We start from the raw sequence: 57671 nt of genomic DNA, 5'->3' as shown, positions 1-57671 counted from the left end.
TATTACGAGTTGAGTACGACAAAAGGAAGGATTCGTAAAGACGCTAATAAGATGCTTATGAATTATAGACATGTATTGGATGAGTATGCATTAGCTGTTGAACGAAGTGTTTTATCGTCGTCTGTTAGGGATAAACTGCTAAAAAACAGTGTGGAACATTGTATTAAGCAAATATTTAATCTTAAATTATCACTCTATAGAAATCGTTGGCAAAATACTGATATTATAAAACATATAAAGACTGTAACCTCTAGTATTACACAGTGTAAAAGATATGATATTAACAAAGTTAGTAAAGTGACTAAGGTTAGGTTACTGATGCTTAAGTATAATATCAAACATTTAGACTTTATTATGGCGTTATTGCAGGATAAATATTTAAAAATAAAAGGAAGTTTATCATGAAGTTGACAAAAGGTAGTGTTTTTTGTTATGCCTGTGAAATCTATTATACCAGTTTACTTATAGCGGTCTCTGCTCTTCCGTATAGTGAATTAATAAAAAAAATAGGTATGTTGGTGTCTTTTGTAATCTTTTTATGCCTAATAATTAGAAATATATCCAGTCCTGCTAAAATAAAGGAAAAAGGTATTATTACTTTTGTGGTACTGGTCGTGTTGTTATTAGCATCAGTATTATCAAATGACTATGTGTTACTAATGTTGGTAACAATTGGATTTGCATCGGTAGGAATTGATGATAAGTATATAGATGAAATAATGTTGATGTGTATTAAAATTACGGTTGTTACATCGGTTTTGTTAGTGCTAGGCTGTGCTGTTGGAGTTGTGCCCAATGTGGATACTCCTAGAAGTTGGGGAGGGGATAGCCGACTCGCATGGGGGTTTAATCATAGTCAAAACCTTCCGTTATTGTCATATTATGCTATACTTTATTATTTTTGTGTTAAAGGCAAGGTGCGAGTGGTTGAATGTATAGGGAGTCTACTCCTTATGACTGTAATGTGGCGAATTTTTGATGCACATAATGCGTTATTTTCAATATTATTTTTCATTGTGTTGATTGCAATATATAAGAATACAAGAAAAATTAAAAAAGATATAAAGTGGCCATATAAATTATGCACGATTATTCCTGCAATGATGACACTTTTTACATTTATTACAATATACCTTTATGAACGTGGAGAACAATTAGCTATCCTTTTGGATTTATTATTTACTGCGAGAATAAGAACCGCTTTACTCAATATTCAAAAGATGCCTATAAAATTTATTAATTTTGTATCATATGACGAATATGAAAATCAGCTAGCTAATACAGTCGATAATGGGTATTTGTATATAGTATTAAGATATGGAATAGTTTTTGTTTTATTAGTTTGTGTACTATTCTATATGGTAGCAAAACATTATAATGTTAGGCAAAATCCGGTAGCCTGCCTGGCAGTTATATCAGCAGGAGTGTCAAGCTACATTTCAAACGCATTTGTAGGGTGCCTTTTTTTACCGTTTTGGATTATTGCAGTAAGTAAGGCTATGACATCTGTGCAAATTCTCAAAGATAAAATAAATGCTAGGTAATAAAAGTTGTGGCTAAAAAATATTAGGTGGTGTATAAAATGCTGTTTAGTATAATAACTCCATGCTATAATAGCGAAAAAACAATCGAAAGAACATTGGAATCAGTTAGTAAACAGACTTTTGATGATTATGAATATATTATCATTGATGGTGGATCTACTGATGAAACCCTTATGATTATAGATAAATATAAAGATATATTTGGTAGCAAATTAACCGTGATATCTGAACCTGATAATGGTATATATGATGCTATGAACAAAGGGATAAGAATGGCTCAAGGTGAACTTATAGGAATAGTTAATAGTGATGACTATTATGAGCCAAGATGCCTAGAATATGTAGCAAGCGAATATGATAGGAGTAAGCCATTTCAGATAATATATGGGATGATGAGGATAGTTAACAAAAAGCAAGAAGAATTGTCAGTAGTGTTTTATCATCACCGAAATTTGAGGAATACGATGATAAATCATCCAACCTCTTTTTTGACACGGCAGGTGTACGAAAAAAAAGGATTATATGATGTAGCATATAAATCAGCTGCTGATTATGATTATATGCTGAAAGTATCAAGCGATAAGGATATTATCTTTTATCCAATATATAAAATACTAACAAATTTCACACATGGTGGTATTTCTTGGACATATATTGGAATACAGGAGAGTAATAAAGTACGGTACTGTCACGGAATAATTGATAAGAAAAAGTATTATTTCGTAAAACTTAAAGCATATCTAAAGAATTTAGTTGAAGGATTTGAATAGTAGTATTAAAGGATAGTGTGGCGGTTTTCTCAAATACAATATTGTAGATTAGTTTATAATGTGTTTTTTTACATACAATTGCCTAAACAGATTTGCGAATTGTTTTGAGATTTTATTTAAACTTTTTACAATATTACTATATGATAGGGGCTGTTATTAAGGGAGTTGGGGGATGTAGTTTGACCTATGATTTCCCGCGTAAATAACAATAGTTTTGATTAGAACGACTAGACAGTGATTATTATGCAACGTTAAGAGTGTTAATTGTTATGGCCTCGTTTGTACTTATTTTTACCATTTGATAGTTAATTTGTTAAAATTTATACAATGCAGTTAATATTGGATGAGCTGGATGTTCTCAAATATCACTAGTATCTAGATAAGGTATATCATCTTTCAAAAATAAGTAGCAAACAACAGAAGCTTTATGAACATATGGATTTGATTCGTCTTGGCATAAAATGACGGGACTTCAGGTTATTTGTGGAGGTAAATTTTGAATGGAAATATGTACAGCAACAAGAACATTGAACTTTGTATTTTATGCATATACACCATATCAATTTTTTATTATGTCATATTTGGCTCATAATATAAAAAAAAAATTAAACAGTCAAACATTATTTTAATAAAACATTCATTACTAAATGAATGCTGGGAATACTTTAACACATCTTGCTGGGATGATGTTATTGATTGTAATGATGGGGCTATGGATCCATTAGGTTTTTTATTTAAAAAAATATATACAGATGGCATAAAAATCTAATATACCAAATAGGACAAGTGGAGGATTGTTTAAGTAAAATTTCAAGATATAAATATGTTAATGCTTTTTTTTTCTCTAGTGGAGATAATGCAATTGTTCCCCCAATTATTCAAATGTTTCCTGAGGCAATTGTCAATTGTGTTGGAGAGGGAAGTGTAAGCTATGCAATAGAAATCAAGAGGCAAAAGACGAATTTTATCAAGAAATATATAAAAAACACATTATATAGTGTGATATCTTATCTCTATGGTTTTCCTCTTAATGACTCATATTATAAAATTCATGGGGATGAATCAGTTAATGTATTTATTGATGCTCGTCCAGAAAAGGCTAACGCTTTATTTGGAAGTAAACGAATTCTAATTAAATATAATTGGGACGATATAAAAAAAGAGATAGGTGAGATTGTAAAAGTAGAGAAAATAATTTTACCACAAGATATTAATGGCAAAAAAACAGCTATATTACTTACTGAGCCGTTGTCTGAGGGAGGGTTTGTTTTAGAAAGAGATGAAATAGATTTTTATCAAAATATAATACATCGGTTACAATCTAGAGGGTATACAGTATATATAAAACCCCATCCTCGTGAATCAAGTAACAAGAGGAACTTACTTCATATGGATGATTGTTTGTTGAATGATTTATCTGGATTGCCTATCGAAGCATTGTTTTCATTATTAAATATAGAGATATTGATAGGGCTTGGGACATCGGCTTTATGGAATGCGTATGACATGGAAATTGCACAGAAGTATGTAGCTGTAGAAAAAATATATGAAGAGCAAAGTACAGGTAAAAAAATTGTGTTTAATGGGGGAACAATAAAGGAAAAATCTAACGTTATTCACCCTCATAGTTGGAAAGAATTTGAGGATTGTTTATGATTTGTGTGACTACTATTGTTGATTTAAAAAATGTGAAAGACCTTATAGTAGTGTATAAAGCATTTGAACGAGTTTTTCATGGGGAATGTGAGGTGTTATATGAATTCTAGGATATACAACACAAGACGAAATCTAGTGGCTTCTTATATTCTCATGGTAGCTCAGATTATGTTTTCGTTTATTTCTCGAACAGCAATTGTTTATACATTGGGTACTGATTACTTAGGATTATCCAGTTTATTTACTTCAATCTTACAGGTATTGAATATTGCAGAATCAGGCTTTTCTTCTTCGGTTATTTATTTTATGTATAAACCAATAGCTGCCGGTGATACCAGACTAGTATGTGCCCTTCTTAATTATCTTAGGAAGGTATATAAAGTTGTTGGTTTGGTTATATTGTTTGTTGGTATATTGGTAACACCTTTTATAGATTATCTAATAAAAGGTGATGTACCAAACGATATTAATATCTACATATTGTATTTACTTTATTTAGTAAATACGAGTATAAGTTATTTCTTGTATGCATATAAAACTTCACTTTTAACAGCAATACAAAGGCTTGATCTTACAAAAGTAGCAAATACCATTACAATAGTTATACAGTATGGACTACAATTAATAGCACTTTTCATATTTCATAGTTACTATATGTTTGTTATAGTGATGGTTTTAGGAACTGGCTGCGTAAATATTTTTACTGCATATATAAGTGATAAAAAATATCCTGAATATAAATGTGAGGGCGAGATAGACAGCGCGGCTAAAAAGAACATATTACAGAAAGTGAAGGGACTACTGATATGTAATATTAGTGGTGTTACATATAATGCGTTTGATAGCATTATAATTTCAGCGTACATTGGACTTTCATCGGTAGCAATTTATAATAATTATTATGTTATTATCAATACAGTATCGTCGTTTATTTTATTAGTAAGAGCATCTATGCAGGCAAGTGTTGCTAATAGTGTGGCGTGTGAAACAACAGAAAAAAATCTTAACGATTTAAAATTGTGGCAGTTTTTGTTTTCACTGATAGCAACACTGTGTACTGCGTGTTTGATATGTTTGTTTCAACCTTTGATGAAGGTTTGGATGGGCGAGCATATGCTTCTACCATTTGTCGATGTTATTTTACTTGGAATGTGGTTTATTTCAGGAACAGTTCAGCAGGCCTTTTATTTATATTTAAATGCTGCTGGGCTGTGGCATGAATTGAAGTGGGTATATATTTTTAGCACTATTTTTAATTTATGTATGAATATATTGCTAGGAAAGCTTATAGGAATGACCGGCATTATTTTGGCTAGCCTTTTGGCAGGGATTGTTTTTGGGTTGTTTTGGCAATGTACTATTATACTTAGACAATGTTTTAAAATACCATCAGCTGAGTATATTAGGCAGCAATTTTTGTATTTTGTTATTGCTGCGTTTATAACTATTGTCACATATACAAGTTGTAACCTTATAATATGGGAAGGTATTGAAGGGCTAATTATTAAGGCTGTGTTGAGTGTTGTAGTTGCAACATTGTTAATACTTTTAATTTATCATAGGAGTCCTTATTTCAATCGCTCAAAGCAGATATTTTTAAAAATTATTCATAAACAATAATACATTCGTTTATTAAGTATTTTGCACCATTTGGAGGGAAAATATGTTTACAAATAAGACAATATTAGTTACAGGTGGAACTGGTTCTTTTGGCAATACTTTTGTACCAATGACATTAAAGAAATACAATCCAAAGAAGCTCATAATTTATTCACGTGATGAGATGAAGCAGTGGAATATGGCTAAGAAGTTTCAAGGTGATGAGAGAGTCAGGTTCTTCATTGGTGATGTACGGGATAAGGACAGACTTTATCGTGCATTGGATGGCGTGGATTATGTTGTTCATGCTGCCGCAACTAAAATCGTACCAACGGCTGAGTATAATCCATTTGAATGTATTAAGACCAATGTAAATGGTGCCATGAACCTTATTGATGCCTGCATTGATAAAGGGGTGAAACGTGTAGTAGCACTTTCAACAGATAAAGCAAGTTCACCAATTAATTTATATGGTGCTACGAAGCTTTGTTCAGACAAGATTTTTATTGCAGGTAATTCTTATTCTGGTGGAAAAACTAAGTTTGCAGTTGTAAGATATGGAAATGTAATGGGGTCCCGTGGATCTGTTATTCCGTTTTTTATGGAAATTGCAAAGACAGGGAAGTTGACTATAACTGACAAGCGGATGACCAGATTTATGATTTCTCTTGAGCAGGGCGTAGAACTGGTGTGGCATGCCTTTGATGATATGGAAGGCGGCGAAATTTATGTTAAAAAGATCCCATCCATGAATATCTGTGATATCGCCATGGCGGTAGATAATAACGCTGAACAGGTTGAAATTGGCATCAGACCTGGTGAAAAGCTCCATGAGCAGATGATTGGTGTGGAGGATGCCAATTTCACTTATGAGTATCCTGAGCACTTTAAGATTTTGCCACAGATTTGCACTTGGGGAAAAATGGAGTCCATGATAAAGGGCGGTTCCCAGGTTCCGGAGGGATTCAGCTATACTTCCGACAACAACAAGGAATGGATGACCATTCCGCAGCTTCAGGAATGGATTGAGAAAAATCGTGTAAAGATTGGCAGTATTTAATATGGGGGCAATTACAGTGGATGAGTTAGCAATCAACGGCGGAAAGCCAGTATTCGAAAAGAAAATTGGCTATGGCCATCAATATATTGATGATGATGATATTCAGGCGGTAGTTGATGTTTTAAAAAGTGATTATCTCACTTGTGGCCAGAAGATTGAAGAAGCTGAGCGAAAGCTTTGTGAAATAACAGGGGCAAGGTATGCTGTTCTTATTGCCAATGGTACAGCTGCACTCCATGCCATGATTTTTGCGGCTGGCATTGGGCCTGGGGATGAAATTATCACTACCCCAATTACCTTTGCGGCTTCGGCTAATTGTGCCCTTTATTGTGGTGCTAAGCCAGTTTTTGCTGATATAAATCCCGAAACCTACAACATAGATCCAGCAAGTATCAAAGCAAAGATTACCAATAAGACCAAAGCTGTTGTGGCGGTGGATTTTACAGGACAAGCTGTAGAAGTAGATAAAATTCGTGCTATCTGCGATAAGCATAATCTGATTTTTATTGAGGATGCTGCCCACTCTCTGGGTACTAAATATAATGGCAAGCCAGTAGGCGGCTTGGCTGATATGACGGAGTTCAGTTTTCACCCAGTGAAGACCTGTACTGCTGGTGAAGGCGGTGCCATTACTACTAATAGTGAGGAACTGTACAAACGTCTGATTCTTTTTAGAACTCATGGCATTACACGTAGTCAGGAACTTATGGATAAGACTAGTGAAGGCGGCTGGTATTATCAGCAGGTGGAGCTTGGTTATAACTATCGCATGACTGATATACAGGCGGCTTTGCTTAGTTCTCAGCTCGATAAGCTGGAAATGTTTGGTAAACGTCGCAAGGAATTGGTAAAGCGTTATGATGAAGTTTTTTCTGAAATGCCGGAAATAGTTGTGCAGAGTGAAATTACTGAGTCCGATACGATTCGCCATCTCTATATAATCCAGCTAAACTTGGATTTATTAAAATGTACCCGCCGAGAGGTCTTTGAGGCTTTGCAGGCTGAGGGCGTTGGTGTAAATGTTCACTACATCCCAGTATATTCATTCCCATATTATCAAAAACTGGGTTACAAAATGGGTGAATGTCCAAACGCTGAGAAGCTGTATGAACGAATCATATCTATTCCATTGTATTACTCATTGACAGATGATGAGCAGAGCATGGTAATTAAAGCCGTGAAGAAAGTAATACATTATTACAGGAGCTAAGTGGTGAATAAACGATGAGTGCGGTAGCTATCATTACTGCCCGAGGTGGCAGTAAGAGGATCCCAAAGAAAAATATTAAAAATTTTTGCGGTAAGCCAATTATTGCTTATTCTATTGAGGCAGCGTTGAAATCGGAATTGTTTGATGAGGTGATGGTCTCTACTGATAGTGAGGAAATTGCTGAAGTTGCACGACAATATGGGGCGAAAGTACCTTTTATGCGTAGTGAAAAGAATAGTGATGATTATGCTACAACAGTGGATGTTTTAAGTGAAGTAGTTTCAAAATATCAAGAAGAAGGTAGTGAGTTTGATATAATCTGTTGTATCTATCCTACTGCCCCATTTTTGACGGATATGATTTTAATTGAAGCATTTAAAACGTTAATGTCATCTGATGCAGATTCCTTAATGCCCGTGGTAAAGTATAGTTTTCCGCCGCAACGAGCGGTCATTGTAAGAGATGGTAAGCTGGAATATCAATATCCACAGCATATGAATTCTCGTAGTCAAGATTTAGAGCCGATATATCATGACTGTGGAATGTTTTATATTTGTAAAACATCGTATTTTATAAATAATAAGAAAATATTTTCTGATAGTACAGTTCCATATATTATGCGAGAAGAATTAGTTCAGGATATTGATACTTTATCTGATTGGAAAATTGCGGAATCAAAATATAGAAGCTACTACGATTTGTAGGAGGAATTAGGGGAAAAATAATGAATAATACTAATTCACATAACATATACCCTTTTTTGTGTGATTCCCATTTGCATTTTAATGCAAAGGCTGCTAATCCGTTAGAGGATTTAAAAAAGTATCTTGGTAATAGTATTTCGTTTGGGACATTAATTCTAAACACAAGTGATGAGTACAATTTTTTTAGGAAATCATATGAAATTGATCCAGAAATATTTGATAACCTGTTTATTGTATTTGGATTAAATAAAAATGATTTTTTTATCAAAGAAGCGAATGAATTCGCAAAGAATTATAAGTTGAAGTGTGGGATCAAAATTCATTCACGCTTATTTCGGATAAATTTCTCACAGTTAGAGTGGTACTTTGAAGAGGTTAAACGATATAATCCGCGGGTAGTGGTTGTGGATGATTTCGTGTACGGAAATGATGTAGAAGAAGAACTAAATATAACACTTGCCTGTGGATTGGCCGAAAAACTACCGGATAGTAAGATAATACTTGCTCACTCTGGTGGTGCGATGTTATTAAATCATGTGATGCGTACAAAGGTATACTCCAATATTTTTTATGATTTATCTTTGACAATCAATTATATGGCAGGTTCTTCAATAGATATGGACATTCAATGGATGATTCGTTTTATGCATAGTAGAACTATGTTAGGGTCTGATTATCCTGATTTTACAAATGAAAAGGCTTATCAACGTCTTAAAGAACTTACTTCAAATAAAGATTTTGGCAAAATAGTAATTGACGATTTGTGCGTTAATACTTACCGTAAGGTATATTTGGAATAGATTTAGTAAATGATGTTAGTATGATTTAGTGGACACAAAAAGTGCGACACATTAAAATCTTGATTAAGAAAGGATGTGTTTCACATGGCCCACAATGGCAACCGATACTCTAAAGAATTCAAACGACAGATTATCGATTTGTACCTATCTGGCAAACCGGTTAAAGAGCTCGCAGATGAATATGGCTTAGTCGAGCAAACCATCTATAAATGGAAGAAGCTATATGCAGCAACCATTAAGGTTGATGAAAATAAAACTATTTCTTTGAAAGAATATAATGATCTTCAGAAGAAGATGCGTGAACTTGAGATGGAAAATGAAATCTTAAAAAAAGCTACAGCCATATTCGCCAGAAAACAATAACTGAAATCGTTGCCTTTATAACAAAATATCAAACTATATACCCTATTAAGCTCATGTGTAAAGTACTCGGAATTAACAGGGGTACTTACTACAAGGTTGCTAATAAGGTAGATTCTGCTCGAACTATTGAAAATCAAACTTGATGCAGATATTTTGGCGATTTACTTTGCCACTAAGAGACGCTATGGAGCTCCCAAAATCCATCACGAACTGCTCAATAAAGGTTGGAATATTAGCCTAAAAAGAGTACAAAGACGAATGGCTGAGCTTGGCATTCATTCAATTGTGATCAAAAAATATCGCCACTATTCCAGTAACAAACGAGTTACTGAAAAAGATAATATATTGAATCAGGACTTTACAGCCTCTGGAATCAATCAAAAATGGTGCACAGATATCACCTACATTCACACTCAGAAAGATGGATGGACATACCTGGCATCTGTGATGGATTTATACAGCCGAAAAATCATTGGTTGGGCTTATGACATAAATATGTCTGTTGAACTTGCAATTAAGGCTGTGAAAAATGCTTGCTTAAATGTCTCTAATCCTGAAGGGATTGTTCTTCAGAGTGATTTGGGGACACAATACACCAGCGACATCTTTGAAAGATTTCTGGCTGGTAAAAAAATACGTCATTCATACAGTAGTAAAGGATGTCCATATGATAATGCCTGTATAGAGTCATTTCATTCTTTAATTAAAAAAGAGGAAATCTACAGGCATGTTTACAAAGATTCAAAAGAAGCTTATGATAGCATCTTTGAATATATTGAGTCTTGGTACAATCGCCAACGGACTCATAGTAGCTTAGGCTACAAGACACCAGCTGCAGTTCATGCAGAATGTGCGGCGTAAAGTCGCACTTTCGGTGTCCACTTTATTGACATAAGACCAAAAAACTAATATTTTGGAAGGGCGTGGTTTGGTAGAATGAATAATAAAGATATTTTGAAAAATGGTGTGTATATAATTGCTGAGATGAGTGCAAACCATGCTGGAAAAATCGAAAATGCTATTGAAATTATCAAGCGAGCGAAAGATGCAGGGGCTGATTGTGTAAAGATTCAAACATATACAGCGGATACCTTGACGATAAAGTGTGATAAACCCGATTTTAAAATTCATGGTGGTTTGTGGGATGGTTACACTTTTTATGATTTATACAATGATGCTTATACACCTTGGGAATGGCAGGGGAGATTGAAAGAAGTTTGTGATGCTGAGGGGATAGATTTTCTTTCAACCCCCTTTGATTTTACAGCAGTTGATTTTCTCGAAAGTATAGGAATTGAATTCTATAAAGTTGCTTCCTACGAATTGGTGGACATACCATTAATCGAATATATTGCAGAAAAGAAGAAGCCAATGATCATTTCCTGTGGGATGGGAAGTAAAGAAGAGATTGGTGAGGCTGTAGAGACCTGCAAAAGAAAAGGAAATGAGGAAATTATTCTCCTTAAGTGCTGTAGTGAATATCCTGCGGTGTTAGAGGATATGAATTTGAATTTGATTCCTAGGATGAAGGAACTATATGAGGTACCAATCGGTCTTTCAGATCATTCTGAAGGTTATGAGGCTGCTGTTATTGCGACTGCTCTTGGGGCTCAGGTTATTGAAAAACATGTATGCCTTGATAAATCTATCAAGAATCCTGATAGTGATTTTTCCATGGAAATCAAGGATTTTGCTACAATGGTCAGGAAGATACGGGAAACAGAAACCATAATGGGACATGGTGATTTTTACCTTACTGAAAAAGAAAGAATGGGAATGACTGGCAGAAGGTCACTTTATGTGGTGGAGGATATTAAAGAAGGAGATCTTTTGACTGAAAGTAATATCAGGTCGATACGCCCTTCTTATGGGTTAAAACCAAAGTATTATAAACAGGTGCTAGGTAAAAGGGCAACACGGGACATTGAAAGGGGTACTGCTTTAAAATGGGAACTATTTGAATAATGTGCGACATAACATTTTATGTAAGAGCACGGGGACAATTATGAATAAATTATATTTTAGGGTAGATATGAACGAAAGTATCGCAACGGGGCATGTTATGCGGTGCTTATCTATTGCAGCAGCGGCCAGAAAAAAAGGGCTAGATAGTATTTTTATTACTGCAGATGAAAATGCCAAGGAAATTATAAAAAAGAATGGATTTCAATGTCTAGTTTTAAACAGTGATTGGAACAAATTGGATAATGAATTACCACAGCTAAGAGAGTATATTCAAAAATATGGAATAAAACATTTGTTGGTGGATACATATCAGGTTACGGAAGTATATTTAAGAAATTTATCCCAAATTACTGAAGTTACATATTTGGATGATATGGGAAAAGTGTGTTATGATGTTCAGCGAATTATCTGCTATGCAAATTATTATCAGAATTTGCACTTGGATTCTCGCTATGAAACAGCTTTTAAGAACAAACAAATTTCTCAAATTCCGTCTTTTGTACTGGGAATATCTTATGCACCTCTACGGGAATGCTTTGTCAATCTTCCATTAGAAGAAACTAGTAAAGAAATTCAAAATATTTTAATACTATCAGGTGGTACGGATGAGCTGGGTGTGGTGCCTAGGATTCTTTCAGTTCTTAAGGAACCTTCAAGCAAAATAATTACGGCAATTTGCGGGAAGTATTCTAAATTTTATGGGAAACTGCAAGAAGAGTACAAAGATTATGAGAATATAGAGATTTTAAGCAATGTAAGTAATATTGAATATTATATGAAAAAGGCAGATGTTGCGATTTCAGCGGCTGGTACTACAATATATGAACTGTGTGCTTGTGGTACGCCAACCATCATATATACCATTGCAGATAATCAGTTATTGGGTGCTAGACAAATGGATAGGGATGGTATTATGCTTTATGCTGGAGATTTTAGGGTTGAAAAAGCAGAAAATAAAATATCTGAATTATTGCTAAAGTACGAGAATAGGGCACTTAGAGAGTCTATGTCTCAAATAATGAAAATTGATGGATGCGGAGCCAAAAAAATTGTAGAAGAAATTTTTTATTTGTAGTATAGATGTTGTTTCATTTGAAAGTGTGAGGTAAAAAGTTTGGATACTAAATGTATAATTGAAATTGGAGGAGCTGCAAGTCAATGTCATGCTGTAGAAATATTAAAGTCATGGGGATACTATGTAATAGTAGTTGACTTAGATGATAAATGTGCTGGCAGTGTATTAGCGGATAAGTTTTATAATGTAAGTACTTCAGACGTGGATTCCATTGTGGATATTGCTAAAAAGGAAAATGCATGTGCAGTCTTTTCTGTTCAAAGCGACCTTGGAATGATGACAGCAGCTCGCGTTTCTGAAATACTTGGGTTAAAAGGAACGCCTTTAGAGATTGTAGAATTATTTACGAATAAATCTCGGATGCGTGATTTTTTAAAAAATAATGGGTATTTATATCCAGAGTACAGAATGTGTTATTCTGATGAGGACATAAAAGAATTTGCAGAAAATAATGGTTATCCTTTTGTAATAAAACCATTGAACTCACAAGGAAGCAGAGGCGTTAAAATCATAGAAAATGAGGATATGCTTCCTCGGTTGGAAAATAGTGAGCAGTATAACCGTGGAATTAACGGCGTTATAGTGGAAGATTATCTGGGGAATGAAGAGTATACTGTCGAGGGAATAGTTATTGAAGGCAAACATTATACTCTTGGCATTTCCCAAAAAACACATTACGAAAATTTGAACTGTGTTAGTAAAGAGCTATATTATTCCTGGAGTCCAGAGTATGACGAGTTGATTTCTTCTCATAATCATTTGATAGAATTGACAGGACTACCTTTTGGTATCACACATTCTGAATATATTAAATCCAAGAAAGGATTTATTCTCGTTGAGTTTGCTGCAAGAGGTGGTGGTTCAATGATTGCCTCGCATGTAGTGCCAGCAATTTCTGGTTGGGATGTAGAGGAAATATATTTAAGAGAATTATTAGATGAGGAGGTAATAATAAAAAAACAAGAACACAATTATTCTGTGTTAAAATTCCTAGAGTTAGAAGAAAGAATAATAGGACGCATAGAAGGCATTGATGATATTCTGGCGATGGAAAGCATATTACATTTTGAGCTTCATTACGGAGTAGGGGACAAGGTGCAGCCGGTACTTAATGATACTAACCGTCATGGCTTTTACATTGCGTGGGCAAAGTCAGCAGAGGAATTGCATGAAGTTATGAACAAGGTAGAAAAAATATTAAAAGTAATTTATAAGGAGTAGTATGATGGAAATTAAGGAACAAATTATTGACTACATAAGGAAAAATCGTGTATCCACCACAGAAGTAGCTGATTGTCTTGGTAAATCAGGAGTATTGGAAAATGTTCTTCCTATCAATGCAAAACACTTTGCAGTGGGCGAAATACAGTATCTGTATGCTATCGAGGATTCTAATTGGTCAGTACATGAGTTACTGGCACAGGATCCTTGCGAAGATAAAGTAGTATTGATTGATGCCATGGATGTGCATGGAAGGGCAGTTATAGGGGATATTGTATCAAAATATATTCTCTTATATTTAGGGAATAAGGCCATTGTATGTACTGGTAAAATGCGAGATGCACATTATCTTATTAAAGAGAATTATCCAATTTGGTGTACTGGTGTTTCTCCTGTTGGTTGCTTTAACACCCCAGTTAATGCAAGCAAGTTTGAACAAGAAATAAAAAAACGTCGTGATTTTTATCAAGGTGCAATTGCTGTATGCGATGACTCTGGTGTGGTTGTTATACCTAAAGAACAAATAAATGAGAGCTTCTTAAAGAAGTTACATGCTATAGAGGAACAGGAAGATATTTGGTATGATTGCATCGATCGTCTTAAATGGACTACATTTAAAACTATTTGTTTAAAAGATTATTTAAAAAATAATGATTAATTAGAGGAGAAAATGAAGTGGGTAAGTTACTGGTAATCACAATTTACGAGTCATTTTTTGATAATTATTGAAAGTGTTGGCCTTGATGGGACGAAGGAAAACTAATGCTTTTCAGAAGTTAGCATATTATTGTATTATGGTGACCGGAGGACTTGAAATTGGTGCGTCAAATCGTCTTGAAATACTGGGACTTTTTCAATCTTGCCAAGTATGAGTTTGGGGAGATGGGACTTAGTAGAAATAATATGGCCTACATTGGATATTTTGATAAGAAAACTACAGTAGAAAAGATTATATAAAAGTGTAATGTCCTCAAGGGTAAATAATGGTTAGATATGACTAATAGTGTGTACATAAGTTGTATTGTGGAAAATGACTGTAGAAAAAATCGCTTATTGATGAGAATACGATTATTTGACGATGGGCTCAGTCGAATTGGCTTACATTGGTGAGCCATGTTGTACCGAAGCAAGTGGAAAGGGCTTTGAAGTGGCAACATTATTTTTCCCAAAACTACCACACCGTATTTATAAGATGTTTGTGCAATTGTAAGTGTAAAGATTAGGTAATGGATAAATCTTTTTTTACTGTAATATAGTTTTGTTTGCCCACACCACTGATTTTGTTGAAGATGTGGCAAGTATTGTTTTGGGAGGAAACATACTTGAAAAAGAACTCTACATTATACAATGCTTATGGTGGTGTGGGTAGTTCCTTTTTCTTGGAGCGGAAATAATTAAGGTTGTGATGTAATTACTGATAATAATATTCTATGTAAAAATATCTAACTTAGGCCTAGTGATGAAGTATTGTGATATGTTTCTAGAAAACATTTGACTAGTTAAATTAAAAATGGTACTTTGGTTAATTGGAATAAATATACTAGAGGGTAAGAGGATGATTGAAATAGCGCAGGTAATAAAATTTTATGTTAATAAGTGTTTAGAATGTATGGGAGTTTCTATGCAAGACATACACAATTTTTTTGACCACTTACGGGGTTATGATATTTGCCGAAATGTAAATAAAACCAGTTATGGAAAAGATGCATTGCTTTGTTATATAACAAAGCCTTTCTTTTCTCAGAAAGTACATTATAGACATCAAAATCAATGGCAAGCAGTGGCTATAACAAAGGTTTTGGGTGAGTTTGGCTATAATGTGGATGTCATTGATTATAATAGGAGTACACCAACCCTTAAACATAATTACGACTTAGTGATTGATATGGCTCCAGGATGGTATGGTTCCAAGGTGTATAATGGGTTTATGAATCAGGGGTGCAAAAGGATTTTTTATGTGACTGGTTCTTACCCTGCATGGGCAGAGGAACAAAGTAAAGCACGTAGGGAGGCTGTATTTAAGCGTCGTGGTGTGAGATTTATGGATCACAGAGAGTTTCGACCAATCCCTGATTATATTACTGACTTTGATGGTGTTTTTATGTTTGGTAATGAATATAATTGGGCTACTTATACCGCGTCATTTAATATGCCGCCAGTAAATTTTATTGCAAACTCTGGTTATAAATTTCCTTATGCTATTAATAATAATAAACGGTCTGCCAATAAATTTTTGTACTTTGCCAGTGGTGATCAGATTCACAAAGGGTTGGATTTATTACTAGAAGTATTTGCTCAACCTGGATTTCCTTGTGAGTTGTTCATTTGTTCGTCCTTCAAATCGGAAAAGTTGTTTTGCAAGACATATTACAAGGAGTTGTACGAGACTCCTAATATTCACGCCATTGGCTTTGTGAATATTATGGGGGATGAGTTCAAAGAAATATTGGAAAGCTGTCAGTATGTGATAGTTCCTTCCTGTTCGGAAGGGCAGATGGGGTCAGCTCTAACGGCTATGTCTGCGGGCCTTATCCCTATTCTTAGTCGCGTTTGTGGTTTTGGTGAAGATGTAGCGATTTTGTTGCCGGATTGTGAACTTTCTACAATAGAGAGTGTTGTACGAGAGTATGCAAACAAAGACGTTGATTGGTGTATGAAAGAATCAGACCGACTGGTTAAATTGGTGGAGAATCGTTATAGCAATGAAAATTTTGTTCGTTCAATTGTTGAAGGATTGATAAAAGTAACTGGTGAAGAAATAGAAATTTGTGCGGACCGAATACGGGAAATTTCTGAGGGGTAGTTTTGTACGACAAAGGTTTAATTTGTGGTATATACAATTTTGGGGGCATCCTGAGAGAAAAATTCTTTTATGAAGTTTATTCATATTCGTGAAGTTTACGGAAATGGAATGAGGAGCGGCTGAAGTGAAATTGATTAATATATTAAAAAATGCTTATCATGGAGCAATTATCAGTTATAAAGTCGGTTACCGATATAATGGTGAGGATGAGTTTGTAATTATACCTAATCCATGTGGAGAATGGTGTGCTGACCCATTTGTTATAGAGTTTGATAGCAAAATTTTTATTTTTGCTGAAGCATATAATGCCTTTAGCGGGCGCGGAAAAATCAAGTATTGTGTATTAGAAGATGGACTAAGTATCAAGTGGAAAAATGCAATTGAGGAGTCCTATCACTTATCCTATCCATTTATATGGCAGGATAAAAGTGGGATTCACATCTGTCCGGAATCTTGTTCCATCAATGATATTCATCGTTATGATTGTGTAAGGTTCCCAGACAAATGGGAGAAAAAGTCAGTACTATTGGAAGGAAAAAAATATGCGGACTCCACTTTCTTCTTTCATGAAGACGGAAGGCCAGAATATTGTTTTACTCATGAAGTCACAGGCCCCATGAGGGGCAATCTTTTTCGGTATAGGTTTAAGAAAGATGGCATAATTGATAAGAAAACAGAAGAATTTATCACCGATGATCCGATGATTTGTCGTCCAGGTGGTAAGTTTTTTATGAAGAATGGAAAAACCTATAGAGTAGCACAAGATGGTTTTGAGGATTACGGTAAAAGGCTTATTTTTTTGGAAGTGCTTAATATGGAACCATACCAAGAGGTGATGGTAGGTGAAATTAGTTATAAGGAGCATACATATGTAGAAAATTGCATAGGCATGCACACCTATAATGTTACAGACCAAGTGGAAGTGGTTGATTTTCGCATTAAGCAATTAAGTTATTTGCGGTTGTTCTGCAATTTTGTACATGTAGGTTGGAGGATTATAAAGGAAATTATAAAAAAATTGCTTGGGAGGTAGTGTTTTGCCAAAATTAAAGCTAATGATTCCTAAGGAATTCTACAAGGAGGAAATTCGCGATGAGTATCTAGTGTCTACTAAGCTGAAAAAAGTATGGGCGGTAGAGCTGGATTTGTTGCATGAACTTTTGCAAGTGTGCAAAAGGCATAATATTAAGTTCTTTGCTTTTGCGGGAACGCTTTTGGGGGCCATTCGCCACAAAGGTTTTATTCCTTGGGATGATGATATGGATATATGTATGGACAGGGAAAATTATAAAAAACTATTGCACGTGGCTGATGAATTTCAGGAGCCATATTTTCTACAAACAGCACTTTCAGATAGAGAATTTTTCTTTGGCTATGCAAGATTGCGCAACAGTGAGAGCACAGGCTTAATTATCGGAAACGAGTCGCCAGAATATAACAATGGCATTTATATTGATATATTTGTGTTGGATGGTTATATAGAAGATGAAAAGAAGCTTCATAGGCAGTTGAAAAAAAGAAAATGGTTGCAGAGATTTGCATCTCATTATTATTGGGAACCTTATCACAGTAAAGGTCGAAAAATAATTGCTCATTGGTTATTGAAGAAAATGGCAAGAGTACTATGGTCATATGAAGAACTAATAGAAAAATTTGATAGGAATCTTTCTAAATACACACATGATACGGATAGGTTGGCACTTATGACCCATACTTATGATTTCATTTGCAAATACTGGTGTAATAAAGCCGATTTGCTGGCAATAAAATGGGTCCCTTTTGAAATGCTGGAAATACCTATTCCTGCTAATTATGATTCGATGTTGAAAAATATGTATGGGGACTATATGGTATTTCCACCAGTCGAGAAACGCGGTATTTGGCACGGGGGAATATTGGAATTTGCACCAGATATTCCATATCGTGAGTATATGAAAAAGTTTTTTTTAAAGATAATATTTATCTGAAAAAACATATGGTAGTTGTAAATTATGAATGCATTAATACTAAATTCAAGAGTGAGACATCGTATTCCTATTACCAAAAGAACGTATAACCTCATTACTAATTGTGGCTTTTTTCATTACAATTTATGGAGGTTACATGGGACTACCACCAGTTGATAAACACGTACTTATGAGCACGTAGTATTAAATATTGGTACATATGAAAGTATATTTGGGGGATAAATGGTGAAAATGAATATATCATATAGTTACGGAATGGTTGACCTTATGCACTTTGGGCATATTAGTGCTTTGCAGAAAGCATCAGTTGGTTCTGATTTAAGTATTTTTGGCCTAGTTAGTGACGAAGCTTCTGATGCTTGGTTTGGTACACATGTATCTAGTGAAAATGAACGTAGGGCTGTGTTGGAGAGTATAAAATATATAAATGAAGTATGGCCACAGGAAACGTTTGATCCAATAGATAATTTACGCAAATTACATAGAAAATATCCAGATGCTATTATTACTTTGTTTACGGGGAATGAATGGGGTGTTATAGCAGCGCGTAAATATGTGGAATCTATAGGTGGTAAGGTGGTCAAAATTGATTATTATGATAAATTGTCTCCTGAAATGATTTTGGCTACATTAAACAAGAAAGATACAGAAGTAAAGTTCAAAAGTAATAATTTGATTTCCACGAAAGCAAACACGCTGCAATCACTCAAAGAGAAACTTACTAAATCCCACATTGAAGATATGTTTGTATGCACGGTTGGGGAGTTTATTGCTAATGAGGAGAAAATTTTTGATGAAATATGTAAAGTTTTTGTATCTGGAAAAATTGTCGTTCGGAGTTCATCAAAACGTGAAGATGCTTTTGAGGAATCAAATGCTGGACACTTCACATCAGTATTAAATGTCATTGTTTCTGATAAAAAGGGACTTAGAAATGCTATATCAGAGGTAATATCTTCCTATGGTGATGATATTGAAAACGATGAGCAAGTTTTAATACAACGACAAACTGAAAATGTAGTTGCTTCAGGTGTTATATTTACTCGAGATATACAGAAAAATCGTCCGTACTATGTAATAAATTATGATAATAGCGGTAGCACTGATACAGTGACATCTGGAATAGGTGGCGCGACGGCTTGGATTTCGTATACTGTATTGAGAGAAAATGTTCCTGAAAGATGGAAAAAACTCATGGAGGCTGTGTGGGAGATAGAGAATATTCTTCCAGGTGTATTTTTGGATATAGAGTTTGCAATAACAACAGATGATGTTGTTATTTTTCAAGTGCGTCCATTGGCAGCTGCTTATAAATTCTATAGACAAAAAAATGACCATAGTATAGAAGTGCTAAAAAACGAAGCTATATTAAAGTACAGAAAACGAGAAAATACAGGATTGACCTGTTTTTCAGATATGGCTTTTTGGAATCCTGCCGAGATTATTGGTGATAATCCGAAGAATTTAGATTTTTCGTTGTATAGGGAAATAATAACAAAATTATCATGGAATGTTGGATTGGTTTCTATGGGGTATAGAGCTGTTCCTAAAGAATTGATGTATAAATTTGGCAATAAACCATATATCAGCGTGGAAAGGTCATTTGAAGCATTAATTCCAGGGGCACTTCCTGATGAATTGGCAACTAAACTTACTAGATATTACGTTGAGGTTCTCAAAAGAGATTTGTCAGCACATGACAAGATTGAATTTGAGATTTCGCATAACTGCTTTGATTTTTCTTTGAACAGCAGGTTGGCCCAATTGATGATGGATGGCTTTTCTCCTGAAGAAGTTTTTACGATTGAAAACGCTCTAAAAATATTAACTTTAAAAGTTATCAGCACTTATCATGATACCTTAACTGCCGATTTAGTAGATTTAAAATGTCTAGAAGGAATAAGACTGGATATTCAAAATATTGTAAAAGGTAGCAGGGATTTTAGATTAGTTGCAAAATCTGTTTCAACCTTGCTTGAAGCAATTAATAAATATGGGACACCTCAATTTGCACGCCATGCTAGGTGTGCATTTATTGCAAAGTCAATATGCAAGTCCCTTGTAGTAGAAGGATATATAAATTGTCAACAATACAATGATTTCATGTCAGGTATTAGGACAATTGCTGTGGATTATGATGAAGATTATCATGAAGTAATCAGTGGGCATATGAATATTGACGATTTTCGTTTGAAGTATGGTCATCTTCGTGCTGGAACATACAATATAAGAAGCTCTCGATATGATCAAATGAATAAGCTGTTTTCTGATAGGTGGCAATCATATGAACGATCAGAACGGGCACCACAAGAACTCGATGGCGTGTTTTGCCTTGCAATAGACAAAGCAATGGAGAGAGTAGGTTTTACTGGTGTTTCAGGAGAGGAGGTCGTAAGCTTCATTAAGATTGCTACAGAACAGCGGGAATATTTTAAATATATTTTTACGAAAAGTCTAAGTTTTGCTATAGAACTTATTAAGAGTATGGGGAATATAGCAGATATTCCCTTATCTGATCTGTCATATCTTGAGTTGCCGGAGGTTTATGCAGCAGAATATTATTCTGATGTTGAGCGATTACATGAGTTTTGGTCGCTTATAATTGATAAAAGACGCGGATTGTATAAAAGCAATTCTGAGTTAATATTGCCGGCGGTTATATGTTCTGAAAAAGATTTCACGTATATTGAACATATTAAGTCGAGACCAAATTATATAACAGAAAATTGTATTACCGGTGAAGTAGTTGTCCTTGATGATGAAAATGAAAAATATGTCGATGGAAAGATAGTGGTAATAGAGAAAGCAGATCCTGGGTATGACTGGATTTTTTCCAAAGGAATTGTTGGGCTGGTTACAAAGTATGGTGGGGCGGCATCACATATGGCGATAAGATGTGCAGAATTTAAAGTTCCAGCGGCAATCGGTTGTGGTGAGTCTATTTACGAATATGTTGTTGCTGCGAAAAAACTGACCATTGACTGTAAAAAAGAGAAGTTGATAAGAGAAGAATAATGGGAGTTACTGCATGAAAAAGATTATCTATACACAGAGAGTAGAAATCATAGAATCATATGGTGAGAGGAGAGATTGTGCAGACCAGCGTATAGCAAAATATATAAGAGAATGTGGTTATATTCCAGTACCTGTACCCAATATACCGGATATTGTTAAGGAATTTGTGGAAGAGATAAAACCAGATGGCATAGTTTTAACAGGTGGTAATAGCTTGGTAAAATATGGTGGAAATGCTCCAGAAAGAGATGCAACAGATAATCTTTTAATAGACATTGCTGTTAAGAGAGAAATTCCTTTGTACGGTTTTTGCCGTGGTATGCAATCAATTTTTGATTACTTTGGCAACGAGCTTGTACGAGTTTCTGGACATGTAGCTGTAATGCACGATATTAGTGGCGAAGAGGTGTCATCCCAAGTAAATAGTTATCACAATGAGGCTTGCATTGAACTAATGACGACAGAGTTGACTGTGTTGATGAAGTCAAAAGATGGTGTGATTGAAAAGATAAAACATAAAAAATTACCTATAGTCGGAACGATGTGGCATCCAGAAAGATATACTCATATTCGTAATTGTGACTTAGAGTTGTTAAAAAAAATTGTAGAAGGAGAAAAAAATATATGAAAGCTATTATATTGGCAGCTGGTTCTGGTACGCGGTTAAAAAGATACACCAAAAATATTCCCAAAGGGATGCTTTCATTTATGGGAAAGACGATAATTGAAAGACAAATAGAAACTTACCATAAGTGTGGAATAACGGATATTGTCATTGTTCGTGGATTTGCGTCAGATAAGATAAACTATGCTGGTATCAAATACTATACAAATAATGATTATGCAAATACTAATATGGTTGAATCTTTGATGACGGCAAAATCTGAATTTGACGATGATGTGATTGTAAGTTATTCTGATATTCTTTTTGAATCAGACATGCTTAGGAGCATGATGACATCAAGTGGAGATTTTTGTTGTGCTGTAGATGATAATTGGAAAGAATATTGGCTAAAAAGATATGGAAGAACCGATTTTGATACTGAAAGTCTTGTCATTGATGGAAATGGAAATATTACCGAGCTCGGTCTTGAAAATCCGCCATTTGAGAAAATTAGTGCTAGATATATTGGATTGCTAAAATTTTCCACAAATGGTCTGAGCGTTATTCAAAAGTTGATGGAAGACGCGTACACGGAATATGAAAATAAGCCTTGGCAGCAGTCAGGTAAGACTGTACGCAAGGCGTACATGACCGATCTTCTTAATGCAATTATTCAATCTGGGCAGGAAGTAAGGGCATTGCATTTCAATAATGGATGGATAGAATTTGATACTAATGAGGACTATGAGCAAGCAATAGAATGGGTAAAAGACAATAGTATTATTGATGTTATTAAAATATGATATAGCATTTATTAATTCCTTATTAAGCTTTCGCCCGGATGTGTAATTAATATCCATGATACTGGCGGTCGGCTGGTCAAATGAAGCTCCTTTTATAAGGCCTAAGCCTGTTGCTCTTTCTGGTGTTGTATTCAATATCTACTAAGATAGCGAATTGGTCAGCAAAATCCATATCTTTGCAACGAGGATCCTGTAACTGATTCCAAAATGCATCTGCCATGGCTGAAAGACGCATTTCAATTAGCTTATCTTTAGTGCTTTGGTTACTCATGCGTCTCACCTCCGATAATAGTCTGCACCACGTGTAATGCCGTGTGGTATACATGCTTTTACTGCCTTTTCATTAGGCAATAATTCATTTTTCCGGGTGACAAGTATATTCTTTATATTTTTATAGCTCGGAGATGATGAAAAAGTAAGTGCTTTTTGGCAAGCAGCTTCCAGTAATTCGGCTGAGTGCTTATTTGCCAGCTGCAAAAGCCCCATACAGCTGCGATAGCCTTGCTGTTCTATCTTATTAGAAGAAAGTATTTTACTTACTACAATATGCGTATTAACACCTATTCTTGAAGCCCAACTGCGGAAGCACTCACCATTCCATTGTAAATATTCCTGATGATTTTTGGGCATGTGTTCCGCGACGGTGCTGTATTGTCCTGCAGGGCCATAAAGCCTCATATGAGAGGCAATTCTCTCATGATTACTGAATATCTCTATTAATCTGTCTGTTACCCTGGCGCTCACTTTTTTCTTAATGTATTCATAAGGAACAGAGTATAGCATTCCTTCAATTGATATGTGATAATTGAATTGGACGGTTGCGAGCTTCCATTCGCACAGTTCAAAACGGGTAGCAGGTAATGGTGCCAGATATGGTTTTTCTTCCCCAAGAAAAATACTTTCCCTGCTGCCTTCTCTTTTTTGGAAAGGTCGCTGATTAAAAAGTATTAATCTCTGTCTGATAGCTTTATTTAGCTCATGTAGGGAGAAAAACTGCTCCTTACGTAGTGCAGCGATAATCCATGTGGATATATTGCCAACAGCACCTTCTGCATTTGGTTTATCCTTTGGTGCCATCACCCTGGCAGGTATTATTGCTGTGCCGTAGTGCTCTGCCATTTCTTGATAAGAACGATTAATACATTGCTCATTCCAGTTACCAGAGCGCACCACTGCAGTTTTACAATTATCCGGTATGAGTATTTTGCTTACACCGCCAAAGAATTCATACATGTGAACATGGGCATTAATCCACGATTTTTGTTTCATATCCAGAAATGCCTCTGCATAAGCATATTTACTGTAGGAAAGGACTCCAACAAAGACATATGCTTTAACTGGTTTACCAGTTTCTGGATTGATAAAAGTCGCTGTGTCTCCTGCCCAGTCTACTTCTATCTGTTCCGCAGAATTACGTTTTATATGCATAGAAGCCCTGCGCTTTTGTTCATCCTGCTGAATGTGGTAACAGAACTGTGAGTACATTAACGGCTTTTGACTGCACTTTTTGCAGTCTTCCACATATTCCATCCAAAGAAGTTTCTTGCTTACGCCGTTGTGCATTAATTCCTTACGAATAAGCTCAAAATTTGGCATTGGCCTGGCAGGAACTTCCCGATGCGATGGAGGAAAAAGTCTGGAAGCTAATACTGCATCTGTGTCGTTAGGGCCTAGAGACCAATGAATATTCAGTTCATTGGCGCGTTTTAGCACACGATTCACAGTTTTCTTAGAAACACCACAACTAGTTGCGATGTTTTGCTGGCTTAATCCTAGACTGGACAGTCTAAGGATTTCGCGGTATTTGGTCATGTTTGTGACCTCCCAAAATTAAATTTACACCATTGGGTGCATGGTTTAATTTTAGGAATATCTGAAAATGGTTTCCAGCACCGGAATGCTGGTTTCCTTAAGAACGGAATAGCAGTTTCCTTCCGCCGGACAGATGGGACACGGAGACCAGATTATTCAGCTGGTCAAGAATATTACGGCCGAGCACGTTTTCCTTGCTTGCGGCCATACGGATATGCGAAAATCTATTGATGGTCTGGCTGCCATAGTTCAGCAAAATTTTAAACTGGATCCCTTTTCAAAGGACGTGTTCATGTTCTGCGGACGGCGCAAAGACCGCATAAAGGCTCTTTTCTGGGATGGTGATGGCTTCAGCCTGCTGTATAAACGTCTGGATAACGGCAAATTTTGTTGGCCAAAATCCCCAAATGAAGTTATAAGCATTTCTGAACAGCAGCTTCGTTGGCTGATGGAAGGGTTGGAAATCTGCCAACCTAAATCCATAAAAATGTCCCAAACAAAGTCCATAATTTAATACTGTATACTTCGTCCAAAACCCTTGTAAATGCTGCATTTACAAGGGTTTTGTGGTACAATAAAGGTATACTAAATGGGGGAGAAATTGGTGTGTCAGATAATAGTTTATTGGAAAAACTCAAAGCTGAATATGAACAAAAAATTGCTGAGATGGAGCTGCGTCATAAGCAGGAAATGGACCTAATGAAGGAACAACTTGCCTCTATGCGCAAGCTCCTTTTCTCGTCCAAATCTGAACGCACCAAGATAGTATTGCCAAATCCTGACCAGTTGTCCCTTTTTGACGAAGCTGAGCAGGAAGCTGCTCCAGAGCCATCCGAGGAAGCTACAACTGTTAAGGCACATAAGCGCAAGAAGCAGTGCACCCAGAAGAAGCTGGATCTTTCCAAGGCAGAGCGCAACGTTGTTGTCGTGGATATTCCAGAAAAGGACCGCCATTGCCCAGCTTGCGGTAGCGATGAACTGGTTCCTGTTGGAAAAGAGCATGTCCGCGATGAAGTACGCATTATCCCGGCAAAGATTATTGTCGATGAGATATACCAGACGGTCTACAAATGCAAAGCATGTGAAAATGACGAACATGTGGAATTTGTAAAGGCACCGACACCTAAGCCACTGGTTCCCAATTCGCCGGTTACCCCATCCGTAATGACTGCCACCATGCTTAACAAATTCCAGTTTGCATTGCCACTGCAGCGGCAGGAAAAACTGTGGCAGATTATGGGACTTAATCTCAGCAAGCAGACCATGGCTAACTGGATTCAGTACGCATACAGGGATTATCTCAAGCCACTTATTGGGCTTATGAAAAAAAGCTTCTTAGGGAAAATATCCTTCATGCGGATGAAACACCGGTTCAGGTGCTTAAGGAGAAGGGACGCAAGAACAAGAGCAAATCCTATATGTGGCTGTACTCCACTGGCCAATATGCCAAGCACCACATACGGGTCTTTGAATACCAGCCTTCCAGAGCCGGCGCATGTGCCAGTAAATTCCTTGACGGATTCCATGGTTATCTTCATACGGATGCCTATGCAGGATACAAACCTGTGGATGATGTAATCCATTGCTGCTGTATGGCCCACGCAAGGCGTAAATTTGTTGAGGCCCTGCCAGAAAATATTGAGCATCCAGAGGAGACCATACCAGGACGTGTCATTAAGGAAATGGGCCGCTTATTTAAAATTGAACAGGATTGTCAGGAGCTTTCAGCTGAGGAACGGCAAAAACAGCGGGAAAAAGAGGCCAAGCCTATTCTTCTGGCTTTATTTGAGTACCTTGAAAAAGAACAGGGTCATGTTCCACAGTCATCCAAGCTTTCCAAGGCCATAAATTACTGCTTATCTCACCGCAATGAATTGATGAACTATCTGCGTGACGGCGATTGCAGCATTTCCAATAACCTTGCTGAAAGAAGCATCCGTCCATTCACCATCGGTCGAAAAAACTGGGTATTTTCCGGCTCACCTGCCGGTGCCGAGGCCAGTGCCGCAGCATACAGTTTAATAGAGACATGCATAGCCAACAAAGTTGATACCAAAGAATATCTGGAATACATCTTTACAAACATGTCCCAGGAAGAATCCTTAAAGGACGATTCAGTTTTGGAAAAGTATCTCCCATGGAATGTATCCTTACCAACTGAATGATGAAGTCATTACGCAGCCGACCGGCTGCGTTTTTATTTGGGCTTGTTTAGGCATAGGATATTTTGACGCTTACCATGGAGCCGTAAGGATTCATTTTGTATTGGACAGTATGAAAATATTGAGCAGCCTGAAGAATTTCCTACGGCAAAAGTAAAAACCGCTATACGTCAGCTTCCTCATGAAAGCTCTGCAACATTCGATAAATTCAATTTCGGTGATACGGAGGATATGTGGAATGACTGATATGTTTGAAAATATTAATGACTGTTGTGTAAACCTCAAGATTGATCTCTGCGGAGCTGAGCTTGCAAAGATTGCCGTGGATGGAAACTATACAGCAGAAACAATGGAAGCCTTGTCACATCTTTTCACGTATCTTTCGACTAAAAAAGATGCAGCCATGGTTAAGGATATATTAAACAAAAGCAGATTGCCTAAAAGTGCTCCGAAAACCTTTGATAACTTCGACTTTACACGTATAAGGGGACAGGATGTGGAGCGTATAAAAGGTATAAGTAGTTTGGCAACACTGTACTCTGGCTCCAATATTACATTTGTAGGCCCGCCTGGTATTGGTAAGACTCACCTTGCCCAGGCATACGGTTATTAATGTGCGCAGCGCAGAATAAAAGTCTATTTTATTAAGGCAACTGAGCTGAGGGATAAATTCAACAAAGCAAGAAAATCCGGTTCAACAGCCAGCTGTGTTAATACCCTTGTTAGATACCAATGTCTAATTATAGATGAGATTGGCCATTGTAGATTCGACAAGGAAAATACAATGCTATTCTTTGATGTAATTGACAGACGGTATAATAAAGAGGGCATGTTCAATACGGTATTTACAAGTAATAAGCAGCCATCCCAGTGGAAGGAGTGCTTTGAGGAGGAAGATGCTCTTCTCTGCTCACTGGACCGTATATTTGATAATGCCATAGTTTTTAACCTTAAGGGAAAAAGTTATCGGGGCCGGAAACTCAAAGTAGTAAATGTTCAGGTTGACAATCTGAACAATGAAGATAAATAGTGTTTAGATAAGGCTAACTAACAGCCATAGCTGGGTTATTGGTCAACAAAGCTGACTGTTGAATTGGTCATTTTAGACTGACTCTGAAATGGCTATGCTGACCGACCCGTAGGTGGTTAAATTACGCCGACGCTAATAGAACCTCTCTTTACAAATGGAAAAGACAATTAATTCCACATGGAGAGGGCTTTAAAATGATTGATGAAAATGACAGTGAAGCAAAACTAATATCAGAAATAGCAGATTTAAAACAACAAACCGTTTTATTACAAAAACAAGTTCATAGGCTTCAATTAGAAAAAGACGCATTAGAAAAAGCTACTGAATTAATAAAAAAAGCAAAGGGCATCAATCTACAAAAGTTACCAAACTACGAAAAGGCAATAATCATTGATGCCCTGCGAGAAAAATATTGCCTAAAAGAATTACTAAATCTTTTTGAAATATCAAAAAGCAGTTATTTCTACCAGCACAATATAATAAATCAACCTGACAAATATAAAGATCTCAGAAAAGAAATCGTAACTGTTTTTACTGAATCGGGCGATACATACGGTTATAGAAGGATTCACGCTATGTTAAAGCGTAAATCAATTACTTTGTCCGAAAAGGTTATCAGGCGTATCATGAAAGAAGAAAAGCTGATTATTAAGAAGGTAAGAATTCGTAAATATTCTTCATATATGGGAGAGATATCTGATGCTGTGCCTAATCTAATAAATCGTGATTTTAAAGCAGTCAGCCCTAATCAAAAATGGCTTACAGACATAACTGAGTTCCAAATACCATCCGGCAAAGTATACCTATCTCCTATAATAGATTGCTTTGATGGGCTTCCTGTAGCTTGGACTATAGGTACAACTCCAAATGCTGAATTAGTTAATACCATGTTAGATACTGCTATTAAAAATCTACCAGAAGGTGCTCATCCAATAATTCATTCTGATCGCGGAGCGCATTATAGATGGCCAGGCTGGGTTAATCGAATGGAAAAGGCAGGCCTAAAACGTTCGATGTCAAAAAAAGGATGCTCTCCTGATAATGCTGCATGTGAAGCATTTTTTGGGCGACTAAAAAACGAAATGTTTTATAATCATTTATGGACGAATATATCTATTGATGAATTTATAGAAATATTAGATACCTATATCAGATGGTATTCAACAAGTAGAATAAAAATGTCACTCGGAGCCATGAGCCCGATGGAGTATAGACGTAGCCTTGGATTAATTGTTTAGTCCAAGAAAATGTCCGCACCCTCAGTGGCTCACATTTAGATTAGCATTTATACCCCTGTGCCTTGTCTATGGAAATATTAGTTATGATACTTTGTTTCATTGTTCAATAATGAGCCACCCCACAAAGCACTGCAACCCACAATTAAAGAACTTAAGATCATATAGACCCCTCCCGTTAATACAATGTCAATACTAAAAGTAAATGAAAGATTTACCGCCAATTTGACTAGTATGCTCACGAGAACGAAACAAAAATAATATATCTCACTAATATAGCCAATTGCTGATTTACATTTATATTATATCATTATTTAGAAAAATTGATGTTAGTATGATTTAGTGGACACAAAAAGTGCGACACATTAAAATCTTGATTAAGAAAGGATGTGTTTCACATGGCCCACAATGGCAACCGATACTCTGAAGAATTCAAACGACAGATTATCGATTTGTACCTATCTGGCAAACCGGTTAAAGAGCTCGCAGATGAATATGGTTTAGTCGAGCAAACCATCTATAAATGGAAGAAGCTATACGCAGCAACCATCAAGGTTGATGAAAATAAAACCATTTCTTTGAAAGAATATAATGCTCTTCAGAAGAAGATGCGTGAACTTGAGATGGAAAATGAAATATTAAAAAAGCTACAGCCATATTCGCCAGAAAACAATAACTGAAATCGTTGCCTTTATAACAAAACATCAAACTATATACCCTATTAAGCTCATGTGTAAAGTACTCGGAATTAACAGGAGTACTTACTACAAGGTTGCTAATAAGGTAGAATCTGCTCGAACTATTGAAAATCAAAAGCTTGATGCAGATATTTTGGCGATTTACTTTGCCACTAAGAGACGCTATGGAGCTCCCAAAATCCATCACGAACTGCTCAATCAAGGTTGGAATATTAGCCTAAAAAGAGTACAAAGACGAATGGCTGAGCTTGGCATTCATTCAATTGTGATCAAAAAATATCGCCACTATTCCAGTAACAAACGAGTTACTGAAAAAGATAATATATTGAATCAGGACTTTACAGCCTCTGGAATCAATCAAAAATGGTGCACAGATATCACCTACATTCACACTCAGAAAGATGGATGGACATACCTGGCATCTGTGATGGATTTATACAGCCGAAAAATCATTGGCTGGGCTTATGACATAAGTATGTCTGCTGAGCTTGCAATTAAGGCTGTGAAGAACGCTTGCTTAAATGTCTCTAATCCTGAAGGGAGTGTTCTTCAGAGTGATTTGGGGACACAATACACCAGCGACATCTTTGAAAGATTTCTGGCTGGTAAAAAAATACGTCATTCATACAGCCGTAAAGGATGTCCATATGATAATGCCTGTATAGAGTCATTTCATTCTTTAATTAAAAAAGAGAAAATCTATAGGCATGTTTACAAAGATTCAAAAGAAGCTTATGATAGCATCTTTGATGATGTGTTTACACATATAATTGTTAAAGCAATAGAGTATATCAATAAAATAGAAAAGAGTAATTAAAGCTAAAGGCACAACCTTGGTTGTGTATTAACCAACCCTAGAGGCTGTAGCACTTTTTTCGGCAGCAAGGTAATTGGCGACTATGCAATCCAGCGAAGATAATACAAAACACTTGTTTTACATTATACAAAGTGCTAATATGAAGGTGGAAGTGATGAGATTATTCTTTGTTGATGGGATGATATGCTGGAAAGGGTGCGGATAATGGATTTTAAAGATCCTAGTAATAAAAAAATATTAGAAAAGGCCATAAAAGATTTATTGTCGGAATATCAATCGGCATTTGACTCTTTATTGAATGATGAGCATGGATATAAAAAGGGTGCGTTATTGTATTATTGGCTGCGAGATTATAAAAATTATCTTGAGAACGAGCTTGATTTTAGTCCTAATTTTTTCCCAAATTTTAAACGTGGAAATATAGTAAATGTCAATCTTGGTTTTAATATTGGAGCTGAAATGGGAGGGTTGCATTATGCTGTAGTGTTAGCTGACAGCAATAGGATGAATCCTAATATTGTGATTGCTCCGTTAACCTCGGTAAAGAGTACCAAGGATGTGTCTAAATTACGTCCAACAGAACTTTATATTGGTGAAGAACTTTTTTACATGATAAAAGGCAAATATACTGCTTTAAGGACCTCAATACCAACAGAAATTAAATTGTTAGAAGAGGCTGCAGAACATGGTGCATGTGGTGAAGAGTTGGATAAAAAGATAAAAGAGCTTGTTCTTAAAATTGATTTGTTGGAAAAAACAATGAAGAAATTTTTGGTTTTAAAGCACGGTAGTATTGTAGTATTAAATCAAATACGAACAATAAGTAAGATGAGAGTCGTAGATCCTACGGATAAATACGATATTCTTTATGGCTTGAAATTATCCACTCCTAATTTAGATGCTATGGATGAGAAAATGTCAAGTCTATATTTAAGACATTCTTGACATTTGTTGGGGAAACGATTATTATTATAGTACAATACAGCGGTTTACCCGCACCTAAGTTTAGGACACAGTGGGATTCCCACACCTAAGACAAAATAGCCTTGCACCATTGTGGTGTGAGGCTATTTTTGTAGTGCGCCCAGCATGGGCGCACTTTAATGGGGGAAAGTCCCTAACCAGCCCTAATAGCGGGAATGGTACAGCTGAACACCAAGGGTGTCCATCGTGAGGTGGAATCTGAAGGAAGGTGTAGGCAAATCTCCGGTCTGACGAACCCTAAATGACCGATATGTAATGACCTCTTGTCAAGTATAAAATGACAGGAATCACCACAGATGAATATTTTTGTCCGAGGAAACCGTGTGTCTGGTGAGTATTACGACGAAATAGAGCCACTAAATCTGACGTAGAGAGCCACTCGTTCCGATGGTGGGAGCCACCGTTTCTGTTAGCAGAATCTCCTGTTGAGAGCCACTTGGTGTCACTGTACAATGGACATTGGAGATACCCCAAATATGTTCAAAGGAGTGATCAACAATGTCAAAAGAACGGGAAATCCTGCAAATGTTCCAGACTGGCATGAGTCAGCGGAACATTGCGCTAGGGCTGCATACTAATATTCATATGGTTCAGTTCTTTGGTGGTGCAGCCAGACTCTTGATTCTGGATAATCTAGAAACGGGAATAGTTTCCAATCGGAAACATGAGGATCCGGTTGTAAACCAGTCATATAAGCATTACCACACGGCAATCCTGCCAGCCAGAGTACTTGCACCAAAAGATAAGGCCGCCGTCGAAGGATATGTTGGAAATGTGACCAGCCAAATCATTGCCAAGCTCCGCAGCGAAAAGTTCTTTAGCATAGCTGAACTCAACCGTGCCATTGCTGAACTTCTGGAAAAGTTTAATAAAACTCACTTCCAGAAACGCGACGGATCCAGACTATCTGTATTCTTGGGGGAAGAAGCTCCGTTCTTGCAGCCTTTGCCAGCACTGCCTTATGAATACGCACATTGGAAACAGGCTACTGTACAGCTTAACTATCATGTGAGCGTAGACAGCCAGAACTATTCATGCCCTTATCCAGATAAATTTTCAGATATGACCTTTGATGAGCGTATGACTACCATGATCGACAAAGAATACGATGCACGAACCAACAATCGCATCAAACGTCTGCTGAAAAAATCTGGTTTACCATATACTAAAGCCAGCATATGTGATATTGCCTGCTTGCCGGAGCGTCAGCTGAATCGTGAACTCATAAACAGGCTTGGAACTTGCGATTTCATAAGTCAGAAGCGAAATGTATTGGTTCTCGGAGCCACAGGTGCTGGCAAAACTTTCTTGGCAAATGCCATAGCAGCTGATGCTTGCAGGGATGGCTTGCATTCTCTTTACATTCGGCTTCCAGATTTCTTCATCGAATACGCCAACGCATCAGTCCTTCATAAGGAATTTGAGATTTTTAAAAAGTACCAAAAAGCATCGCTGTTGGTTCTTGATGAATTTCTGCTCATACCCGCAGATGATAACCAGCAACGCATACTTCTGGAGCGCCGCTATGGCAGGTCTTCCACCATATTCTGTTAACAGTTCAGCCCAGAAGGTTGGCACGACCAGCTTGGTGGCAGTGCTATTGCAGACTCAATTCTTGATCGCATCACACCAAATTCTTACACCATTAGCATCCATGGAGATGTCTCAATGAGGCAAAGGCTATCTGATAATGATTAACCATAAATTATAACGAGCTTTAAGATATCCCCTTCCTCTTTAGGTGGGGGAAAACAAACTACAACAGCTGGTGAGCATATATCCCAGCTCGTTGAAACGCTAATTGGAAGATTTTTCTTCTAAAAGAAGAAAAATTTGAACAATGGCGTTATAATCTGCTGGGGAGAGCCATCTGTGTCCACTGTACACGGATGGCTCTCTCGAGCATATTATAAATTCATATATGTTCTAAAAGGTGGCTCTAGGGAGCATATTGCCATGCTCCCGGCCATCGTAATATTCACCTGCCAACTGAATAATAATAACATTATACTTTGTCGCAGTCTACGGGCTGCTTTTTATTTGTGCTTGTTTGGGCATAGGATATTTTGACAATTACTGCTAAAGGTTGCTAAATGATACTATAGTATGATATAGTTTAATAGAACAGAGATTCTAAATAGTATTTTGGTTGTGACAGATATTTCAAAATGAAATAATAATGATTATAGTGTTTGTTAGTTAGGTAATGGGGAAATTATGGAGCTAATAATCATTATATATAATATCAAATAGGTTGGTTCAGATATTAACAAAAGGGGAGTGCTGGTTAATGCTTGATAGAACACCGAAAGTTTTTATCTCATATTCGTGGACATCTAAAGAATATCAGGAAACTGTAATTGCTTTGGCGAGTCGAATGCGACATGATGGTGTTGATGTAAAGCTCGATGTATGGGACCTAAAAGATGGGCAGGGCAAGTATACTTATATGGAGCAGTGCGTATCCGATAATAGCATCGATAAGGTATTGATATTGTCAGACAAACTTTATGCCAGCAAGGCGGATAAGCGCAAGGGTGGCGTAGGTGACGAAACAACAATAATTTCAGCAGAAATATATGAAGATGCCGATCAACAAAAATTTATTCCTGTGGTAATGGAACGTGATGATGATGGGCGTGAATATTTGCCAGTATATCTTAGATCACGTATATACCGGGATTTATCCGGCAAGGATTATGAGCTGGAGTATAAAGCATTACTTCGTACAATATTTGAGGCTCCAACTTATCAAAAACCACAAATAGGCAAGCAACCGGATTGGTTAAAGGAAGAAACGCCCGATGCAATTTATGCATTAAAAGAGGCATCAAAACGGATATCATTGCTAGATCTGGAGAAAGTGAAAAAAACGGCAGTACGTGATTTTTTAGATACATATATAGAGGCGATGAAGCAATTCTATAGTGAAAACTGTGATGGAGAGCGGTACATCAAAAATTTTTCTGAAATGAAAGCGTATAGAAATGTTTTTTTGGATCATATTGCTGCTATTTCAGAAAATGACAACTTTGGAAGTATAATGGCAGATGAATTTGAAACAATGTATAATACCCTCTACAACGTTGATACATTTAATCTAGGGGCAAGTTCATGTAATAATGACGATTTTGATTTGTTTCAATTACATATTTGGGAATTATTTGTGTGTGCAACTACATATATGCTTCATTTTGATATGTATAAAGATATCCATGAATTGTTGGTTCATACATATTTTTTAAAAACGTTGCCGTTAGGAAATGAATTCAGACCATATGATTATACAAATTTTAGATTTTATTCGAAAATGATAGAAGAAAGGGTAAAACCACAATTGCCGGAGCCTTTATCTAATAAATATACACTTACGGGACATTATATTGTATCCGAAAGAGCATATATGCCTATATACACGCCCAAGGCAATGGCCAATGCTGATTTGTTCTTGTATCAAGTATACAATGGTTTAAATTTGGAACAACTGATGGGGTGGGGGGCATGGTTTCCTACTTTGTACGTATATGCAGATCAGAACCATTCAATTTGGCAAAAATTATGTTCAAAGAGGTTCTGTGAGAAAGTTATGCCTTTATTTGGGGTTGAAACTGTAAAAGATTTACAAAAAGCTATATCTAAATGCGTAATTGAAAAGGATTATCGTTACCAAGGCACTTGGCATGGTGCGTCTTCAATTCTCACGTGGATAAAACTCGAGGATATGGCGACGCTTCCTTAATCTGGAGGAAAAAATGATTTATGCAGAGTACACTGATAAGATTTACTGATAGCAAATATATGGACTCCTATTTGAAAGGAGAACTATATTTATCATCGTTATCCACATTCTGGGATATATCGAAGAACAAGATTCCATATTTTCAGCACATGAACGCAGAAGATATATCAGAGTTTTTAACAAAAATACCATTAGATCAGCAAGATTTTTCAGAAGGTGTGGCTGCGCAGATACCAAGAAATTATATTGCAGATTATTTTGGCTCGATTAAAACGCATATAATCCATGATGTCAGATTTCGTCTCTCAGCCTATAAGTATTGTAACTTACTTTGCTTCTTCAGAATTGATGCAGAGAGTTATGACAAATATGGATTGCTTGATGAAGATAACATTTCGTACATTTTGAATGCGCAAGGAGAGAATGTTTCTGCCGCGTCCATTAAAAACATGGGAATAGGGGAAGTTAAGCAGTTTATAAAACGCGTCTCTAAGGTAAACCATTTGTTGTCATCAAATAAAATTCACTTGGTTCAATTACCTTCAGTTGATATGGATAATTTTGGCGATATAGTTATTGTTATCAAGGATCAGCAAGAATTTGAGCATCGTGTTATTTCGGCTGTGAAACGAACAGGTGGACATGTTCTACTTGGGGATATCAGGTACCATCCAATGCTTGACAGAGTAGATCCGAATACTCTTAATCAACATAGTATCACTATGATATCGTCAAAGGCTGTGGGAGAAGCGGATAATGCAATGTCGTTTACAGATGATGGTTCATTTCATATATCCATTTTGGATGGGATAAAAGATATATACTGGAGAGGGTGTTTTGATAAGTATGACAGATTTGCCCATCAAAAGGAGTGGAGGGTTTGCTGGCTTCCAAATGAAAGGAATTATAAATCTAAGATCTTATCCGTAGGGCCATTAGAGGATATCATTGATATTGTTGCTACAAAGGATATTCGCGAATATCTGTTGAACAAATTTAAGGGATATATTCCGGGAATCGTACCAAATGATCGCCAGCAGATAACCGGCACAAATAGCTATAACGCGTTCAAAGAGTATGTAAAAATGATAGATGGTCTTGGCGAGTTCGTTGTAGAAATAAGATGACAGATATTGTGACTAAGTTTAGTTTAGCATGTATACGGAGTGGGATGAAATGTATATCTACAAATATCTAACATTTACACAGTTCATTGATATGGTTGAATCTCAACGATTGTATTTGACACGTATATGTCCCGACAGGCAAAAGAAAAAGCAGCCCGAAGGCTGCGTCATTGTGTGATGGCATCATTATTCAGTTGGCAGAGTCACATTCCATGGGAGATACTTTTCCAAAACAGCATCATACTTTAAGGATTCTTCCTGGGACATGTTTGTGAAGACAGCTGTAATACTGTGGGGGCTTGCGTCCTTTGTATAAAAAAATAGACTTTTATACAAACATATGTTACTATTGTGTTAACAAACTATTGTTTGGTTATATTAATTTTGGATAATAAAAATACTTGAAAATATATCTCACTGAAAGGAACGGACTATGTTTTTCTTCTTTTTTGATGATAACATTGAAGATAATATAATAATTTATAATACGGATGACGGTAAGGCTAATGTGAAATTGTACGCAAATGATGGCACTGTGTGGGCTACACAAAAAGCCATGGCGGAATTATTTGATGTTAATATACCAGCAGTCAACAAACACATAAAAAATATATATGCAGAAAGTGAACTTAATGTAAATTCAACTATTTCCAAAATGGAAATAGTTCAAAAAGAAGGGGAGAGGGAGGTCAAACGGCAGGTTGAGTGTTATAGTTTAGATATGATACTTGCTGTAGGTTTCCGCGTTCGCTCTCCGAGGGGGGCTCAGTTTAGAAAATGGGCAAATACTACCCTGCAAGAGTATTTACAAAAGGGATTTGTGTTGGATGATGATAGACTGAAAAATCCTGATGGGCGTACAGATTATTTCGATGAACTTCTTGCTCGCATTCGGGATATTAGAGCCAGTGAAAAGAGGTTCTATCAGAAAATTAAAGACTTGTTTGCACTATCATCTGACTACAACAGTAATGATAAACAAACACAGCAGTTTTTTACTGAAACTCAAAACAAATTAATTTATGGTGTGACTGGGATGACTGCTGCTGACTTGATTGTTGAGCGTGCAGACTCCAGTAAACCTAATATGGCACTGACTTCATGGAAAGGTAAACAAGTAAGAAAAGCAGATATTACTATTTCAAAAAACTACTTAACTGAGGATGAGCTCGATTCATTAAATAGATTAGTAACTGTCTTTCTTGAAAGTGCTGAATTGCGTGTGAAAATGAGGAAAAATCTTACATTGAAGTATTGGAAAAAAACTGTTGATAGTTTGCTGTTAGATCATGGCATACCAATTCTTAATGGTAGCGGCAAACACTCTCATGAGTTTATGGTAGATTATGTTTCAACAATATATTCTGACTTTGATAATAATCGCAAACATCAGGAAGCTGTTTGTGCTGACCGGGATGATATGGCAGAACTTGAACAGGCAATACCTTTGCTTAAGGGGAATAAACGGTAATATCATGGTAGACTTGATATTGATAAAATTATTTATATAACCGCTCCAATCAATTCAGGACAATATACATTTGAACTTTATTTTCCTGATGAGAGTTTGTATAAAAGTGCCAGAAATCAATTCCAAAGCCGCTAATTCAAATTGCAAACAAACCTATTCTGGAATGGGAGATTGAAAGCTTAGTTAAGCATGGCTTGTTACTTTATTTACTCATCCCAATTCTCATCCCTATGATTCTGGTCTTATCATTGCTGATAAAAGTAATGCAGTAGTATCTTGGCTTACTAAAGAAGATGTTAGACCTGAGTATTACAAAAATAGAGTAAATGCTGGGCTTCATGTAATAAGTCCTGATGCTCTCGATATGTTGGATATTGATATTGAGAAGATTGGTAAAGTTGATGAATCAACTGGAAAGACAATAAAACTTGATCTCGATAGACAGGTATTAAAGCCGTTATGTGGCACCGGCAAGATATTTTGTTATGATTCCCCGGAATATGTAAAGGATATGGGGACACCTGAGCGATTTGAAGCTGTATGTAAAGATTTTGAAAATGGTGTAGTTTCAGCCAAAAAATTGGCTAATAAGCAGAAGGCTGTGTTTTTGGATAGAGATGGTACGATTAACCTATATAAAGGATTCTTGCGCCATGTTGATGACTTTGAATTAATTCCTGGTATTGCAGAAGCAATCAAAAAGATAAATGCCTCTGGCTACTTATGTATAGTGGTTACAAATCAACCTGTTATTGCTCGTGGAGAGGTTACTGTTGATGCTCTTGATACTATTCATAAGAAGCTGGAGACAGAACTTGGTCTGAAGGGGGCTTATATAGATGGGCTATATTATTGTCCTCATCATCCTCATAAGGGCTATGGGGGCGAAGTGCCTGAATTAAAGATTGAGTGTGAATGCAGGAAACCCAAGCCAGGCATGTTGTTGAAGGCTGCTGCAGACTTTAATATTGATTTAAGCCAGTCATATATGGTAGGAGATAGTGAGAATGATATTAAGGCTGGTATCGCTGCTGGGTGCAAGAGCATATTGGTTAACGGCGTAGGCTGTGATTACCATGATGGTGACTACGGACAGATAGATACTGTTGAATCTGTGTTGGCGTTTGTGGATAGGTATATTGTGTGAAAATTGTTTGGGTGATGTGAAGGATGAGGTTTATACTAGGGATATTTTTTGTAGGGATTAGAGATGATAAAAGCAGCCTAACGGCTGTTTTTTTGGTTGGATTCTTTTTAAAACAAACTCTTGTTTTGGTAATGCGATAGTGGTAAGATGATGGTGAAAGATTATTAAAAATGGCTTAATATTATGACAATAGTTTGGCAAGTAACTTTATAATTAGAGGGGTAAATGTCAATCATAATGAAAAAGAGGAATGACGAAAAATGTTTTATAATCAATATCCATATAGTATTTTCAATCAAAATTCATTGAGTCTCCATAATGAACTACAAACAGAGAAAGATGCCAAACAACATCACCTTGAGCAACAAAAATATATTTTGGAGATGCGAAAGGCGATTGCAGATTTTTGTAGAGCAGCTAGAAAGATTACTGAAGATTATCAGCAGCAGTCAATGAACGCCTGCATAGAGGAGATATTAATACAAGCAAAACAAGATGGATATGGTGGTAGTAAGTGAAAAATGCACGATTGTATTGTTTGTGGGTGTAACTTAATCATATTTGTATGCACCATTGCTTATTGTAACAGTATACGAGGTGGGCTTATAAATGATTTCTGCTAATCAATACAAATTGACTTGGACTCACTTTGACGACATAAATCCAGATAAAAGAATAGCTTTTGAAAATCTTTGTCGATCTTTATTTTGCAGGAAATATGCAGATAAATATGAGGTAGTTCATTCTAATCCTAATCATCCTGGAGTGGAAGTATCACCAGTACATTCTCAAGATGGTATTGAGATGATTAGCTTTCAGGCAAAATACTTTGATGGCAACATTGAATATGATCAAATTAAATCTTCCATGAAAACTGCGATAGAGTATTATGGCGGAATACTTGATAAGATTTATCTTTACTGTAATAAGGATGTAAATACTACCACAAAGTCATACATTGATATTGAAAAGATGTTGACGAATGCTGGTATAGATTTAGTTCCGATTACCGGCCAAAGCATTTTGGACGGAGCATTGGAGTTTCCGTCTATACTTGCTTGCTATTTTGGATTAGATAAACTTGATAAGAGTTGGTTTGAGTTAAATCTAAAACTGTCATTAGACAACTTGGGGGGCAGATATAATGGCAGATTTAACATTGATACTGATGCAAAACGGAAGATGGCGCTCTTTCTTCATAATGCAGAAGGTATTTCATTATTAAACAGAAAAAAGGCGGATGTAGTTGAAGAGTTAAAAGATATTAGATGGCGATGTGATGGGAATTATAAAAGAATAATAAATAATCTTATTTTTGCGATTGAGAATCTGGAAGATGTGCAAATTGATTCAGTTTCAGATGTACTTAAGTGGAAAGAATTAGTAGAAAAAGCAAGCAAAGAAGAACTAATCAGGTTGACTGAATCAATACCTGTAATTGAAGGAGCAATAGACAAAGAAAATCATGGCTCAGAGCAATATTATAAGTTGAGTAGCGAACTTTATGTCGTTAATTTCATTTTAAGATGCGTTGAACGATTGGCAATAACTCAGTCTGAAAAGAGTTTGCTTTGTTGTCAGGCATTGTTTGTTACGGGGGAAATGGGGACAGGAAAATCTCAGTTATTGGCAACATCAGCAAAGAATGAATTGAGTGAAGGGAGAAATGCTTTGCTGATGCTTGGTCAGACATTTACATCCAATGAGCCGGTTGAAATGCAGATGATGAATGGACTACTGCAGATTGATACCAATGAATCGTTTGACGCATTGTTGGGAGCAATGGATGAGATTGCTTATGAAAGCAATGAACGAGCGTTTATATTTATTGATGCCATTAACGAATCGCGAGACAAGGATATTTGGGTAGATGGATTAAATCGCCTTATAACGATTATGGGGCAGTATGATAATCTTCGTTTGGTTGTGTCGCTACGAAGTGGATTTGAACAGGTACTGTATAGTGACAAAGTCCAGAATGAGTTGAAGGCTGGGAAGATTGCATCTATCAAGCATGAGGGGTTGATGGACGATTCACCCAAACCAATTTTTGAATTTTTGTCAAAATATGGTGTTCCAGCTTCGCCAGAGTTTTATCTTCAGCGGGAGATGTGCAATCCATTATTCATCACATGGTTTTGCCAGACATATGCAGGTGAGGAGCATGGATTGATATCTCTTATTTCAACTGTTTTGGATCAGGCTGATAAAGAGGCGTCTAAGGCTACTGGTCATGAAGAACCATATCGACTATTAAAAGATTTACTATTTGAATATATAGACATATCTGAAAAGGATTATGTTACTAAAAGAAGATTGTTAGGAATGGAAACTTGGCAGCTGTATGGTGTGGCCGATAAAGTAGCATACATTAACGCAAGTGAACGTGCTGGTGTTTTGATATCGTATATAAGAAATGGAGAAGAATATTACTATATTGGGTATAACTTACTGGAAGATTATATCCGAGCCTCTAGAATTGTCGAAAAATATGATTCTATAGAAAACCTAAAGGATTATTGTCTAAAAGAGTTGTTTAAAATTGATTCTAATGGAAATGTTACCGATTACGGCAATGAATCTATCTTTGCCATGGTTTGTTCTTTGTATGCTATCAAAAACAATGAGGAATGCATAGATATAATCGATGCTATAAAGGTAGGTTGGGAGAGAAAACGGATAATAGATGCTTATTTTAAAACATTTACTTGGAGAAATCCGCAATATTCATTGATGCAGATTGTCGAACTGATGAATAAATATAAGATTGCCAGAAGTGTCTTGTGGTCTATTTTTATTGAGTGTGCCACAAAAGAAAACTCGATTTTAAATGCGGATGGTCTTTTTCAATTGCTAGACAGATATTCGTTGAGTAAGCGTGATTATTTGTGGACGATAGCTATAAATGATTTGACGGAAGATGACAGAATAATTAGCTTGGCATATTATTTAGAATCTGGGAATGAGCTGAGGGGGCTTTCTGATACATCTGTAAAATACTTATTGAGTCTTTTTACTTGGATGCTTTCATCATCTAATAGGGTTCTGCGTGATCGTATTTCAAAAGCGATGATTGAGGTTCTAAAGGGCCGATTCAGTCTTTGTTCAGTTGTTCTGGAGAAATTTAAAAATGTAAATGATCCATATATAATTCAGCGTTTGTATGGAATTATTTTTGGTGCAGTAATGAAACGTTCACAAACGCAGATAAGAGAATTTGAAAGTCTTGCTCGTTTGGTTTATTCCGAGGTGTTTGATAAAGAAAAAGTATACCCGGATATTTTACTAAGAGATTATGCTCGGTTAATTATTGAACGATTTATATATGAAAATCCGGACAGAGAGGGCTTTTTTGAAAAAGAAAAAATAATGCCACCATATTCTTCATGCCCAATACCCCAAGCAGATGTCGTTGATTATGACGAAGGAAAATACCATGAAAGTGGAATGTTGAAATTGTTGTATTCAATGAAGTTTAACATGGATGTTAAGGGGGCTGGCATGTATGGTGATTTTGGAAGATATGTATTTCAATCAGCGTTACATGATTTTATTGGTGTAGATATGAAAAATGTATATTACTATGCTCTTGAATACATAATTAAAGAAATTGGATATTCAAACCAATTGTTCGGAAAATATGATACAGATAGAGTTTATATTGACAGACACCAGCTTAAAAAAGTAGAGCGAATTGGTAAAAAATACGAATGGATAGCAATGTACAACATCCTTGCGCGACTATCCGATTATTTCAAGGTAAGAGGTGAAAACTGGAACGACGAAATTGGAAAAGATTATTCTGGCCCCTGGAATCTATATGTAAGAGATTTTGATCCTACATTAAATACCAAGATTAAGCATGATAGAAGTATGTTTCCTGTATTTGAAGAAGCAGTACTGAATGAAGTCCGCTTTATTGATTCTGATTCATCAGATGAAGAGATAAACGCATGGGTACGAGGTGATGATGAAATATATCAGCATTTCCCAGATAGATTTATACGAATAGATCGAGATGGCGTGGAATGGATTTCAATATATTTATATCAGGAACGTAAGAAAGAATTTCCTGGGGTAGAAGATTCTTTCCTGTCGTTGCCACGTGGGGAACAACACATTTGGGCAATTTCTGCAATGCATATTGCAGATGATTCCCAGAATGTCTCAATAGAGCTTCTGCAAACATCGGGTTATCTAAGAAAACATTCAGGAATAAATCCTACTAGGGACAGTTATACATTATTTTCAAGAGAGTATGCTTGGAGCCCTGGGTATATAAGTGAGTTTTTGGAAGATGACTTTGATGAATGTGAAGTGAAAGCAATTCCTGCCACAATTAATACCATTTGGGGAGAACAGTATGATGCTTCCCAAGATGAGACGACATCATATTACATTCCCACGGGAGATATTATTTCGGCACTAGGCCTTTATCAGAAATCGGTGGATGGAGCTTTCTTCTATAACGACCAGCTTGCTGCATTTGATACCAGAATTATTGGAGATAAACATGGAGAACTTCTAATTAGAAAAGATCTCTTAGAATTATTTATAGCTAAGAGAGGCGTCAGTGTTTTTTGGGATGTTGTGGGAGAGAAACAGTTCTTTTTGGGAAGAGATGGTGGACAAATATGGCAACGGAGAGAGGGCTATTTTCTTTACGATGCAAATAGGATTGAGGGAAAAATAGAGATTGTTCCAAATATCATTTAGTTCGTATTTGTTGAATAATTTGGCGTTTACCACCTGCCATTTGGACGTGGTGTACTGATTTTGAAGATTTTCTGTAAGAGTCAAAAATATCACCGGTTTTTATCCAGCCTAGTTTGTGTCATAATAGCATCATCGAATAGGAGGGGGATAGATTCAATCTGGACGTGTATTTACTATTGGAATTTTTTATAGAAATAGATACCTAGTTAAATCATTTTACGGTAGTATTTTTTAAAGAAATATTAACAAATACACTGCTAACTTGAAATAACGGTGTATTTTTGTTATTCCTGTGTAGGGGAGGCGTTGGTTTTAAAATCCCCGCTATATGTATGGGCACAGATAAATTGCTGCAAAAGCGCAATGGTATAATCCATGCCAATATTATGGATTTCATGAAAGCTGAAAAGGAGTTCTGATTATTGGTTGTGACACTGTTGTTAGATGTAGTGAAGTTTTTGTTTACAATGTATGATTGAATATATAACAAAATTATTGTATAATTTTGTTATAAAAGGAGGCGGTGGACATGCCTAACATTAGATCTAGTGCGGACTTACGTAATGGTTACAACGAAATTTCCAATTTATGCCATAAATACAACGAGCCTGTTTTTATTACGAAAAATGGGAAGGGTGATTTGGCGGTTATGAGTGTTGAAGCTTATGAAGCCCTTATGGGACGGTTTGAGCTTTATAACCTCGTACATGAAGGCATGGAAGATATCGATGCAGGCAGAATGCGGGCTTTTTCTGACGCAATGTCTGATATAAAAGCGAGACGCAAGAAATGAATTACAGTATTATTATTTCGCAAAAAGCCGAGAAAGATATTATAGAGGCGGCCGACTATATTGAGTTTATTTTGCATAACCCAAAGGCGGCTGATGATTTGCTGGACAAAGTAACAGAGGAAGTCGAAAAATTATCTGTTATGCTGGCAAAGTTTGCTACGGTCGATGAACCGGTATTGAAGGCTTGGGGCATCAGGATATTTAGTGTGAATAATTATCTTGTGTTCTACAGGATTGATGAAGCTGCCCATGCTGTTCATATAGTTAGATTTCTTTATGGTAAACGAAACTGGAAGTCTATTCTTAGAATGGACGTTGTGTGAATGGTACAACAACATGTCAACAGTCAAAACCAAACGAATTCAATACACCCCATCTCCTTTTGCCAGGGCGTCGCTGCTGCATCTGGCGGAGGTGGGGAGCCTGACAGCCCTTAAGCCCCATACTTCTCAGCGGAGTAATTTGGGGGGCTTTCTTTTGCTTGCAGTAAAAAGCGGCTCCGGCATGGTGGAGATTGAAGGGCAGCAATACGAGTTGGCTGGTGGTGATGTGGCCTTTATTGACTGTTCAAAGCCTTATTCCCACAGAACAGGTGATGATTTGTGGACGGTTTATTGGGCTCATTTTGATGGTCCGGCATTGCTGGCTATATACAATAAGTTTATTGACCGGTCGGGGAAGCCGGTATTTGCCACCCAAGATATCACGCAATATATTGATTTATTGCATGCCCTTTATGAAATTGGGGCTGGGGCTTCCTATGTCCGGGATATGAGTATCAATACTATGTTGTCTTCCCTTTTGGAAAAAGTGATGCGTGACTGCTGGAACGAAGGGAAGTCTACGGGCAATACAAAGGTGGAGAAAATCAGGCTGTATATGGAGAACCACTATATGGAGTCTATTACTCTGGAAAGTATGTCCAAGGAGTTTTTTATGGAGAAGACTTACTTGGCTCATGTCTTTAGCCGTGCCACGGGAACCTCACCTATAAAGTATTTGTCGGTGGTGCGGATTCGCAAGGTAAAGGAGCTGCTGCGGTTTACCAATGATACATTGGCAGAGATAGCCAAGCAGACCGGCTTTTCCACAGAGCAGTATCTGTCCAGAGTTTTTAAGGACATGGAGGGAATCCCGCCTCGGGAATACCGGAAACGCTGGAAATAATTCGTTTTCCAAAAAGACAAGATTGTATAAGTTTTACCCAAGAAACTGACTTCAATTTGCAGGTATAATATGAAAGAATATGCGATGTAGCCGAAGAGGGCTGCTTGCATTGTGTGTAGGTCTCTCTGTTTCGGCAGAGAGATTTTTAATTATAACTTTGGAGGATAAATAATGAAAAAAGCATTGATTACCGGTGTAACCGGCCAGGATGGTTCATATTTGGCAGAGTTTTTGTTGGAGAAGGGCTATGATGTTCATGGCATTATCCGCCGTTCTTCTGTCGATTATCGTGAGCGTATTGCCCATTTGGAGGGCAAGCCTAATTTCCACCTTCATTATGGTGATATGGGTGATTCCATGGGCTTGATGGCGGTTATCAGCACTGTTCGCCCGGACGAAATCTATAATCTGGCGGCCCAGAGCCATGTTCAGGTGTCCTTTGATGCTCCTGAGTTTACCGCTGATGTGGATGCTACCGGTGTACTGCGTATTTTGGAAGCAGTTCGTCTGTGCGGTCTGAAGGATACCTGCCGCATTTACCAGGCTTCTACCTCTGAGCTTTATGGCAAGGTGGAGGAGGTTCCTCAGAACGAGAAGACTCCGTTCCATCCATATTCCCCTTATGCAGTAGCCAAGCAGTATGGTTTCTGGATTACCAAGGAATACCGCGAGGCCTACAATATGTTCTGCTGCTCCGGTATTCTCTTTAATCACGAGTCCGAGCGCCGTGGTGAGACCTTCGTTACCAGAAAGATTACCTTGGCGGCAGCACGTATTGCCCAGGGCAAGCAGGAAAAGCTGTTCCTTGGCAATCTGGACAGCCTGCGGGATTGGGGCTATGCCAAGGATTATGTTGAGTGCATGTGGCTGATTTTGCAGCATGATACTCCGGAGGATTTCGTTATTGCCACCGGCGTACAGCACTCTGTCCGTGAGTTCTGCCAGCTGGCCTTCCATCATGCCGGTATTGAGCTGGAATTTACTGGTGAGGGCATGGATGAAAAAGGTATCGACAAGGCTACCGGCAAGGTGGTTATTGAGGTTAGTCCTGATTTCTACCGTCCAACAGATGTGGTTAATCTTTGGGGTGATCCAACCAAGGCCAAGAATGAGCTGGGCTGGAATCCTACCAAGACCACCTTTGAAGAGCTGGTAGAGATTATGGTTAAGCACGATATGGAAAAGGTTGCTGCAGAGCGTCTGAAGGAACATGTTAATTTGGCGGAATTTCTGGAAAAGGGTGTTGTAAAATGATGGAAAAGAACGCAAAGATATATGTAGCTGGTCATCGTGGCATGGTAGGCTCTGCCATTGTCCGTGAGCTGGAGCGCCAGGGTTACACCAATATTATTACAAGAACCCACAAAGAATTGGATCTGTGCCGTCAGGAGCAGGTGGAAAAGTTCTTTGCGGAGGAAAAGCCAGAGTACGTCTTTTTGGCGGCTGCCAAGGTAGGCGGTATTGTGGCCAACTCCGAGGCATTGGCTGATTTCATGTACGATAACATGATTCTTGAGATGAATGTCATTAATTCCGCCTGGAAAAATGGCTGCAAGAAGCTGGAATTTTTGGGTTCCTCCTGTATTTATCCCCGCATGGCACCTCAGCCTATGCCGGAAAGCTGTCTGCTGACCTCTGAGCTGGAAAAGACCAATGAGGCCTATGCCTTGGCCAAGATTTCCGGCTTGAAATACTGCGAGTTTCTGAACAAGCAGTATGGCACTGACTATATTTCTGTAATGCCAACTAATCTTTACGGACCGAATGACAATTATCATTCGGAGCATAGCCATGTGCTGCCGGCTCTTATCCGTCGCTTCCATGAAGCAAAGGAAGCTGGTTTGAAGAGCGTTACCTGCTGGGGAGATGGCTCTCCATTGAGAGAGTTCCTATATGTGGATGATTTGGCCAACCTCTGCGTATTTTTGATGAACAACTACAGTGGTGATGAAACTGTAAATGCCGGTACCGGTAAGGAACTGACCATCAAGGAGCTGACTGAATTGGTAGCCAAGGTGGTTGGTTATGAAGGGGAAATCCTGTGGGATACCTCCCGTCCTAATGGTACACCGCGCAAGCTGCTGGATGTATCCAAGGCAGAGAAACTGGGCTGGAAATATAAGACCGAGCTGGAAGACGGCATAAGATTGGCCTACAAGGATTTCCTGGAAAATCCAATGCGGGCTGAGCGTTAACAGTAAATGAAGGTATTGAAGACTCTATGAATATTATTTTATTATCCGGTGGCTCCGGCAAGCGTCTGTGGCCACTTTCCAATGATATTAGAAGCAAGCAGTTTATTAAGATTTTTAAGCAGGAAGATGGAAGCTACGAATCCATGGTGCAGCGTGTGTACCGTCAGATCAAAAAGGTGGATTCTGATGCTACTGTTACCATTGCCACCAGCAAAACCCAGGTTTCAGCCATTAATAATCAGCTTGGTGAAAATGTAGGGATTTCTGTGGAGCCATGCCGCCGGGATACCTTCCCGGCCATTGCTCTGGCTACAGCCTATTTGGTGGATGTTCTTAAGGTAAGTCCTGAGGAATCCGTTGTGGTATGTCCAGTGGATCCGTATGTGGAGGATGATTATTTCGAGGCCTTAAAGGGCTTGTCCCAGCAGGCGGATAAGGGTGAGGCAAATCTGGTTCTCATGGGTATTGAGCCAACTTATCCTTCAGAAAAATATGGTTATATTATTCCAACCTCTTCCGACGCTACTTCCATGGTGTCTACCTTTAAAGAAAAGCCAAGTAAGGAAGTGGCGCAGCAGTACATTGAGCAGGGGGCTCTTTGGAATGGTGGCGTTTTTGCTTACAAGCTGCAATATGTCATGGATATTGCTCACAGGCTGATAGATTTTGAGGATTACTATGATCTGTATTCCAAGTATGACAGCCTGAAAAAGATATCCTTTGATTATGCAGTGGTGGAGAATGAAGATAAAATTCAGGTGCAGCGCTTCAAGGGCCAGTGGAAAGATCTGGGAACCTGGAATACTCTCACTGAGGCCATGGAGGAGCCGGTAATTGGCAGTGGAATTTTGAACGAGACATGCTCCGACGTGCATATTGTAAATGAGATGGATGTGCCGGTTCTGGCCATGGGGCTTCATGATGTGGTTATTTCCGCATCTCCGGAGGGAATTCTGGTTTCAGATAAGGAGCAGAGCTCCTATATTAAGCCTTTTGTGGAAAAGTTTCAGCAGCAGGTGATGTTTGCGGAAAAATCTTGGGGCAGCTACAAGGTACTGGATGTAGAAACTGGTTCCATGACCATCAAGGTGACCCTCAATGCCGGGCATTCCATGAATTACCACAGCCATAAGAACCGCGATGAAGTGTGGGTGGTTATTGAAGGAACAGGACGGACCTTTGTGGATGGCATGGAACAAAAGGTCAAGACCGGTGATGTAATTTCCATGGCTGCCGGTTGCCGCCACACCGTTTTTGCGGACAGTGAGTTAAAGCTTGTTGAGGTGCAGATAGGCGAAGATATCAGTGTGGATGACAAGCAAAAGTTTGAATTGGAGCTTTAAATATAGTAGACTATAGTGAGTGATTAAAAGCTCTTTACAGAAAGGATCTACTATATAATGCTGTTTTCGAAAAAAATAACCTGGTGTGTATTGTCTATATTATGGCTGGGACTGATGTTTTTCCTCTCCCACCAGAATGGCCCGGATACCTTTAATACCAGTCATGGATTTACTGCCTGGCTGGCCCAGTTGTTGGGTGTAGATACGGAGTTCCTACATGGTATCGTGAGAAAGGCTGCTCATGGGGTGTTGTATTTTGTTCTGGTGTTGCTGCTTTGTGGCTGGCAGATTTTGGCCGGTCGGAAGCTATGGGTGGCGCTGGTACTGGCCGTTGTATTCTCGGTATTTGACGAGGGTACAAAACCACTGGTGGCAGGACGCCACTGTGATATTGAGGACATCCTGCTCAATGATGTGGGGGCAGTCCTGGGCTATGTTGTTGCCAGATTTATAAGGATGGATAGCCGGCTGGGCTAGGGAATAGGGTTCGGAGTTTGCTGAGATTTCGGCATTGCTCCGAACTTTTTTTGTATTGTGTGCGCTATTGAGATTTTTACCGTACCTATGTATAACTCGGTGCATGAGCACCTCGTTGAAACGCTAAGCGGAATATTTTCCCATTATGTATGGGAAAATTGGAACAATTGCGTTATAATTTAAGATGAAATTTTATGTTGAGTATACGGAGGATATCTTATGTTTGGTGGATTTGGCGTTCCTGAACTTATTTTGATTTTAATTATTGGTCTGGTTATCTTTGGCCCTGGCAAGCTGCCGGATATTGGCAAGGCTTTTGGCAAGAGCATCAAGGAGTTTAAGTCTGCCCAGAGTGACAGTGAGGACAAGAACACTATTGAGGCAAAGGCTGAGCTGGATGAGCCAGGTAAGGAAGATAAATAATGGCAGCTGAGGAGAATTCTGAGGTAAGGCCTGAGGATATGGCTGAACGGGAAGGCATGGCCGATCCCGGGGAAGAGGCTATTGAGGCTAAAAACATAGAAGAGGCTGATACAGAAGATTCTGTGGAAAATGATGCTGAGGAAATTTCGGACGATGACAATATGTCCATTCTGGAGCATCTGACAGAGCTTCGCAAAAGGCTGATTCGCTGTGTGATAGCCATTCTTGTGGGCAGCTGTATCACTTATGCCTTTGACGAGAAAATAATGGAATTTTTGCTGCAGCCGGCGGGCAAGTTGTATTTCATGCACCCCGGGGAGGCATTCTTTTCCTATGCCAAGGTGGTACTGTTTTCCGGATTTTTATTGGCCACTCCTGTGGTCTTTTATGAAATCTGGCGTTTTTTTGTGCCGGCCTTTACCAGACGGGAGCGGATGGTGCTGGGAATCATGGTGCCAAGCTCCATTCTATTGTTCTACATAGGTCTGGCCTTTTCGTTTTTTATGATAGTGCCAATCGGTATCAAGTTCTTTATGGGCATGGGCTCCGATGACCTGTCACCACTCTTTTCTGTAGAAAAGTATCTTGATTTTATTATTACATTCCTGTTGCCTTTTGGACTGGCCTTCGAGCTGCCGCTGATAATAATTATTTTGGCGGCCTTGGGAATTGTTACATCGAAGCAGCTTCAGAAGTATTTCAGGTATGTATTTTTTGTGTCCTTCATTATTGGTGCCCTGCTGACACCGCCGGATATAATCTCCCAGATTACCCTGGCGCTGCCGTTGACGGCCCTTTATGGACTTAGTTATTTGGTAGTTAGATTTGTATTGAGAAAGTAGGAGGCTAAGCATGGCTTTTAAGGATTTACGGGAGTTTATAGCTGAACTGGAGAGCCGGGGCTTACTGAAGCGTATAAAGACAGAAGTGGATTGTGAGCTGGAGATTACGGAGATAACAGACCGGGTTTCCAAGATGGAAGGCAAGAAGAATGTGGCCCTGCTCTTTGAGAATGTAAAGGGCTACGATATGCCGGTTCTTATGAATGCCTTTGGCAGCATGGAGCGCATGGCCATTGCCTTTGGTGTGGAAAAACTGGATGATATTGGGGATGAATTGCGGGAGATTTTGCGTCTGCCGTATATTTCTGTTGCCCACAAAATGGATTTGCTTAGTATTATTCCAACAGCCAAGGGTGCTATTAATTTCCCTAAGTATGTGAAAAAGGCCCCTTGCCAGGAAGTTGTCATTACCGATAATCCATCTCTGGACAAGTTCCCTATTTTGAAGTGCTGGCCTCAGGATGGCGGCCGCTTTATTACCCTGCCGCTGATTTTTACCAAGAATCCTAATACCGGCAAGCGCAACGTAGGTATGTATCGTCTGCAGAAGTATGACAGCAATACTACTGGTATGCATTGGCATATTCACAAGAATGGTGCAGACAACTATCGGGATACCAAGGCCCAGGGGGCCCAGCGCATGGAGGTGGCTGTGGCTATCGGCACGGATCCGGTGGTAACTTATGCGGCTACAGCTCCGTTGCCAAGGGATATTGACGAGATGGTATTTGCCGGCTTCCTGCGCCATAAGAGCGTGGAAATGGTCAAGTGCAAGACCGTTGATGTGGAGGTACCGGCCCATGCTGAGATTATTCTGGAGGGCTATGTGGATGTGGATGAGACCCGTTGGGAGGGTCCATTTGGTGACCATACCGGTTATTACTCCCTTGCAGATTATTATCCTGTATTCCATATAACCTGTATTACCCATAGAAAGAATCCTATTTATCCGTCTACCATTGTGGGCAAGCCGCCAATGGAGGACTGCTTCCTGGCCAAGGCTACGGAGCGTATTTTCCTGCCACTGCTGCAGCAGGTTATTCCGGAGATTATTGATGTTAATATGCCTCTCGAGGGCGTTTTCCATGACTGCATTTTCGTGTCCATCAAGAAGACATATCCGATGCAGGCCAAGAAGGTTATGAATGCCCTGTGGGGTATGGGACAGATGATGTTCATCAAGATGATTATTGTGGTGGATGCCCATGTGGACGTGCAGAATCCAAAGGAAGTATGGTGGCGGGTGTTCAACAATATCGATGCCAAGCGGGATCTGGTCATGGTGGAAGGCCCGTTGGATGTTCTGGACCATTCTTCTCCTATGGCAAAATGGGGTACCAAGGTGGGTATCGATGCCACCAAGACCTGGCCGGAGGAAGGCCATACCCGGGAGTGGCCTGATGAAATTGTTATGAGTCAGGATATTAAGGATATGGTTGATGCAAAGTGGAAGGAGCTTGGTCTTGACTGATAGTAGGAATAGTTTTTGGGAGAAGATAGATGCCCATCTGAACAATGTGGCGTTCTATCAGACCGTGTTTTCCCTGCCCTTTGCCTATATGGCGGCTTTTCTGGCGGCAGAGGGACAGCCGGATATTATGGTGATGGTATGGATTACCCTGACCATTGTGGCGGCCCGCAGTGCCGCGTTGGCCTTGGATAATCTCATTGACCTTAAATATGATGTGGACCAGCCCCGGTTTAAGGGACGGCCAATGGTGGCCGGCCGGCTTAACAAGAAGGACGTTTATCTGCTGATTGTACTGTGTTTTGCAGTATTGATTTTTTCCGTATTGCAGCTCAATCCTATCTGCATTAAGCTCCTGCCAATAGCGGCGCTGCCCTTTGTGCTTTATCCGTATATGAAGCGTATAACCTGCTTCTGTCATTATGTGTGCGGCATAGCAGTGGCCATGGCTCCGGCCGGAGGCTGGGTGGCTGTTACGGGAACCATTGACTGGCCCATGATTGTTTTGTTTATCGCAGTAGCCCTTTGGATAGGGGGCTTTGATGTGGTATATGGGGCCCAGGATGAGGAATTTGACAAGGCTCATGGCCTTCATTCCATGGCTACGGCCCTGGGGGCGAAAAATGCCCTGCTGCTGGCCAAGGTGACCCATGTGGTTTGTCTTGGTGTCTTTATCTATCTGGGTACGCTCTTTAATCTGGGAGCGGTGTACTACGTGGGAGTGGCTGTTTCAGCGGCTGTCCTGTATTATCAGCACCGCCTGATTTCCGTTAAAGGCTTTGGGGCCTTTACCAGGGAGTATTATATGCGTAATGGTATAGTATCAGTGGCCATGTTCTTTTTCACCTTGGCCAGTGTTTATTTGAAGTAAGGGGATGTATGTATGACGGCTAGATTGTTGGAAGGCAAGGTTTTTGCCGCAAAAATCCGTGAGGAGGCTGGCAAAAAGGCAGCAGAGATAAAGGAGAAGTACGGTGTTACTCCCGGCTTGGCAGTAATTATCGTAGGGGAAAATCCTGCTTCTCAGGTTTATGTACGGAATAAGCATAAGGCCTGCACTGAGCTGGGCTTTTATTCCGAGGGCGTTGAAATGCCCGAGAATACCACCAGAGAAGAGCTGCTGGCTGAAATCAGCCGTCTGAACAATGACCCGAAAATCCATGGTATATTGGTACAGCTGCCTCTGCCTAAGGCCTTGCAGCCTTATGAGTCCGAGGTGCTGGAGGCCATTGATCCATTGAAGGACGTGGACGGCTTCCATCCAGTTAATGTGGGCCGCCTTGTTACTGGCCAGAAGGCATTGGTTCCATGCACTCCCCATGGCTGTATCCGCATGCTGGAATTGGCGGATATTCCAATGGAGGGGGCCAAGGCGGTGGTTATCGGCCGCAGTAATATTGTAGGCAAGCCAATGCTGCATCTGCTTCTTGGACGCAATGCCACCGTTACCATCTGTCATTCCCGTACCAAAAATCTGGCTGAGGTGGTAAAGGACGCTGATATCGTGGTAGCTGCCGTGGGCAAGCCTAGGTTTGTTACTGCTGACATGATAAAGCCGGGTGCCACCGTCATTGATGTGGGCATCAACCGCATCGCTCCGAAAAAGCTGGTGGGGGATGTGGACTTTGAGGCCGTTAAGGAAGTGGCCGGGGCCATTACACCGGTTCCGGGTGGTGTTGGTCTGCTGACCATTGCCATGCTTATGCAGAATACGGTGGATGCCGCCGAGCTGCAGCTCAGTAAATGAATAATAATAAAAAATGACACAACAAAAGGCTCCTTGCAGAGGTGATTGACCTCCGTAAAGAGCCTTTTTATTATGCTGATTAAATTGTAATACAAGCCAAAGCTTATTTGACCTGGCCTACCAATACCTGAATCTCCTCTTCAGTAAGACTGGTATACTTAAGAATCTTTTCAATAGGTTCCTCAGCCCGCAACATACGCATGGCGGTGCGACGGTTAGCCGCATTCTCACCCTGAATGATGCCCTTGGACATACCTTCGTTATAGGATTCCATCAGTTTTAATTCAATACTCATATTATCACGCCCTCTGTAGGTTATCATTAATCACTAATATTATCTTAAATTATAATACATTTTTCGTTTTATAAAAAGGGCTGATGTGAAAATATTGGAGAAATTACCATGCTATTCATTGTTGGCAGGGGTTGGGGTTTGTAGTATAATTATACGGTATATATGTTATATATAAAGTAAATATGAGCGACAATTGGATTGGATTTTAGGAGGATGCTAAATGAAAACTGATGTAGAGATTGCCCAGGAAGCTAAAATGCAGCATATCGCCCAGGTTGCCAAGTCACTTAACATTGCGGAAGATGACTTGGAAATGTATGGAAAATACAAGGCCAAAATATCCCTTGATGCCTGGAATAAGGTTGAGGACAACGAGGATGGCAAGCTGATTTTGGTTACCGCAATTAATCCTACACCAGCCGGTGAAGGAAAGACCACTACCAGCGTTGGCTTGGCAGATGCCTTTCATAAGATGGGCAAGAATGTGGCCGTGGCACTTCGTGAGCCTTCCCTTGGCCCATGCTTTGGCTTAAAGGGTGGTGCTGCCGGTGGCGGTTATGCCCAGGTGGTTCCAATGGAGGATATTAATTTACACTTCACCGGAGATTTCCATGCTATTACCACAGCCCACAATCTGTTGGCTGCTGTATTGGATAATCACATTCAGCAGGGTAATGCCCTGAACATCGATGTTCGTCGTGTGGCCTGGAAGCGGGTACTGGATTTGAATGACCGCGCTCTCCGCCATGTGGTTATCGGCATGGGGGGCAAGGCTCATGGTGTACCACGGGAAACCGGCTTTGACATCACTGTTGCCTCCGAAATGATGGCTATTTTGTGCTTGGCCACTGATTTGGAGGATATGAAGAAGCGTCTGGGCCGCATTGTGGTAGCTTATACCATGGATGGCCGGGCTGTACGGGCTGATGAGTTGAATGTAACCGGTGCTCTGGCCCTGCTTTTCAAGGATGCCATTAAGCCAAATCTGGTTCAGACTCTTGAGGGTACACCTGCATTTATTCATGGTGGTCCTTTCGCAAATATTGCCCATGGCTGTAACTCCGTCATGGCAACCAAATTCGCTCTTAAATTCGCTGATATTGTGGTTACTGAGGCCGGCTTCGGTGCTGACCTTGGTGCCGAGAAGTTCCTGGATATCAAGTGCCGCTTTGCCGGTCTTAAGCCATCAGCTGTGGTTATTGTGGCTACAGTTCGTGCCTTGAAGATGCATGGTGGTCTGGCCAAGACTGAGCTGGACAAGGTTCATATGCCATCTCTGGAAAAGGGTATGGAAAATCTGGTTAAGCATATTGAGACCGTTCAGGCCTTTGGTTTGCCTGCAGTGGTGGCAATTAACGCTTTCCCTACAGACACCAAGGAAGAGCTGGACTTTGTTGAGAAGAAGTGTAACGAGCTGGGGGCTGAGGTTGCCCTGTCCGAGGTTTGGGCCAAGGGCGGCGAGGGCGGTATTGCCCTGGCTGAAAAGGTTTTGGCGGCCACTGAGAAGCCAAACGAGTTTAATTTCGCCTATGAGGTGGAGCAGTTTATTCCTGAAAAGATTGAAGCCATCGTTAAGCGGGTATATGGCGGTGACGGCGTAATATTTACAGGTCCTGCCTTAAAGCAGCTGAAGGAGATTGAGGCCCTGGGACTGGACAGAATGCCAGTATGTATGGCCAAGACTCAGTATTCCCTGTCTGATGATCCGTCCAAGCTGGGCCGCCCAAAGGGCTTCAAGATTACTGTCAGAGAGCTGCGGGTTTCCGCCGGTGCCGGCTTTATCGTAGCCCTTACGGGGGATATCCTCACTATGCCGGGTCTGCCTAAGAAGCCAGCTGCTGAGAATATGGATATAGATGTAAACGGTAAGATTACCGGTTTATTCTAAATATATAGTTGAAAAGAAGTGAAATAATTGGGGAGAATTTCCGTTGAACTGATTCCCCGCAGCGAAGAGGGGCTGCGGGATGATTTGCAGATTGTTAAAGACAACGCTCCAGGGGTGGAGCTGATAAATATTCCTGATCTGCTGCGATTTGATATGCGGAGCTGGCAGGGGGCGGCCATTGCCCAGGAGTATTTTCCAGCAGTGATGCCTCACATCAGGGCAATTGATGTGGACCTTACCCAGCCTCTGTCCATGCGTCCGGAGCTGCGCCAGAGCGGTATTACGGAGGTGCTGGTTATAGAGGGTGACCCGCCTCAGGATATGAGCCATAAATTTTATCCGACGGTTACCACTGATGTTATTTCCAAATTTCATCAGGAGATGCCGGAGGTAAAGGTTTATGCGGGCATTGACCAGTATCGGGGCAGTATGCGTCAGGAGCTGTACCGCATTCAGCGCAAGCTTCAGGCCGGCGCAGTAGGCTTCTTTACCCAGCCGTTCTTTGATATCCGCTTCATGGAAATGTATGCAGATATGCTGGAGGGGCAGAATGTGTATTGGGGTGTTTCTCCGGTCATGTCTGAGCGTTCCCAGAGCTATTGGGAGCTTAAAAATAATGTGATTTTCCCAAAGGGCTTCCAGCCTACCCTGGAATGGAGCATTGAGTTCTCCAGAAAGGCTTTGCAGTTCGCCAAGGAACGGGATGCCAATCTGTATCTCATGCCAATAAAGAGCAATCTGGAGGCATATCTCCAGGGTGTTTTGGGTTAAGTGTATTTAGAGGGGAGTAAATATGTTTAAGATTGTGTACAAGAAGGAGCTTTCTCCTGGTATTTTCCATATGGATATTGAGGCACCACGGGTAGCCAAGAAAGCCAAGGCTGGCCAGTTTATTGTACTGAGGGTTAATGAGCTGGGGGAGCGTGTTCCTCTTAC

The 57671-nt window shown here is 38.7% G+C and carries 50 protein-coding genes and 3 pseudogenes (2 of these 53 cut by a window edge); 50 read left to right on the top strand and 3 right to left on the bottom strand.

What is annotated here, in order from left to right:
* From D081_RS01315 to D081_RS01220, 21 genes are all read left to right on the top strand, one after another.
* Positions 1-405, top strand: the end of a protein-coding gene (locus D081_RS01315) for a glycosyltransferase family 2 protein (protein WP_085022332.1). The gene continues 624 nt to the left of window position 1, outside the view; 405 of the gene's 1029 nt are visible here — the last part of the coding sequence; the start codon falls outside the window, past its left edge; the stop codon is at positions 403-405.
* Positions 402-1544: a hypothetical protein gene (locus D081_RS01310; RefSeq protein ID WP_085022331.1), complete on the top strand. Its 1143-nt coding sequence runs from the start codon at positions 402-404 to the stop codon at positions 1542-1544. Before D081_RS01315 ends, D081_RS01310 begins: the two co-directional genes overlap by 4 nt.
* 38 nt (positions 1545-1582) lie before the next feature.
* A complete protein-coding gene (locus D081_RS01305; RefSeq protein WP_085022330.1) occupies positions 1583-2314 on the top strand; it encodes a glycosyltransferase family 2 protein in 732 nt (243 codons plus the stop codon).
* Between the two features lie 786 nt (positions 2315-3100).
* On the top strand, positions 3101-3970 hold the full coding sequence (locus tag D081_RS01300; protein ID WP_143272065.1) for a polysialyltransferase family glycosyltransferase: 870 nt from the start codon (positions 3101-3103) through the stop codon (positions 3968-3970).
* A 99-nt stretch (positions 3971-4069) separates the two neighbouring features.
* Positions 4070-5590 (top strand): lipopolysaccharide biosynthesis protein, encoded by a 1521-nt coding sequence (locus D081_RS01295; protein WP_233127380.1) that lies wholly within the window; start codon positions 4070-4072, stop codon positions 5588-5590.
* A 43-nt stretch (positions 5591-5633) separates the two neighbouring features.
* Positions 5634-6629 (top strand): UDP-N-acetylglucosamine 4,6-dehydratase (inverting), encoded by a 996-nt coding sequence (gene pseB / locus D081_RS01290; RefSeq protein ID WP_085022327.1) that lies wholly within the window; start codon positions 5634-5636, stop codon positions 6627-6629.
* A gap of 16 nt (positions 6630-6645) precedes the next feature.
* Positions 6646-7839 carry a UDP-4-amino-4,6-dideoxy-N-acetyl-beta-L-altrosamine transaminase gene (gene pseC, locus D081_RS01285; protein WP_198941931.1) on the top strand — a complete coding sequence of 398 codons (1194 nt, stop codon included), beginning with the start codon at positions 6646-6648 and terminating at the stop codon, positions 7837-7839.
* Between the two features lie 14 nt (positions 7840-7853).
* Positions 7854-8543: a pseudaminic acid cytidylyltransferase gene (gene pseF, locus D081_RS01280; RefSeq protein WP_085022325.1), complete on the top strand. Its 690-nt coding sequence runs from the start codon at positions 7854-7856 to the stop codon at positions 8541-8543.
* Between the two features lie 20 nt (positions 8544-8563).
* Positions 8564-9343, top strand: a complete 780-nt coding sequence (locus D081_RS01275; protein WP_085022324.1) for an amidohydrolase family protein — start codon at positions 8564-8566, stop codon at positions 9341-9343.
* Between the two features lie 84 nt (positions 9344-9427).
* Positions 9428-9706 (top strand): transposase, encoded by a 279-nt coding sequence (locus D081_RS13085; protein WP_369823976.1) that lies wholly within the window; start codon positions 9428-9430, stop codon positions 9704-9706.
* A gap of 126 nt (positions 9707-9832) precedes the next feature.
* Positions 9833-10567: an IS3 family transposase gene (locus tag D081_RS13080; protein ID WP_369823975.1), complete on the top strand. Its 735-nt coding sequence runs from the start codon at positions 9833-9835 to the stop codon at positions 10565-10567.
* Positions 10568-10642: 75 nt separating this feature from the next.
* On the top strand, positions 10643-11671 hold the full coding sequence (gene pseI / locus D081_RS01265; RefSeq protein ID WP_085022323.1) for a pseudaminic acid synthase: 1029 nt from the start codon (positions 10643-10645) through the stop codon (positions 11669-11671).
* 40 nt (positions 11672-11711) lie between these two features.
* The gene (gene pseG, locus D081_RS01260) at positions 11712-12746 is read left to right on the top strand and encodes a UDP-2,4-diacetamido-2,4,6-trideoxy-beta-L-altropyranose hydrolase (protein WP_085022322.1); all 1035 of its coding nucleotides are present in this window, start codon (positions 11712-11714) and stop codon (positions 12744-12746) included.
* A gap of 39 nt (positions 12747-12785) precedes the next feature.
* Positions 12786-13967, top strand: a complete 1182-nt coding sequence (locus D081_RS01255; protein ID WP_085022321.1) for an ATP-grasp domain-containing protein — start codon at positions 12786-12788, stop codon at positions 13965-13967.
* A gap of 1 nt (position 13968) precedes the next feature.
* A complete protein-coding gene (locus D081_RS01250) occupies positions 13969-14625 on the top strand; it encodes an RraA family protein (RefSeq protein ID WP_198941930.1) in 657 nt (218 codons plus the stop codon).
* Between the two features lie 897 nt (positions 14626-15522).
* Entirely contained in the window at positions 15523-16770 is a 1248-nt protein-coding gene (locus D081_RS01245) for a glycosyltransferase (protein WP_085022319.1), read from the top strand.
* Between the two features lie 124 nt (positions 16771-16894).
* On the top strand, positions 16895-17803 hold the full coding sequence (locus D081_RS01240; RefSeq protein WP_085022318.1) for a hypothetical protein: 909 nt from the start codon (positions 16895-16897) through the stop codon (positions 17801-17803).
* A gap of 4 nt (positions 17804-17807) precedes the next feature.
* Positions 17808-18737 (top strand): phosphorylcholine transferase LicD, encoded by a 930-nt coding sequence (locus tag D081_RS01235; protein ID WP_085022317.1) that lies wholly within the window; start codon positions 17808-17810, stop codon positions 18735-18737.
* Between the two features lie 222 nt (positions 18738-18959).
* Positions 18960-21752, top strand: a complete 2793-nt coding sequence (locus D081_RS01230) for a PEP-utilizing enzyme (protein ID WP_085022316.1) — start codon at positions 18960-18962, stop codon at positions 21750-21752.
* A gap of 13 nt (positions 21753-21765) precedes the next feature.
* Complete coding sequence (locus D081_RS01225; protein WP_085022315.1) at positions 21766-22380, top strand: gamma-glutamyl-gamma-aminobutyrate hydrolase family protein; 615 nt, start codon at positions 21766-21768, stop codon at positions 22378-22380.
* Complete coding sequence (locus tag D081_RS01220) at positions 22377-23159, top strand: NTP transferase domain-containing protein (RefSeq protein ID WP_085022314.1); 783 nt, start codon at positions 22377-22379, stop codon at positions 23157-23159. Before D081_RS01225 ends, D081_RS01220 begins: the two co-directional genes overlap by 4 nt.
* Before the next feature lie 76 nt (positions 23160-23235).
* Here D081_RS01220 and D081_RS01215 read toward each other — a convergent pair whose 3' ends face one another.
* A complete protein-coding gene (locus tag D081_RS01215; protein WP_085022313.1) occupies positions 23236-23430 on the bottom strand; it encodes a hypothetical protein in 195 nt (64 codons plus the stop codon).
* 5 nt (positions 23431-23435) lie between these two features.
* Complete coding sequence (gene istA, locus D081_RS01210; protein ID WP_085022312.1) at positions 23436-24971, bottom strand: IS21 family transposase; 1536 nt, start codon at positions 24969-24971, stop codon at positions 23436-23438.
* A gap of 133 nt (positions 24972-25104) precedes the next feature.
* On the opposite strand from istA, the gene tnpB reads away from it, so the two are divergent.
* From tnpB to folD, 26 genes and pseudogenes are all read left to right on the top strand, one after another.
* Positions 25105-25485, top strand: coding sequence for an IS66 family insertion sequence element accessory protein TnpB (gene tnpB / locus D081_RS01205; protein WP_085022311.1), 381 nt, complete (start codon positions 25105-25107; stop codon positions 25483-25485).
* A gap of 152 nt (positions 25486-25637) precedes the next feature.
* A pseudogene (locus D081_RS13075) lies at positions 25638-27136 on the top strand (IS66 family transposase).
* A gap of 178 nt (positions 27137-27314) precedes the next feature.
* Positions 27315-28163: pseudogene (locus tag D081_RS12875) on the top strand (ATP-binding protein).
* Positions 28164-28309: 146 nt separating this feature from the next.
* A pseudogene (locus D081_RS01180) lies at positions 28310-29401 on the top strand (IS3 family transposase); the annotation flags it as partial.
* A gap of 395 nt (positions 29402-29796) precedes the next feature.
* Positions 29797-30078 (top strand): transposase, encoded by a 282-nt coding sequence (locus tag D081_RS01175; RefSeq protein ID WP_085022305.1) that lies wholly within the window; start codon positions 29797-29799, stop codon positions 30076-30078.
* Positions 30079-30127: 49 nt separating this feature from the next.
* Positions 30128-30913 carry an IS3 family transposase gene (locus D081_RS01170; protein ID WP_085022304.1) on the top strand — a complete coding sequence of 262 codons (786 nt, stop codon included), beginning with the start codon at positions 30128-30130 and terminating at the stop codon, positions 30911-30913.
* Positions 30914-31117: 204 nt separating this feature from the next.
* A complete protein-coding gene (locus D081_RS01165; protein ID WP_085022405.1) occupies positions 31118-31858 on the top strand; it encodes a type II toxin-antitoxin system PemK/MazF family toxin in 741 nt (246 codons plus the stop codon).
* 537 nt (positions 31859-32395) lie between these two features.
* The gene (locus tag D081_RS01160) at positions 32396-33451 is read left to right on the top strand and encodes an ATP-binding protein (RefSeq protein WP_085022303.1); all 1056 of its coding nucleotides are present in this window, start codon (positions 32396-32398) and stop codon (positions 33449-33451) included.
* A 736-nt stretch (positions 33452-34187) separates the two neighbouring features.
* Positions 34188-35636: an SEFIR domain-containing protein gene (locus D081_RS01155; protein ID WP_085022302.1), complete on the top strand. Its 1449-nt coding sequence runs from the start codon at positions 34188-34190 to the stop codon at positions 35634-35636.
* A gap of 20 nt (positions 35637-35656) precedes the next feature.
* Entirely contained in the window at positions 35657-36763 is a 1107-nt protein-coding gene (locus tag D081_RS01150) for a hypothetical protein (protein WP_085022301.1), read from the top strand.
* A 433-nt stretch (positions 36764-37196) separates the two neighbouring features.
* Positions 37197-38234, top strand: a complete 1038-nt coding sequence (locus tag D081_RS01145) for a virulence RhuM family protein (protein ID WP_085022300.1) — start codon at positions 37197-37199, stop codon at positions 38232-38234.
* Between the two features lie 364 nt (positions 38235-38598).
* Positions 38599-39381 (top strand): D-glycero-beta-D-manno-heptose 1,7-bisphosphate 7-phosphatase, encoded by a 783-nt coding sequence (locus D081_RS01140; protein ID WP_233127379.1) that lies wholly within the window; start codon positions 38599-38601, stop codon positions 39379-39381.
* Between the two features lie 260 nt (positions 39382-39641).
* Positions 39642-39899 carry a hypothetical protein gene (locus D081_RS01135; RefSeq protein ID WP_085022298.1) on the top strand — a complete coding sequence of 86 codons (258 nt, stop codon included), beginning with the start codon at positions 39642-39644 and terminating at the stop codon, positions 39897-39899.
* Positions 39900-39990: 91 nt separating this feature from the next.
* Positions 39991-44097, top strand: coding sequence for a hypothetical protein (locus D081_RS01130; RefSeq protein ID WP_085022297.1), 4107 nt, complete (start codon positions 39991-39993; stop codon positions 44095-44097).
* A 529-nt stretch (positions 44098-44626) separates the two neighbouring features.
* Complete coding sequence (locus D081_RS01125; protein ID WP_085022296.1) at positions 44627-44890, top strand: type II toxin-antitoxin system prevent-host-death family antitoxin; 264 nt, start codon at positions 44627-44629, stop codon at positions 44888-44890.
* The gene (locus D081_RS01120; RefSeq protein ID WP_085022295.1) at positions 44887-45213 is read left to right on the top strand and encodes a type II toxin-antitoxin system RelE/ParE family toxin; all 327 of its coding nucleotides are present in this window, start codon (positions 44887-44889) and stop codon (positions 45211-45213) included. The genes D081_RS01125 and D081_RS01120 overlap by 4 nt, the downstream gene beginning before the upstream one ends.
* A 13-nt stretch (positions 45214-45226) precedes the next feature.
* A complete protein-coding gene (locus D081_RS01115; protein WP_158087516.1) occupies positions 45227-46057 on the top strand; it encodes an AraC family transcriptional regulator in 831 nt (276 codons plus the stop codon).
* Positions 46058-46228: 171 nt separating this feature from the next.
* Positions 46229-47311, top strand: a complete 1083-nt coding sequence (gene gmd / locus D081_RS01110; protein WP_085022293.1) for a GDP-mannose 4,6-dehydratase — start codon at positions 46229-46231, stop codon at positions 47309-47311.
* Entirely contained in the window at positions 47308-48252 is a 945-nt protein-coding gene (locus tag D081_RS01105) for a GDP-L-fucose synthase (RefSeq protein ID WP_085022292.1), read from the top strand. Before gmd ends, D081_RS01105 begins: the two co-directional genes overlap by 4 nt.
* Positions 48253-48278: 26 nt before the next feature.
* Positions 48279-49595 carry a sugar phosphate nucleotidyltransferase gene (locus tag D081_RS01100; protein WP_085022291.1) on the top strand — a complete coding sequence of 439 codons (1317 nt, stop codon included), beginning with the start codon at positions 48279-48281 and terminating at the stop codon, positions 49593-49595.
* A gap of 57 nt (positions 49596-49652) precedes the next feature.
* Positions 49653-50072, top strand: a complete 420-nt coding sequence (locus D081_RS01095; protein WP_085022290.1) for a VanZ family protein — start codon at positions 49653-49655, stop codon at positions 50070-50072.
* Positions 50073-50291: 219 nt separating this feature from the next.
* Entirely contained in the window at positions 50292-50495 is a 204-nt protein-coding gene (tatA, locus tag D081_RS01090; RefSeq protein ID WP_085022289.1) for a twin-arginine translocase TatA/TatE family subunit, read from the top strand.
* Positions 50495-51337, top strand: a complete 843-nt coding sequence (tatC, locus tag D081_RS01085; RefSeq protein WP_233127378.1) for a twin-arginine translocase subunit TatC — start codon at positions 50495-50497, stop codon at positions 51335-51337. The genes tatA and tatC overlap by 1 nt, the downstream gene beginning before the upstream one ends.
* 10 nt (positions 51338-51347) lie before the next feature.
* Positions 51348-52808, top strand: coding sequence for a menaquinone biosynthesis decarboxylase (locus tag D081_RS01080; protein WP_085022288.1), 1461 nt, complete (start codon positions 51348-51350; stop codon positions 52806-52808).
* Positions 52801-53676 carry a 4-hydroxybenzoate octaprenyltransferase gene (locus tag D081_RS01075; RefSeq protein ID WP_233127377.1) on the top strand — a complete coding sequence of 292 codons (876 nt, stop codon included), beginning with the start codon at positions 52801-52803 and terminating at the stop codon, positions 53674-53676. The genes D081_RS01080 and D081_RS01075 overlap by 8 nt, the downstream gene beginning before the upstream one ends.
* A 12-nt stretch (positions 53677-53688) precedes the next feature.
* A complete protein-coding gene (folD, locus tag D081_RS01070; RefSeq protein WP_085022286.1) occupies positions 53689-54552 on the top strand; it encodes a bifunctional methylenetetrahydrofolate dehydrogenase/methenyltetrahydrofolate cyclohydrolase FolD in 864 nt (287 codons plus the stop codon).
* 103 nt (positions 54553-54655) lie between these two features.
* On the opposite strand, the gene D081_RS01065 is transcribed toward folD, so the two are convergent.
* Positions 54656-54847 carry a hypothetical protein gene (locus D081_RS01065; protein WP_085022285.1) on the bottom strand — a complete coding sequence of 64 codons (192 nt, stop codon included), beginning with the start codon at positions 54845-54847 and terminating at the stop codon, positions 54656-54658.
* A gap of 220 nt (positions 54848-55067) precedes the next feature.
* Here D081_RS01065 and D081_RS01060 point away from each other — a divergent pair, with 220 nt between their 5' ends.
* The 3 genes in view from D081_RS01060 to D081_RS01050 are tightly spaced (at most 27 nt apart) and all read left to right on the top strand, a layout consistent with a single transcriptional unit that may run on beyond the window.
* The gene (locus D081_RS01060; RefSeq protein WP_085022284.1) at positions 55068-56735 is read left to right on the top strand and encodes a formate--tetrahydrofolate ligase; all 1668 of its coding nucleotides are present in this window, start codon (positions 55068-55070) and stop codon (positions 56733-56735) included.
* 27 nt (positions 56736-56762) lie between these two features.
* Positions 56763-57506 carry a methylenetetrahydrofolate reductase gene (locus tag D081_RS01055; protein WP_085022283.1) on the top strand — a complete coding sequence of 248 codons (744 nt, stop codon included), beginning with the start codon at positions 56763-56765 and terminating at the stop codon, positions 57504-57506.
* Between the two features lie 22 nt (positions 57507-57528).
* On the top strand, positions 57529-57671 hold the start of the coding sequence (locus tag D081_RS01050) for a sulfide/dihydroorotate dehydrogenase-like FAD/NAD-binding protein (protein WP_085022282.1). 697 nt of this gene lie beyond the right edge of the window; 143 of the gene's 840 nt are visible here — the first part of the coding sequence; the start codon lies at positions 57529-57531; the stop codon falls past the right edge of the window.

The organism is Anaerovibrio sp. JC8 (assembly GCF_002100115.1).
Taxonomy (GTDB): Bacteria; Bacillota; Negativicutes; order Selenomonadales; family Selenomonadaceae; genus Anaerovibrio.
The sequence above is the reverse complement of the archived record's forward strand: the minus strand, read 5'-3'. Positions and strand labels throughout refer to the sequence as shown.

Coding starts and splice junctions, on each gene's coding strand:
- D081_RS01275 (WP_085022324.1), top strand. CDS start 8,564: ATGAATAATACTAATTCACATAACATATACCCTTTTTTGTGTGATTCC.
- D081_RS01250 (WP_198941930.1), top strand. CDS start 13,969: ATGATGGAAATTAAGGAACAAATTATTGACTACATAAGGAAAAATCGT.
- D081_RS01230 (WP_085022316.1), top strand. CDS start 18,960: ATGGTGAAAATGAATATATCATATAGTTACGGAATGGTTGACCTTATG.
- D081_RS01165 (WP_085022405.1), top strand. CDS start 31,118: ATGGATTTTAAAGATCCTAGTAATAAAAAAATATTAGAAAAGGCCATA.
- D081_RS01245 (WP_085022319.1), top strand. CDS start 15,523: ATGATTGAAATAGCGCAGGTAATAAAATTTTATGTTAATAAGTGTTTA.
- pseG (WP_085022322.1), top strand. CDS start 11,712: ATGAATAAATTATATTTTAGGGTAGATATGAACGAAAGTATCGCAACG.
- D081_RS01310 (WP_085022331.1), top strand. CDS start 402: ATGAAGTTGACAAAAGGTAGTGTTTTTTGTTATGCCTGTGAAATCTAT.
- D081_RS01060 (WP_085022284.1), top strand. CDS start 55,068: ATGAAAACTGATGTAGAGATTGCCCAGGAAGCTAAAATGCAGCATATC.
- tnpB (WP_085022311.1), top strand. CDS start 25,105: ATGGGACACGGAGACCAGATTATTCAGCTGGTCAAGAATATTACGGCC.
- pseI (WP_085022323.1), top strand. CDS start 10,643: ATGAATAATAAAGATATTTTGAAAAATGGTGTGTATATAATTGCTGAG.
- D081_RS01120 (WP_085022295.1), top strand. CDS start 44,887: ATGAATTACAGTATTATTATTTCGCAAAAAGCCGAGAAAGATATTATA.
- D081_RS01155 (WP_085022302.1), top strand. CDS start 34,188: ATGCTTGATAGAACACCGAAAGTTTTTATCTCATATTCGTGGACATCT.
- D081_RS01295 (WP_233127380.1), top strand. CDS start 4,070: ATGAATTCTAGGATATACAACACAAGACGAAATCTAGTGGCTTCTTAT.
- D081_RS01115 (WP_158087516.1), top strand. CDS start 45,227: ATGTCAACAGTCAAAACCAAACGAATTCAATACACCCCATCTCCTTTT.
- folD (WP_085022286.1), top strand. CDS start 53,689: ATGACGGCTAGATTGTTGGAAGGCAAGGTTTTTGCCGCAAAAATCCGT.
- D081_RS01065 (WP_085022285.1), bottom strand. CDS start 54,847: ATGAGTATTGAATTAAAACTGATGGAATCCTATAACGAAGGTATGTCC.
- pseB (WP_085022327.1), top strand. CDS start 5,634: ATGTTTACAAATAAGACAATATTAGTTACAGGTGGAACTGGTTCTTTT.
- D081_RS01095 (WP_085022290.1), top strand. CDS start 49,653: ATGCTGTTTTCGAAAAAAATAACCTGGTGTGTATTGTCTATATTATGG.
- D081_RS01170 (WP_085022304.1), top strand. CDS start 30,128: ATGTGTAAAGTACTCGGAATTAACAGGAGTACTTACTACAAGGTTGCT.
- pseF (WP_085022325.1), top strand. CDS start 7,854: ATGAGTGCGGTAGCTATCATTACTGCCCGAGGTGGCAGTAAGAGGATC.
- istA (WP_085022312.1), bottom strand. CDS start 24,971: ATGACCAAATACCGCGAAATCCTTAGACTGTCCAGTCTAGGATTAAGC.
- D081_RS01140 (WP_233127379.1), top strand. CDS start 38,599: ATGTTGGATATTGATATTGAGAAGATTGGTAAAGTTGATGAATCAACT.
- D081_RS01135 (WP_085022298.1), top strand. CDS start 39,642: ATGTTTTATAATCAATATCCATATAGTATTTTCAATCAAAATTCATTG.
- gmd (WP_085022293.1), top strand. CDS start 46,229: ATGAAAAAAGCATTGATTACCGGTGTAACCGGCCAGGATGGTTCATAT.
- tatC (WP_233127378.1), top strand. CDS start 50,495: ATGGCAGCTGAGGAGAATTCTGAGGTAAGGCCTGAGGATATGGCTGAA.
- D081_RS01145 (WP_085022300.1), top strand. CDS start 37,197: ATGTTTTTCTTCTTTTTTGATGATAACATTGAAGATAATATAATAATT.
- D081_RS01100 (WP_085022291.1), top strand. CDS start 48,279: ATGAATATTATTTTATTATCCGGTGGCTCCGGCAAGCGTCTGTGGCCA.
- D081_RS01130 (WP_085022297.1), top strand. CDS start 39,991: ATGATTTCTGCTAATCAATACAAATTGACTTGGACTCACTTTGACGAC.
- D081_RS01150 (WP_085022301.1), top strand. CDS start 35,657: ATGCAGAGTACACTGATAAGATTTACTGATAGCAAATATATGGACTCC.
- tatA (WP_085022289.1), top strand. CDS start 50,292: ATGTTTGGTGGATTTGGCGTTCCTGAACTTATTTTGATTTTAATTATT.
- D081_RS01215 (WP_085022313.1), bottom strand. CDS start 23,430: ATGAGTAACCAAAGCACTAAAGATAAGCTAATTGAAATGCGTCTTTCA.
- D081_RS13085 (WP_369823976.1), top strand. CDS start 9,428: ATGGCCCACAATGGCAACCGATACTCTAAAGAATTCAAACGACAGATT.
- D081_RS01125 (WP_085022296.1), top strand. CDS start 44,627: ATGCCTAACATTAGATCTAGTGCGGACTTACGTAATGGTTACAACGAA.
- D081_RS01160 (WP_085022303.1), top strand. CDS start 32,396: ATGTCAAAAGAACGGGAAATCCTGCAAATGTTCCAGACTGGCATGAGT.
- D081_RS01105 (WP_085022292.1), top strand. CDS start 47,308: ATGATGGAAAAGAACGCAAAGATATATGTAGCTGGTCATCGTGGCATG.
- D081_RS01220 (WP_085022314.1), top strand. CDS start 22,377: ATGAAAGCTATTATATTGGCAGCTGGTTCTGGTACGCGGTTAAAAAGA.
- D081_RS01225 (WP_085022315.1), top strand. CDS start 21,766: ATGAAAAAGATTATCTATACACAGAGAGTAGAAATCATAGAATCATAT.
- D081_RS01175 (WP_085022305.1), top strand. CDS start 29,797: ATGGCCCACAATGGCAACCGATACTCTGAAGAATTCAAACGACAGATT.
- D081_RS01080 (WP_085022288.1), top strand. CDS start 51,348: ATGGCTTTTAAGGATTTACGGGAGTTTATAGCTGAACTGGAGAGCCGG.
- D081_RS01305 (WP_085022330.1), top strand. CDS start 1,583: ATGCTGTTTAGTATAATAACTCCATGCTATAATAGCGAAAAAACAATC.